This window comes from Pseudomonas sp. FeN3W (assembly GCA_030263805.2).
Lineage (GTDB): Bacteria > Pseudomonadota > Gammaproteobacteria > Pseudomonadales > Pseudomonadaceae > Stutzerimonas > Stutzerimonas stutzeri_G.
In genome coordinates this window covers 4,015,586-4,072,414 of sequence record CP136010.1, presented here as the reverse complement: position 1 = coordinate 4,072,414, position 56,829 = coordinate 4,015,586, and the positions used below count along the sequence as shown (strand labels likewise).

Sequence of the window (56,829 nt, the reverse complement as noted above, 5' to 3'; positions counted from 1 at the left end):
GGCTGCTGATCGTCGCCGCCTGGCTGGTGTTCACGCTGTTCCTGCTGCTGCCTTTGGTAGTCGTCATCAGCGAATCATTGAAGCAGGGCTTCGGCACCTTCTTCAGCGCCATCTTCGAGCCCGACGCCCTGGCCGCGCTGAGACTGACCTTGCTCGCCGTCGGCATCTCGGTGCCGCTGAATGTGGTGTTCGGCGTCGCCGCCGCCTGGTGCGTGAGCAAGTACGAGTTTCGCGGCAAGAGCCTGCTGGTCACGCTGATCGACCTGCCCTTCTCGGTCTCGCCGGTGATTGCCGGCCTGATCTATGTGCTGCTGTTCGGCGCCCAGGGCTATTTCGGCGAATGGCTGAGTGATCGCGACATCCAGATCGTCTTCGCGGTGCCGGGCATCGTGCTGGCGACGCTGTTCGTTACCGTGCCCTTCGTCGCCCGCGAGCTGATCCCGCTGATGCAGGAACAGGGCAGCACCGAGGAGGAAGCCGCGCGGCTGCTCGGCGCCAGCGGCTGGCAGATGTTCTGGCACATCACCCTGCCGAACATCAAATGGGGCCTGGTCTACGGCGTGGTGCTCTGCACCGCGCGGGCCATGGGCGAGTTCGGCGCGGTGTCGGTGGTGTCCGGCCATATCCGCGGGCTGACCAATACCCTGCCGCTACACGTCGAGATTCTCTACAACGAATACAACCATGTCGCCGCGTTCAGCGTGGCCAGCCTGCTGCTGGCCCTGGCGCTGGTGATCCTGCTGCTCAAGCAGTGGAGCGAGTCGCGTATCGCCCGCCTGCACGCCAACGCCGAGGACTGACCATGTCGATCGAAATCAGCAACATCAACAAGCGTTTCGGCCAGTTCCAGGCATTGAACGCCATCAACCTGCACATCCAGAGCGGCGAACTGGTCGCTCTGCTCGGCCCGTCCGGCTGCGGCAAGACCAGCCTGCTGCGCATCATCGCCGGGCTGGAAACCCCGGACAGCGGCAGCATCGTGTTCCACGGCGAAGACGTCTCCAGCCGCGATGTGCGCGACCGCAACGTCGGCTTCGTCTTCCAGCACTACGCGCTGTTCCGCCACATGACCGTGTTCGAGAACGTCGCCTTCGGCCTGCGCATGAAGCCGAAGAAGCAGCGCCCGAGCGATGCAGTGATCGCCGAGAAGGTGCACGAATTGCTCGGCCTGGTGCAGCTCGACTGGCTCGCCGACCGTTACCCCGAGCAGCTCTCCGGCGGTCAGCGCCAGCGCATCGCCCTGGCCCGCGCGCTGGCAGTCCAGCCCAAGGTGCTGTTGCTCGACGAGCCGTTCGGCGCGCTGGACGCCAAGGTACGCAAGGAACTGCGTCGCTGGCTGGCCCGCCTGCACGAGGATGTGCACCTCACATCGGTGTTCGTTACCCATGACCAGGAGGAAGCGATGGAAGTCGCCGACCGCATCGTGGTGATGAACAAGGGCGTGATCGAGCAGATCGGCACCCCGGCGGAGGTCTACGCCAACCCGGCCAGCGAGTTCGTCTATCACTTTCTCGGCGACGCCAATCGCCTGCAGCTGGACGATCAGCGTAGCGTGCTGTTCCGCCCGCACGAGGTTTCCCTGAGCTCATCCGCCGGAGAGGGCTATTACGCAGGCGAGGTTCGGGACGTGCGTCCGCTAGGTGCACTCACACGGGTAACGCTCAGGGTCGCCAACCAAATCGAGCCGGTCGAGGCCGAAGTGGGTAGAGACCACGCCAGCCTTGTCGACCTGCACCGTGGCGAAACGCTGTATTTCAAGCCGAGCCAGGCTAATTCAGCCCCATGACAAGGTCTAAGCGTCCGCATGCTTGATAAGGGCCCCGACTCGTCGGGGCCCTTTCGTTTCAGCCGAATGCCGGAGTTTTTTACAGCGGACCGGGGTCAGGCATCGGATCCGGCGGCGGAGCGACTTTCTCGAGTTGCTCCAGCACTTCATCCGGCAACTCGTCCGGCCCGTCGAAGTCAGTATCGTTCTCGGCGTCGTCGAGGTCGTTGAGGGGCGATTCGTCGGCTCGCCAAGGCCAGGTGGGTTGCGGCTGCACTTGCGGTTCGGTGCCAGGCATGGCTCTGTCCTCTGAAAAGGGGCCTGGGAGGTTAGGCACGTATCCCGGTAACGGGTTCGCCGATGGCGGCACCGTCCGGCGCAAACCGGACGGCCGCGCAGCGCCGCATCATTTGAAGTTGCGCTTCACCAACCGCTCCAACCAGCCGACGATGCCGGAGCGGAACAGCAGCACGCAGAGCACGAAGATCACCCCGAGAATCACGTGCACCCATTCGCCCAGCGGCCCGTTGGACAGGTAGCTCTGCAACGTCACCACCACGGTGGCGCCGACCAGCGGCCCGAGGATGGTGCCGACCCCGCCGAGCAGGGTCATCAGGATCACCTCACCGGACATGTGCCAGTGCGCATCGGTCAGCGAGGCCAGCTGGAACACCACGGTCTTGGTCGCACCGGCCAGGCCCGCCAGCGCGGCGGAGATGACGAACGCCAGCAGTTTGTGCCGATCGACGTTGTAGCCCAGCGACACCGCGCGCGGCTCGTTCTCGCGGATCGCCTTGAGCACCTGGCCATAAGGCGAATGGATGGTGCGCTGGATGATGGCGAAGCCGAGCACGAACACCGCCAGCACGAAGTAGTACATGGCCATGTTGTTCTGCATGTCGACGAGGCCGAACAGATGCCCGCGCGGCACGCCCTGCAGACCGTTCTCGCCGCCGGTGAACGGCGCCTGGACGAAGACGAAGAACACCAGCTGCGCCAGCGCCAGGGTGATCATCGCGAAGTAGATGCCCTGCCGCCGGATGGCCAGCATGCCGAACAGCGCACCGAGCACCGTCGAGGCCAGGGTGCCGGCGAGGATGCCCAGCTCGGTGCTGAGCCCGCTGTAGCTGCTCAGCATGTAGCCGGTGATGTAGCCACCGCTGGCGAAGAACGCCGCATGGCCGAAGGACAGCAGCCCCGCGTAGCCCAGCAGCAAGTTGAAGGCGCAGGCGAACAGGGCGAAGCACAGCAGCTTCATCAGGAACACCGGATACACCGCCAGCGGCGCCAGCAGTGCGATCGCCAGCAACATTGCATAGAAGATCTTCTGCCGCCGCGCCGCCGCGTGCCTGCGCTCGCGTACCACACTGGCCTGCCGCAGCGATGCGGCCTGCACATTTGCCGGATTCGTCATGCTCATGCCTCCTTACCGAAGAGTCCCGCAGGACGAATCAACAACACCGCCACCATGACCAGGAACACCACGGTGTTGGCCGCTTCCGGATAGAAAACCTTGGTCAGCCCCTCGATCAGGCCCATGGCGATGCCGGTGACGATGGCGCCGAGGATCGAGCCCATGCCGCCGATCACCACCACGGCGAACACCACGATCAGCAGGTTCGAGCCCATGCCCGGGGTCACCGCGTAGATCGGCGCGGCCAGCACGCCGGCGAAGGCGGCCAAGGCCACACCGTAGCCATAGGTCAGGGTCACCAGCAGCGGTACGTTGATGCCGAAGCCCTGCATCAGCTTGGGGTTCTCGGTGCCGGCACGCAGGTACGAGCCCAGGCGGGTACGCTCGATCACGTACCAGGTCGCCAGGCAGACCACCAGCGCGGCGACGATCACCCAGGCGCGGTAGGTCGGCAGGAACATGAAGCCGAGGTTGAAGCCGCCGCGCAGCAGTTCCGGCATCGGGTAGGACGAGCCGGACACGCCGAACAGCTTGACGAAGCTGCCCTCGACGATCAGCGCCAGGCCGAAGGTCAGCAGCAGTCCGTAGAGATGGTCCTCATTGGCGATGCGGCGCAGCAGCCCGCGCTCGATGGCCATACCGAGGCAGCCCACCAGCAGCGGCGACAGCACCAGCGCGACCCAATAGCTCACGCCCAGGTAGTTCAGCCCGAGGAAGGCGACGAAGGCGCCGAGCATGTACTGCGCGCCGTGGGCGAAATTGATGATGCGCAGCAGACCGAAGATGATCGCCAGGCCCAGGCTCAGCAGCGCGTAGAACGCCCCGTTAATCAGGCCGAGCAGCAACTGCCCGAGCAGCACGCTCAGGGGTACGCCGAATACGAGAGTCATGGTTCACCACCCAAAGGAAGTCCGTGGCACCCGGCCGCCGCCGGCCGGGTGATGACGCGGATCAGCCGGTCAGTCCTTGGCGACCAGCTTGCTGCACTGGGTTTCGGCGATCGGCCGGTAGGCCTGGTCGCCGGGGATGGTGCGAACGATCTTGTACAGGTCCCACTCGCCCTTGGACTCGGCCGGTGTCTTGACCTGCACCAGGTACATGTCGTGCACCATGCGGCCGTCCTCGCGGATGCGGCCATCCTTGGCGAACATGTCGTTGACCGGCGTCTTGGCCATCTGCGCACGCACCGCCACGGTGTCGTCGGTACCGGCGGCCTTCACCGCGTTCAGGTAGTGGATGGTCGCCGAGTAGATGCCGGCGTGCACCATGCCCGGCATGCGCTTGGTGCGCTCGTAATAGCGCTGGGCCCAGGCACGGGTTTCCTCGTTCATGTCCCAGTACCAGCCGGTGGTCAGCATCAGGCCCTGGGTCACGTCCAGGCCCATGGCGTGGATGTCGTTGAGGAACACCACCATGCCGGCGAGCTTCTGCCCGGACTGGGTGACGCCGAACTCGCTGGCGGTCTTCAACGAGTTGACGGTATCGGCGCCGGCGTTGGCCAGAGCGATGACCTCGGCCCCGGAACCCTGCGCCTGCAGCATGTAGGAGGAGAAATCGTTGCTCGGGAACGGATGGCGGACCTTGCCGACGATGCTGCCACCGTCGCCTTCCACCACCTTGGTGATGTCGGCTTCCATGGCGTGGCCGAAGGCGTAGTCGGCGGTGAGGATGTACCAGCTCTTGCCGCCGTCGGCGAGCACCGCCTTGGCCGTGCCGTTGGCCAGCGCGTAGGTGTCGTAGGTCCAGTGGATGTGGTTCGGCGAGCAGAACTCGTTGGTGATGCTGGAGGCTGCCGCGCCGGAGATCAGCGCCAGCTTGCCGCCCTGCTCCACCACCTTGCTCGCCGCCAGCACCACGGAACTGGCGACCATACCGGTCACCATGTCGACGTTGCGCTCGTCGATCCACTGACGCACGGTGTTGGCGCCGACGTCCGGCTTGTTCAGATCATCGGCGTGGAAGACCACGACCTTCTTGCCGTCGACCGTGCCGCCGAAATCCTCGACCGCCATTTTCAGCGCTTCCAGGCCGCCCGGGCCGGAGAGGTCGCGGTAGGTGCCGGACATGTCGGCCAGATAGCCGATGCGGATTTCGTCGTTGCTGATCTCGGCCTGGGCGGCCGAAGCGATCAGGGAAGAAGCCAGGATGGCGCTCGCGCTCTTGCGGAAAAAGCTCATGTATTCACCACTCTCGATTGTTTTTGTTGTGGTTCGGGCCGGCATCCACTGCGGCCGTTTTACAGCTTCCTGAGGTTCACACCCCGAGACAGGAATTGAGAAAATCCTTCTTCGAATCCAGCTCCGCCGCCTCGATCTCTTCGATGATGCGGCCGTGTTCCATGACGTAATGGCGGTCGGCCAATGGCGCGGCGAAGCGGAAGTTCTGCTCCACCAGGACGATGGTCAGACCGCGCTGCTTGAGCTTGATCAGTACCTCGCCGAGCTTCTGCACGATGACCGGCGCCAGGCCTTCGGTGATCTCGTCGAGCAGCAGCAGGTTGGCGCCGGTGCGCAGAATGCGCGCCATGGCCAGCATCTGCTGCTCGCCGCCCGACAGCCGCGTACCCTGGCTGAAACGGCGCTCGTAGAGGTTGGGGAACATTTCGTAGAGCTCGTCCAGGCTCATCCCGCCACTGCGCACCGTGGGCGGCAGCAGCAGGTTTTCCTCGACGCTCAGACTGGAGAAGATGCCGCGCTCTTCCGGGCAGTAGCCGACGCCCAGCCGCGGAATCTGGTGGGCCGGCATGCCAATGGTCTCGTTGCCGTTGACCACGATGGAGCCGGTGCGGCGCCCGACCATGTTCATGATCGCCCGCAGCGTGGTGGTGCGTCCGGCGCCGTTGCGCCCGAGCAAGGTCACCAGCTCGCCACGGCCGACCACCAGATCGACGCCGTGAAGAATGTGCGACTCGCCGTAGAAGGCGTGCAGATCGCTGACGCGCAGCTGATCGCGGTCCATGGGTGGGGTCATGCGTGCGCCTCCTCGAGTGTCGCGGCTTCGCTGCCGAGATAGGCTTCGCGCACCTGCGGGTTGGCCGAAACGCTGTCGTAGTCGCCCTCGGCGAGCACCGCGCCACGCGCCAGCACGGTGATGCGATCGCACAGGCGGCTGACCACGCTGAGGTTGTGCTCGACCATCAATACCGTGCGCTTGGCCGCGGCCTTGCGCACCAGCTCGACGACCATGTCGACGTCCTCGCTGCCCATGCCCTGGGTCGGCTCGTCGAGCAGCAGCACGATGGGGTCGAGTGCCAGGGTGGTGGCCAGCTCCAGCGCACGCTTGCGCCCGTAGGGCAGCTCGACTGCCAGGGTCTGGGCGAAGGATTGCAGGTCCACCTCGGCGAGCAGCTGCATCACCTGATCGTCCAGCTCGCGCAGGCTGCGTTCGGATTTCCAGAAATGGAAGGAATTGCCCATCTTCTGTTGTAGGGCGACACGCACGTTCTCCAGCACGCTCATGTGGCCGAACACCGCGGAAATCTGGAACGAGCGCACCAGGCCGAGCCGGGCGATCTCGTTGGCCTTCATCGAGGTGATGTTCTTGCCGCGATAGAGGATCTCGCCACGGGTGGGCGTAAGGAACTTGGTGAGCAGATTGAATACGGTGGTCTTGCCGGCGCCGTTGGGGCCGATAAGCGCATGGATGTGACCCTGACGGACCTTCAGATCGACGGAATCCACGGCGGTGAAGCCGCGAAACTCCTTGGTCAGGCCGCGCGTTTCCAGCACGAACTCTGGTTCCATGGGGTGCCCTCTAACCTTGATTGTTGTTGTTTGGTTATGGCGCAGGTCGCTGCATGACCTTTACGTAAACGATAACAATCAGTTTCCGTATACGGCAAGTGGCTTTTTCAAACGGATGATGGGGTTTGGGGAGCAATGGAACCAAAAACCAACGTAAGCTCTGAATCCCACCGTAAAGGGGCTTTCCGATCTCCAGCTCACCCGCCAGGCATTACTCTCTGATCAGTGCCTCGATGATCGGGCAGATCGTTCCGCCGTCTCCCGCATCACATTGCTGCACCAGTTCGCCTAACAGTTGCTGCATGACGACCAAGTCGGCCATCTTCTGCTCGATCAACGCGAGCTTGCGTGCAGCCCGTGCTCGCGTTTCGGCACAGGCGCACGACTCATCCAGCGTCAGCAGTCCACCGACTTCCGAGAGCGTGAAACCCAGCGCCTGAGCCCGCTTGATGAAACGCAGTCGCTTCACCATGTCCACCGGATAGCGCCGATGGCCACCCAAGGGTTTGGCTGGTTCATCCAGCAGCCCGCGTCGCTGGTAGTAGCGGATCGTCTCGACGTTCACCCCGGCGGCGTCTGCCAGCTTGCCAATGGTCAGCTCTGTGGCCATCACTTTCTCCTTGATTCCGTACTTTGGTACGGAGTTTAGAATAGCACCTAGGCAATCAGGCTCAGGAGATGGGAATGGGGATGCAACTCACCGGAAAGGCTCGCTGGTCGCGAGTTCGCTGACCGCCATCGGTGCGTCGGTGTGCTGTGTCGGGCCACTGGTGCTGTTGGCACTCGGTGTCGGCGGTACGTGGGTGGGCGCTCTGACCATGATGGAGCCACTACGCCCCCTCTTCATCGGGTTGACTCTACTGTTCCTGGGATTGGCATTCCGCAAGCTCTACCTGGTGCCACAGGTTTGTACGCCAGGTACACCCTGCGCCGATCCGCGCACGCTCGTGCGACAGCGACTCGTGTTCTGGATCGTCAGCGTGCTGCTGCTCGGCCTATTGGCCGTGCCGTGGCTCGCCCCGCTGTTCTACTGAAGGAGATTAACCATGCGCAAACTGCTGATCGCCGTGCTTTTCGCCTTGCCCTTCGTGGCGCTGGCGGCTCCCCCGAAAACCGTCACGCTCGACGTGCAGAACATGACGTGCGGACTCTGTCCGATCACGGTCAAGAAGTCGCTGGAGAAGGTGTCCGGCGTGAGTGACGTCCAGGTCAATTTCGACCAGAAGACGGCGACCGTCACCTACGATCCCGATAAGGCCCAGCCCGAGGCACTGACTGAGGCGACCGCGAACGCGGGATACCCCTCCACAGTGCAGAAGTGAGGTCACGATGAGCGCCATTGTCCTTGAGTCCGTGCTGACTTGCCCGCGCTGCGGCTTCGCCAAGCCGGAAACCATGCCCACGGACGCCTGCCAGTTCTATTACGAGTGCAGCAACTGCAAGGCGCTGCTGCGCCCCAACCCAGGGGATTGCTGCGTTTTCTGTTCGTTCGGCTCGGTGAAGTGCCCGCCGATCCAGCAGCAGCTTGGGTGTTGCTCATAGCGTTTAGGGGGATCACAGGTCGTCGTCTGGATTACGCAGTGGCCGCAGCTCGCCGCGCGCAACTTCTTCCGGTACCGCAAAGGAATACCGCCCGAGCATGTTGATGTGCTCGTAGATCAGCGGCGATAGCCGGGCCAAATCCTCTTCCAGCACTGGATAGCCGTGCTGCTTGAGCCGTTCCACGGCCGCCGTCATGTAGAGGGTGTTCCACAGCACGATGATGTTCACCACCAGGCCCAGAGCACCGAGCTGGTCTTCCTGGCCTTCGCGGTAGCGCTGGCGGAGCTCGCCGCGTTTGCCGTGGAACACGGCGCGGGCCAGGCTGTGCCGGCCTTCGCCTCGGTTCAACTGGGTCAGGGTGGCGCGGCGCTTGGACTCGTCGTCGATATAGGTCAACGTGTGCAGAGTCTTTTCGATCCGCCCGAATTCGGCCAGCGCCTGGGCCAGCCGGGTGGGTCTGATCTCCCGTTTGCAGCGTGCGCATGATGCCAGTCGCCGGCACCCGGCCGAGTTTGAGCGAGCCGGCCAGGCGCAGCAGGTCGTCCCAGTGCTCGGCGATCAGGTCGAGTTTGACCGACTGGCGGGCCAGCCCGTTGAGCTTGCCGTAGTCCGCGTCCGGGCGCGTGCGCCAGAAGCGGGTACCGCCGACATCGGCCAGCCGCGGACTGAAGTGGTAGCCAAGTAGGCGGAAGAGCCCGAACACCACATCGCTGTAGGCCCCGGTGTCGGTCATGATTTGCGTCGGCTGCAACTCGGTCTGCTGTTCCAGCACGACCGCCAGCAACACCAGGCTGTCGCGCAGCGTGCCGGGCACGGTGATGGCGTTGAGGCCGGAGAATTGGTCGGAAATCAGGTTGTACCAGGTGACACCCGGCCGGTGCCGAAATACTTCGGATTGGGGCCGGCATGCACGGTGCGCACCGGTACGACGAAGCGCATGCCATCGGCGGAGGCGACCTCGCCGCCACCCCAGACTTGGGCCAGTTCCAGTTGGCTTTGCGCTCCGACCAGGATGGCGTTAGCCGCTGACAGGGTGTCGTCGCGGATATAATTCTGGCTGACCCAGGACAGCCGGTCACGGCGCAGCGCCGGGTTGTCGGTGCGGATCAAGGGCTCCAGGCCGGTGTTGCAGGCCCCGCCCAACAGCACCGCGCAGAGGCTGGTGACCAGGTTGTCGGCGCGTGCATTGCGTTCGGAGACATGGGTGAAGGCCTCGGAAAAGCCAGTGCGGGCGGCGATTTCCAAGAGGATTTCCGGCAGATCGACACGCGGCATCAGGTCAGACACGGCCGCCCGCAGTTGCAGCAACGAGCAGGGCTCGTCCAGCTTGTCCAGCGCCCCGAGCGACAGTTCGGTCTTGCCCTCGGTGTTCTCGCTCAGTTGAATCGCCGGGTTGTCGGGCAGGCGCGCGGCTACTGCCAGCCAGGTTGCATCCAGCTCGACGGACAAGGCGTCCAGGGTGGTTTTGGCGTCGATGGTCAGGCCCAGTGACCGGCAGATGATCGGTCGCGCCGCCAGCCATTCGGCACCGTCGAGCAGGCCAAGGCGCGGGTCGGCATAGCGCCAACTGGGCGAGACGAAGACATCGCGGCGGCGCAGGGCCGTGCGCAGCGCATCGAGCGTGCAGAACACATAGGCACCCATGTCGAGGGAGCCATCTTCGCGGGTGATGTGCTTCTGCCAAGCCTTGGCCACGATCTCCTGCGGCGCGTCATCCTCTGGCTTCCGGCGCGGCAGGTTCAGTTGCAGCCACTCCAGACTAGCCGCCACGCCCTTGCCGGCCGGGCTGAAGCCGAAGCGGATGTGCTTGAGCAGGTCGGGCAGGAAGCGGCGCACGCTGCGGTAGCGCGCTTCCAATGCAAGAAAATAGACGTCATCTACCGGGCGGATCAGCGCGTTGACCTCTTCCAGGGCCTTTTCCAGGGTGGTCCTCGGCAGGTCGTTGAACAGCCGGGCGCGCACGTTGTCATCGCTGATCGAGCTGTCCAGCACGACCTTGCACGCGGCGGCGAGCGTCGCGGCCGACCGATCCAGGTCTTTCAGGCTGCGCATGCGGGCTTTCTTGTCGGCCTTCTCCGCGTTGCTGAACAGGTCGCGCAGCAAGGCCTCCAGGACTTCCAGTGCGTCGTCGTGCGCAGTCGCCTCCAGGCAGAGTGCGAAGGCCACCAGTGTCGCCATCCGCCGCGACGCCGGCAGCCGATTAATCGCGGTGACCTTGGCCGTGTTGGCGAAGCGGGCCAGGGCGGCGATACGGCTGGGAGGGATGTGCGCCGCCGCCGGCAAGGTGATGCCGATGCCGCGCACGTCATCGAGCCGGCGCAGTGCCCGAATCAACGCGGGGCCACTGACCATGACCGGGCCGGAGCGCAATTGATCCAGCCGGGAGCTGCGGTTGCCTTCGGCCACCGTCAGCAAGTCTTGCAGTTGCAATCGCTGTTCCTCAGTCACGCTGCGGCCCAGCGTAAACCAGAGGCGTTCTTCGACCCGACTGCGCAACTGGGCGATAAAGCGCTCTAGTTGAGACACACCAGGCAGGAGGACTTTCTGTGTGAACAGCCACGAGGTGGCTCGCTCAAACAGCACTCCCGGCCGGTCGGTGCCCGTCCAGCAGAGGGCATACAGCCAGCGGCTCAAGCGAAAGCCGATGCCCGGATCGGTGAAATGACGATAGCCAAAGCGGTTCTGAATATCGGTGGCATGTATCCAGCGGCGATGATCGCTATAGCGCTGGAGGCAGTCGGGGTCTGGAATCGCCAGTTGTCGGCAAAGCACCTGCAGGACTTCCACCGGCACGGCGGCGGGCTTGTCCGGCAGAACGCCAACGAAGCGGACGGTGGTCAGCAGAACGGCATAACCCAGACGGTTATGGTTACCCCGCAGCACCTGGATGGCTTCACGGTCTTCATCGCTCAGGTGGAAGTAACGTTCCAGCTCTTCACGGCTGGGCGAATCAACATAGCGGCCAAAACCGTCGCGTTGCTCTTGAGTCAGAAAACCGACCGGCATTGATCACAGCACCTCGACGCAGAACACGGCGGGCGTGACGATCCGCGTGCGTTCGATGTGCCCGCGTTGCAGCAGGCCGGCGCGGCGATCACCGGTTACCAGGTAGTCCGCATCGCCCGCCAAGGCCATGGCCAGCAAAAACGAGTCATCCGGATCATCGGCTTCGACCTCGATGGTCAGGCGCTCCAGTACCACAGCCCGTTGCAGGTTATTGATCATGGCGCCCACCTTGGCGGGCTGTAGGATGGCCTGAAGCTTGGGATAGCGGCTGGCTCGACGAATTTCATCGAGTTGCATCCGCGAGGTCACCACCTCGAAACGCGCCGCCCGCCAGGCACGGTAGATCGCATCGGGCGCGCCATGTGGCGAGATCAGGGCGCTGAACAGGATGTTGGTATCCAACACGACCCGCATCAGCGCTTACGTGCCCAGTCGAGCGCTTCGTCAACCGCGTTGGTCAATTCTGCCTCACTCAGATGGGCGTTAGCGGCCTTGGCCTGCTCAGCGCTCAGCTCCAGGATGTGTGCCCGTACCGCTTCTTCGATGAAGCGCGACAGGTCGCCCTTACGGCCGCCGCCCTGGCTGGCCAGAAACATCCGAAGCGACTGGTCGGTGTCGGCCGAGACGGCGACATTCCAGCGAATGGTATTCATAGCGTTCTCCGCTAATAGGTGTTTGTGTGTTTATACGCCAATCACAAAGGGCGATGCAATGGTTCGACAAAACGATGGTTTTCCCGAACTAACCAGACGCCACAAGGGTTTGCGGGCAGGCGCTGGGCTTAAGTGCACTTTCTGTTCCGTTGCTCCCCAAACCCCCTCGACCGGCCTCTCATTGGACAGCACGACATTCGGTGCCGTTAGCCAGTGGAGCGCACCTCCTAGATCCCCATCGTACAGCTCCAATAGCGCATCGAGGATCTCGATAAGACGACAGAACACCTCACCAGCCTGTATAGACATCACGGCACTGCCGGGGGACGCAGTGATCCACTGCGCGATCTGCGCTGGCGATCGCTCCAACTCGCTTGCCAAATCGGAGATCAACGACACCGGCAGGCCCGCCAGTACGGCGACGTGCAGATAGTAGTGGCCTCTCGGCAAATCCAGTTTTTCGCGGAGCCTTTCCATAACTGCCTCCAGGATAATTGGCCATTTGATAATGTCATCTTGGCCCCGAGTTTGCGCATGATGGTCTCGAACCATCCGCACCGTAGCTTCGAGAGAGAGCGAATGAACACTATCTGAAGGCTACTCGGCAGTGCGAGAGGGCTTTGGCAGTGACGCTTTGATCGGTGTTATTATTGAAACCTGCCCAAGAGCTTCCTCTCCCGGGTGCGTGTACCGGTGATGAAACTTGGTTTGAGGCGGTCTCGTTGAGGCCGCCTTTGTCGCTTCTGGGAGAGCCCCCAGTACTAAGCAGCCGTTATGCGTCGAAGCGCAAAGCCTCGACCAAAGCTGTTCGCAGGCCCTCTAACTCGGCATTTCTCCAATCTTATGAACTCGCGCTGGGTACGGACGGCGGGAATTATCTGCAATTATCTCGGCATAGATAATTGATCAATATTTTGTTGCCGCTGACCGAAAACTGACCCAGTAGAGGCTGTTCTGCCGACTGAAAACTGACCCAGGTGTTCAACTGCTTCTGCTCAATTTTTGAGCAGGAGAACACAGGGTGATCAGTATGGAAATGATGGGCAAAATTCGGCGGATGTATTTCCGCGACAAGCTGTCGCTGCATGAGATAGCCAAGCGCACCGGGCTGGCGCGCAACACGATTCGCAAGTGGGTCAGAGCACCTGAGGCCAAGCAGCCGGTGTACCAACGCCGCGCGATCTTTAACAAACTCAGCCCTTTTCACGCCACGCTAGAGCAGGCGCTAAAAGCCGATTCGCTGCGCCCCAAGCAACAGCGGCGCAGTGCCAAGGCGCTGTTGGCGCAAATCAAAGCCGATGGTTATGACGGTGGCTACAGCCAGCTCACCGCGTTTATCCGTGCCTGGCGAGGGGGACAGGGCAAGGCGTCGCAGGCCTTTGTGCCGCTGACCTTTGCTCTTGGCGAGGCGTTTCAGTTTGACTGGAGCGAGGAAGGCTTGCTGGTCGGCGGCATTTACCGGCGTATGCAGGTGGCACATCTGAAGCTGTGTGCCAGCCGTGCGTTCTGGCTTGTGGCGTATCCGAGCCAGGGCCATGAGATGTTATTTGACGCCCATACACGCTCGTTCGGCGCCTTGGGCGGCGTGCCGCGCCGGGGCATCTACGACAACATGAAGACCGCCGTCGACAAGGTCAATAAGGGCAAAGGCCGGGCGGTGAATGCACGCTTTGCGGTGATGTGCGCGCATTACCTGTTCGATCCGGACTTCTGCAACGTCGCCGCTGGTTGGGAAAAGGGCATCGTTGAAAAGAACGTGCAAGACAGCCGTAGGCGCATCTGGCTAGACGCCCAGGACTGTCATTTTCACTCCTTCGAGGAACTCAATGCCTGGCTGGGCCAGCGCTGCCGCGCGCTTTGGAACGAGCTGACGCACCCTCAATACAGCGGGCTGAGTGTAGCCGAAGTGCTGGAGTTGGAGCGCGCTGAACTGATGCCTGTGCCAGCGCCATTCGACGGTTACGTCGAGCGGCCTGCGCGGGTCTCCAGCACCTGTCTGGTCAGCGTCGGGCGCAACCGCTACTCGGTGCCGTGTGAGTACGCGGGTAAGTGGGTCAGCAGCCGTTTGTATCCGACGCGAATCGAGGTGGTGGCTGACGACGCGCTGATCGCCAGCCATGTCCGCTTGCTGGATCGCGACCAGGTCAGCTATGACTGGCAGCACTACCTCCCGCTGATCGAACGCAAGCCCGGTGCGCTGCGCAACGGCGCGCCCTTTGCTGATCTGCCGGCGCCGCTGCGTCAGCTTAAGCACGGTCTGGGGCGTCATGCCGGCGGTGACCGGATCATGGCGCAAGTTCTGGCTGCCGTACCGGTCGCCGGGCTCGATGCGGTGCTGGTGGCTGTTGAGCTGGTACTGGAAAGCGGCAGCCTGAGCGCCGAACACATCCTCAATGTCGTGGCGCGCCTGGCCGCGACCGAACCACCACCCAGCGTCGAAACCCACTTGTCGCTCAAGGAAGCCCCCGTCGCTAACACGGCGCGCTACGACCGCCTGCGTGGCCAGGCCGAGGAGGTCGGTCATGCGTGATTTGATGGCGGAACTCAAGGAGCTGCGCCTGCACGGCATGGCCACGGCCTGGGCGGAGTTAACTGCACAGGGTGAGTCGAACACAGCCTCGTCCAAGTGGCTGCTCGAACACCTGCTGGAACAAGAGCACACAGATCGCGCCATGCGCTCGGTGAGCCACCAGATGAACATGGCCAAGCTGCCGATGCACCGCGATCTGGCCGGCTTCGACTTCAGCGCCTCCAGCGCCGACGCTCGCTTGATCAGCGAGCTGGCCAATCTGAGCTTTACCGACACCGCGCAGAACGTGGTGCTGATCGGTGGGCCAGGCACCGGTAAAACCCACCTAGCCACCGCGCTGGCCGTGTCCGGCATCACCCGGCACGGTAAGCGCGTGCGCTTCTACTCCACGGTCGATCTGGTCAATCTGCTGGAGCGCGAAAAACACGACGGCAAAGCCGGGCGGATCGCCCAGGCACTGCTGCGCATGGATCTGGTCATCCTCGACGAACTGGGTTATCTGCCGTTCAGCCAGGCTGGCGGTGCGTTGCTGTTTCACCTGCTGTCCAAGCTGTACGAACACACCAGCGTGGTGATCACCACCAACCTGAGCTTCGCCGAATGGTCGAGCGTGTTCGGCGACGCCAAGATGACCACCGCCCTGCTGGATCGGCTGACCCACCACTGCCACATCGTCGAAACCGGTAACGAGTCCTATCGCCTGCAACACAGTAGCTTGGCGGCCCAGGCCAAGATCAAATCACGGGAGCGAAAGCGTAAGGGCGGCCAGGAACCGGAGGACGATGAGTCGTTCTGATTTCATGGTGACGACGGCCTGCTGCATGGCTGCATGTGGCAGGTCTTCAACAGCTGAACTGGGCTAGCGAAGGAGTGGGGGCAACAGCAGCTGCGCTGGTAGACTTATCCACAGTTGCTGGTAACAAAATCAGCAATCCGCCCTGGGTCAAATTTCAATCGGCAGGGTGGGTCAATTTTCCATCAGCGCCAACACAATATTTAGCCGCCACTACTGAGCAGCGCCTCTCAAAGTTAATCCTTTAGATACAGCAGGTTACAGAACGAATGTCCTAATTTTTGCCTTATCTCGGCATGCCCCCTAATGCGGAAAATGGCTGCTGCGAGGTGCTCGCGGCGGCCAAAAACGGAGAACTGAGCGGGTTACCTGGTCGATTTTGATCGACGGCCCGCTTTCAAAAGCAGCAAGGGCTGAAGTCGACCGGAAATACAGGGTTACTTCAGACCTTCCTTAGGTAGCGGCCATTGCTGCGAGTGAACAACGCGCCAACTTCCGTTCGACAGACATTCACGGCGATCGCCAGGCAAAACAGCGGGAACGAGAGGCGTCCCAGAATGAACAGGTTATCCAGTGATGGCCATGCCAGACGCATGTGGTCGAGCACCATCGTGAGCAGGGCGATCCACTTGATGAGGTCCTGTCCGTTGTGTCGTTCAACCCGCGAAGGTGGTGATTCGTACGCGCTCAACTCAGGTTCTCCAGGATGAGAATCGCAAGGACCAGATACCGTCCGCCCTTGGCGAGCGTGACGATCAGGACGAACCGCCAGAGCGGCTCTTTCATCACGCCGGCGATCACGGTTAGCGGGTCTCCAATGATGGGTACCCAACTGAGCAGCAGCGACCAGTACCCGTAACGTTCATAGGAGGCTTTGGCTTTTTCGAAGGCCGCTTGCTTTACCGGAAACCAGCGCTTTTCGCGATAAGCCTCGATACCTCGTCCCAGCAGCCAGTTCACAACCGATCCGAGTACGTTGCCTGTGGTGGCCACCACCAGCAGGATGGCTGTGGAAAAACGCTCGGATATCAGCAGTCCGCCCAGCACTGCCTCCGATTGCATGGGCAGCAGGGTTGCCGCGCCGAATGCAGCCAGAAACAGGCCGAGGTAACCGCCGTACTCAAACATTCAACAACCGAGCACCGTGCCTACAGGTATTTGGTGATTTGCTTGAATTCGTCCAGTGCCGAACGGTCGCCCTTGCTCAGGGCTGTCACCGAGTCTTCCAGGCAATGGTCGATGTGGTCCTGGATCAGTGTCCGCTTCGCCTGGCACACGGCCTTTTCAACAGCATGGAGCTGCTGGGCGATGTCCACGCATTCACGTCCTTCATCGATCATGGTGATGATGCTGCGCAGGTGGCCGTCCGCTCGCTTGAGGCGTTTGATGATGGCGTCGTGAGTCTGGTGGGTATGAGCGTGACCATGCGGTTGGTCGTGAACGTGTTCTGACATGACTTGAGTCTCAGACGGCGATACTTTACGCTCTGCATGCTATCCCCCTGGGGGGGTTGGGTCAAACGCGCTATTTCACACCGTGTTTCAACCGGATAAGCATTGGGATGTCTCGTCGTTTTCTTTCAGCGACCATGATCGTGGCTTTGGCAATGGCCTTTCTGCTGGCCTGGACCGGTCATGCCTATTCACTTTCCGTCCTCTCGCAAATCACGGCAAAGAGCGCCCAGAGCCTGACTCATGATCACTCCCACGACTCGTCCCTGAGTTGTGCGCAGTGCTCTGATCACTACCACTCCCCCCTGACGCCCGATCACCAGCACGAAACGCCTCAGATACCAGCTGCAATCCACTTCTCCAGTCATTTCGAAGCCTCGGTACACCTGGCCATGCTGGGCGATTCCGTGCCTTGGCCCCCCATCTTCCGTATCGAACGCCCACCCCGTCCTGTGCTTGCTTCCTGACCAAGGCCGCTCTGCGGCCAACAATCACTGCAAGAAAGGATTGATCCATGCATTCGCACTCCCTAAAGGGTGGGGGCCTGTTCGCCATGCGTTCACGCCACCTGTTGTATCTGCTGTTCCTGCTCGTCGCCTCGCTGTTCATCGGCATGCCAGAAGCTCTGGCCCATGCCGTGGCCGAGGGTGACAAGGGCTTCATCCAGGAAAGCACCGGGGTCATGCTGATCCCCTTCATCTACATGGGCGCCAAGCACATGGTCACGGGATACGACCATCTGCTGTTCCTGTTCGGCGTCATCTTCTTCCTCTACCGGCTGAAGGATGTCGGCCTGTACGTCACGCTGTTTGCGGTCGGCCATTCGGTGACGCTGCTGATCGGCGTGCTGACGGAAGTCAGCATCAGCTCGTACGTCATCGACGCAATCATCGGTTTCTCGGTGGTGTACAAGGCCCTGGATAACCTGGGCGCCTTCCAGCGCTGGTTCGGCTATCAGCCGAACACCAAGGCCGCCACGCTGATTTTCGGCCTGCTGCACGGCTTCGGCCTGGCAACCAAGATCCAGGAATACGAGATCTCTCCCGATGGGCTGATCCCCAACCTGATCGCCTTCAACGTAGGGGTGGAGATCGGTCAGCTGATGGCGTTGAGCGCCATTCTGATCCTGATGGGCTTCTGGAGGCAGACCCCAAGCTTCTGGCGTCATGCCTATACCGCCAACGTCGCAATGATGAGTGCTGGTTTCCTGTTGATGGGTTACCAGATCTCCGGCCTGTTTCTGACCGCTTAAGGACTCCTGATCATGTTCAATTCTCCACTCCCATCGGCAAGCGAATTGCCGAGCAGCCGCCAACTCGTTCGTTCCACCGTCATTGCCCTGGCTGTCGCCATGGGCCTGCTGGTCACCGTGGTGATGCCTTCGGAATACGCGGTCGACCCGACCGGCCTGGGCCGCGCCATGGGCCTGACGCAAATGGGCGAGATCAAGATCACCCTCGCTGCCGAGGCTTTGGCTGACGAGGCTGCGTCGAAAGCGGCAGCTGCTCCGGCCCCAGCTCCTGTCGTTGCTGCTGCACCGGCACCTGCACCGGTAGCGCCACCCGTACAGCAAGTGGCAGCAGCCCCTCAGCCCGCGGCTCCCGTATCCAGCAAACCTGCTGCCAACGCCAAGTCCGATCAGGTCACCGTAACCCTGACGCCAGGCGAAGGTCGGGAGATCAAGCTGGAAATGCTCAAGGGCAGCACTGTGAGCTATGAATGGACCGCATCCGGCCCGGTCAACCACGACACCCACGGTGAGATCTACAACGCCGCCCAAGGCGATTTCCACAGCTACAGCAAAGGGCGTCAGGTGAAAGGCGACAAGGGCGACCTGACCGCGCTGTTCGATGGCACCCATGGCTGGTTCTGGCGTAACCGCACCAACGCCGATGTCACCATCGTGCTGAACACGACTGGCGACTACCTGAACGTGAAGAAGTAATCCCGCCGGGGCGAACCTGTTGTTCGCCCCGACTTTTTGATCTCAATTGGAATAGCTGAAGATGACTACCAAAATCCTCAAATCGCTCGTTGTGCTGAGCTTCCTCGGCCTGTTGGCTGCCTGCGGTGGTACTGATACCGAATCGAAGTCTGGCGATGCGGGTCACGGCCACTCGCACGAGTGATGCAAACAGGGCCGCTAAAGCGGCCCTGTTTCTTTCTGGATTACGCGAAGATCATCGATAGAACCCGTGCAACGCGGGCTTTATGGCTTTGGCCATTTCCGGTGATCGTCATCGATGACGAACGAGTGCGCATGCGCATTGCCGTTGGCCACGTGCGGGTGGTCTTCCGGCAGGTCATCGTGATTGTGCGCTACCACGTCTTCCTCATACTCCGGGCGCCAGATCCGCTTGCTCACCAGCCAGGCTACGGCGGCAACCAGACTCAGTCCGATGAACGAAGCCGTCAGGCTGACGCTTGCCCCCAACCATCCCGCGAGCGGGTAGGTGATCAGCCAGCAGGCGTGTGAAAGGGCGAACTGGGCGGCGAACAGCGCAGGTCGATCGCTGGGCTGAGGACGAGCGCCGCAGAATGCGTCCGGACGGTGTCTGTGCCAGGGAGTAGCCGGCACCCAACACCAGCCACAACAGGATCAGCGCCGGGTAACTGGAGACGAAGGTACCCAGGATCAAACCGGCTACCAGCACGGCACCGCCGGCCAGCATCGCCTTGCGATCGTCCAGTCGTTCCAGCAGCTTGGGCAGCATCAGGGCGACCACCATCGAGCCACCGCCGAAGGCCATCAAGGCCATGGCGGTAGAGCTCTGGGGCAGCGCGAACTTGGATTGCACCAGTACCACGGTGTTGACGATGACCATGGCGCTGGCGGCTGCGATCGTCAGGTTCAGTGCAAGAAGGCCACGCAGCCGCGGGGTGCGCAGGAAAATCCGCATGCCCTTGGTGGTGCGTTCATAGATGCTGCGTTTGGGTCCTCGTGCCGCCAGGGGCAGCACCACGGTACCGACCATCGCGGCGGACACCAGGAAGCCCACCACCGTGCCCGCGAACAGGCTGTGGAAGCTGACCACCGTAAGCAACAGCGCGGCCAGCATCGGACTGATCACGCTTTCCAGGTCATAGGCCAGGCGCGAAAGGGAAAGCGCCCGGGTGTACTCGCGCTCATCCGGCAGGATGTCAGGGATGGTGGCCTGGAAGGTTGGCGTAAACGCCGCAGAGGCCGACTGCAGCACGAAAATCAGCACGTACACCTGCCAGATCTCGGTGACGAAGGGCAGCATCAGCGCGACCGCTGCCCTGACCAGATCGAGGGTGACCAGCATCGCCTTGCGCGGCAGATGCTCGGCGAACGCGGCGGCAACCGGTGCAACGCCGATGTAAGCCGCCATCTTGATGGCGAGCGCGGTACCCAATACAGCTCCCGCCTGGGCGCCGGCCAGGTCGAATGCCAGAAGCCCGAGGGCAACCGTCGCCAGACCAGTGCCCACCAGGGCGATCACCTGGGCCAGAAAGAGGTGTCGATAAGTACGATTTTTTAGAACGGATAGCATGCGCTACCTCCGGGTAGTGCGGGTGATTCATGTTTCTAGCGTATCCCCCCTGGGGGGATACGGTCAACGTGAGTGAATCGAACCCTCATCCCGGCAGTGCATTTTCCTGAGAACAGAGCTAAAGTAGAGATTCATACATTTTATGTTTGATTCTCTACATGAAAAATTGGCTTCTTCTTGTGTTGGCACTCCCCACGGCCAACGCGACCGAACGTATGCGTGCCTGGCGGGCGTTGAAGGCTTGCGGCGCTGCCGTGCTGCGCGACGGTGTGTACCTGTTGCCTGAGCAGGACGCGGGCCGCGAGGCGTTCGAGTCCGTGGAGCGCGATGTGACGGTCAGCGGCGGCACTGCGTTTCTGCTGGCATTCCCGGACGAAGAAACTCGCTTCGCCGGCCTGTTCGACCGGAGTGAGGAGTACAGCAAGCTGCGCGACGAAGTCGCCGCGTGCAGGGAGGGACTGCTTCCCGAGAACGCCCTGCAGGTCGCTCGCCAGGTCAGAAAACTGCGCAAGAGCTTCGCCCAGTTGGCCCTGATCGACTTCTTCCCCGGCGTTGCGAAGCAGCAGACGGAGACCGCGCTGGAAGCGCTGGAGACGGCAATCAGCCGTGCCCTCTCACCTGATGAACCGCACATTCAGGATCATCCCGTCACGCTGCTGGACCACAGTCATTACCAGGGGCGTCGCTGGGCAACCCGTCGACGTCCCTGGGTCGACCGGCTGGCCTGTGCCTGGCTCATCCAGCGCTTCATCGACAGCGGCGCGGAAATCCTCTGGCTGGAATCCCCGAGCGACTGCCCCGCCGATGCACTGGGCTTTGACTTCGATGGCGCCGCGTTCAGCCATGTCGGGCACCGCGTCACCTTCGAAACCCTGATCGACAGCTTCGTGCTGCAGGCTCCAGGCCTTTCACGCATCGCCGCGCTGGTTCACTACCTCGATGTCGGTGGCAGCCAGCCTGCGGAAGCGTCCGGCATCGAGCGTGTCCTGGCGGGCCTGCGCGAGAGCATTACCGATGACAACCAACTGATGGCAGCGGCAAACGGCATCTTCGACGGGCTGCTGGCGGCCTTTGCCAACGAGGAAAACGGTCATGGCTGAAACGACGACGCTGGCCACGGGCGAAGCCCCCCTCAAGCCAGCGACCCCGGTGGGCTTGTTCGAAGCGTTGCTGTTCTGGCTGAAGATCGGCTTCATCAGCTTTGGCGGGCCGGCAGGACAGATCTCCATCCTCCACCAGGAGTTGGTGGAGCGTCGCCGCTGGATCAGCGAGAAGCGCTTTCTGCATGCCCTGAACTACTGCATGTTGCTGCCCGGGCCCGAGGCCCAGCAGCTCGCGACCTACATCGGTTGGTTGATGCACCGGACCTGGGGCGGGGTGATTGCTGGCGGGCTGTTCGTGCTGCCGTCGCTGTTCATCCTGATCGGGCTGTCGTGGGTCTATATCGAGTTCGGCAACGTTCCGGTGGTTGCCGGGATCTTCTATGGCATCAAGCCGGCGGTCACCGCGATCGTCGTTCATGCGGCGCACCGCATCGGTTCCCGGGCATTGAAGAATGGCTGGCTATGGGCGATCGCCGCAGCATCCTTCGTCGCCATTTTTGCCCTGAACGTCCCGTTCCCGCTGATCGTTCTGGCCGCTGCCGTGCTGGGCTACATCGGCGGAAAAGTGCTGCCGGACAAGTTCGTGACCGCTGGCAAGCATGGCTCCGGGAAGGCCAGTTACGGGCCTGCGCTGATCGATGACGATACACCGCCACCCGCGCATGCCCGTTTCCGCTGGAGCTATCTGCTCAAGCTGATCCTGATCGGTGCGGCGCTATGGATGCTCCCCATGGGGTTGCTGACCGTCATCTTCGGCTGGCAAGGCACTCTGACCCAGATGGGGTGGTTCTTCACCAAGGCTGCGTTGCTCACCTTCGGCGGTGCCTACGCGGTGTTGCCCTATGTCTACCAAGGTGCGGTCGGTCACTACGGCTGGCTGTCGCCCACGCAGATGATCGACGGCCTGGCCCTGGGGGAAACAACGCCGGGGCCGTTGATCATGGTGGTGACTTTCGTCGGCTTCATTGGCAGCTACATCCACCCGATGTTCGGCACCGACCATCCGTTCCTGGCGGGCGCGGTGGCGGCTGTGCTGGTCACCTGGTTCACCTTCCTGCCCTCGTTCCTGTTCATCCTTGCCGGCGGTCCGCTGGTGGAGTCGACGCACAACGAACTGAAGTTCACAGCGCCGCTGACCGGGATCACCGCCGCCGTGGTAGGTGTGATCCTGAATCTGGCGTTGTTCTTCGGTTACCACGTGCTCTGGCCCAACGGCTTTGGGGGAGGATTCGAGTGGGCCTCCGCACTTATCGCCGCGGCCGCCGCTATTGCCCTGTTCTACTTCAAGCGCGGTGTGATCCAGGTGCTGGTGATGAGTGCACTGGCGGGGCTGGCGGTCCAGCTGTCGATGCGTTGAGGAGGATGCCGTTTGAGGGTGATCCGGGGCAGGCGGTCAAGCGCCTGCCTCAAGATCGAGGGGGAAGGAGGAAGTAGAGAAACAGCACATCCATGAGCCTAGGATGGGCTTTTAGCGTTTTCCTTTTCTTTGGTCTCTGCCGGTTTGGCTTTGTCTGCGGTGTCTTTTTCACCCCAGAGGCGTTTCTGGTCCTCGCGGAATTTCTTGTTGAATTCGATCGAGCGGTCGTAGCCATCTTCGGCAAATACCGGTGTCGTCACACCAACAGCCAGTACACCGATGAGAAGCGCTTGGGTCAGTCGCATTTTCAGAAACTCCAGGGGTTTGGATCTCAATGGATCGTGAGATTTTCGATACCCCTGAAGCTTAAAGAAGCGTCTCTGACGACAACGTGAGGCGCGAATTACAATGTTGAAAGACGCCTTGGGCTCAGAGACGGTTCACCGGAAAACTCAGGTGGAACCAGGTAAAGCCCGAGCCCGTTATTTCTACCTTCGCCACGCCTTGGTGCAGGCTCATGATCGATCGCACGATGGCAAGCCCGAGGCCTGTGCCTCCCTCGCTGCGCGCACGCCCTTTGTCGACCCGATAGAAGCGTTCGAACAGATGAGGCAGGTGCTCTTCCGGAATACCTTGGCCTGGATTGCCTACGCTGAGCCTGATGTGCTCCTGCTCACGGTGAACCTTCACCACTACAGCCTGCCCTTGTGGGCAGTAGCGAATGGCGTTGGAGAGCAAATTGGACACTGCCCGTTGAATCATCAGGCGATTGCCTTGGATCACATCGACACTGCCTGACACATCGAGCCGAACGCCGCTCTCTTCGGCACTCAGGCTGAACAAGTCACTGACCCTCTGCACCTCGTCGACCAGTGCCACCGTCTCGAATTGCACCAAGGCTGCAGGCTGGCTGACATGTGCCAGGAAAAGCATGTCGGCCACCATGCTTTTCATGCGATCCAGCTCCTCGGCGCAGGATTCCAGCACCTCACGGTACTCCTCCGAGCTGCGTGGTCGTGACAGGGCCACCTGTGCTTTGCCCATCAGGTTAGTGAGCGGAGCACGCAACTCGTGGGACAGGTCGTCCGAGAACTGCGATAGCTGCTGCACGCCACCGTCCAGGCGGTGCAGCATAAAGTTGATGCCGTCCGCGAGCTCCAGCAGTTCGATCGGCAAGCGGTCGGTAGGCAGCCGATGCTGCATGTTGTCGGTGGAGATCTTCGACGCGACTTTCAGAAAGCGCGTAAGCGGCAGCAAGCCCCGGCGTACCGTCCACCAGGCCACGACCATGATCAGCGCCAGGATGAAGGGTGACGCCATCAGGGCCCAGCTCAGCATCGCCCGGAGCAATTCGGCATCGGAGGATTCATCCACGGTCATGTACACACCGACCTGGGTACCGTCAGCCAGACGCATGAGCTGGGAAACGCTGAGCATGGGCATGCCCAGTTCGTTGTTCCACTCGTAGAACTCCACTTGATCGTTGGCAGGAAAGCTGGTGAGTTCGGTGGTTATCTTTTTCGAGCCGATGGTCAGCAGGGGGATTCGGCTGTTTGCCGTATCGAAAATGCTGACGAACAGGTTGTTGTGGCCCATCGCAAGGTCGACCAACTGGTGGGAGTCTGCGGTGACCTCGGACAGATCCGCGACGGTCGATAGGTTATGGGCCATGCCACCCATCTTGGTGATCAGGCTGCTTTGCGCCGTGCGCTCCAGCGCCTGGCCGAGCATCAGGTAGCCCACGATAGAGAGCAGCACCAGCAGTATCACGCTCATCAAGCCGACTTTGAGTCCCAACCTGGCGGCCAGGCTGAAGCGCTTCATGAACGCTCCTCGATCACATAGCCCACACCGCGCAGGGTGTGGATAAGTTTGTTCTCGAACGGATCGTCGATCTTGGCGCGCAGGCGCCGGATCGCCACGTCGATCACGTTGGTATCGCAGTCGAAGTTCATGTCCCAGACCAGGGAAATGATCTGCGAGCGGGTCAGGGCTTCCCCTGGGTGGCTCATGAGCAGGCGCAACAGGGCGAATTCCTTGGTAGTCAGCTCGACGCGCAGGTCGCCCCGGAACGCGCGGTGGCGACCCGGATCCAGCTCAAGGTCTGCGACCCGCAAGGTCGGGTGGTCCACCACCTTGTCGCCACGCCGCTGCAGCGAGCGGATGCGGGCAAGCAGTTCCGGAAACTCGAACGGCTTCACTAGATAGTCGTCGGCGCCGCCGTCCAGGCCCTTCAGCTTGTCGTGCAGGCGGCCACGACCGGTCAGCATGATGATGCGAACCCGACTGGTCTTGCGGATCGTGTCGAGCACGTCCCAGCCGTCCACCTTGGGCAGGTTCACATCCAGGATGACCAGGCCGTAGGTGTTGTGCTGGAACAGGTGCAGCGCATCGACACCATTACTTGCCCGGTCAACGATATAGCCACTTTCGGTAAGCCCTTGCTGAAGATATTCGGCAGTTTTGGCTTCGTCTTCCACTACTAGAACACGCATTATTTGTTTATCTCAAATTAAAAAAGTATTCGGGTGTCAAATAAAAAAATATTCATTTATTTCTTGAAGTGTCATTGCCTCATGCACCGAACCAGCATGGTGATCATCGATGAATCAATCTTAAAACGAAAATCAGGAGGGAGGTGGAATCCTTCAAATTTGTAATTCAGCGGTAACGTTCCTGATAGTCACCCCCCTCTAGAATCGAACCTGTAGAGGAGTCTACGACAATCTCCTTCCATGCAAAGGGTGCAGCAGACGAGTGGGTTACTCATGTGTGTCCTGCGACCGCGCTCGCCTTGCGATTTAAAAATCCTCAAAGACAGGTCTAAAGCATGCCCATGTCATGGCGCTTCACGGGGAACTTTCGATGAATAACGAACATTATCTGCGCAGTGTAAAGGGGCTCTCTTTCGCCATCGCTTTTATTATTTCAGGGCCTGCCATGAGTGCTGAGAAGTTCTCTGTCGCCAATGAACAGATTCAAGCGCTGGGTATCAAGACGTCTGCTGTGCAAAGCATGAAACAGACGGTCAGCACGCGATATCCCGGCCAGGTTGTCGTGCCTCCGAAAGCGGAGCAGATCGTCAGTTCCCCACTTGAAGGTGTGGTGGTGCAACTGCTGGTGGGCGAGTACCAGGCCGTTCGCAAAGGCGAGCCGGTCGTGCGCCTGTCCAGTCCGGCGATGAGCCAGCTCCAGCTCCAGCTGTTGCAGGCATCTGCCCGCGCCACGCTGGCCCGGCAGGCCTACACCCGGGAACAGAAGCTGTTCGATGAGGGCATCATTCCGCAGCGTCGGGCGCAGGAAGCCCAGGCAACGCTGAAGGAAGCGGAAGCGACTCTGGTGCAGACCAAGGCCGAACTGGCCCTGGCGGGAATGACCCCGGCCATGATCGAGCAGGTCATCCGCTCCGGGATTCCTTCCGACAGGATCACCCTCAGCGCCGTTCAGGACGGCATTGTCAGCAACATCTCGGTCCGGCCCGGCCAGCGGGTCGACGGTGCCACGTCGCTGCTGAACATCACCCAGGTCGATGCGCTGTGGCTGGACGTGCAGATTCCGGCCGCGGCCAGTATTGGCATTCAGCCGGGCGCGGGCGTAACGGTGGTCGACAAGGGCATTAATGGGCGTGTCATCAACCTGAGCCCGACCCTCTCGGCTACCAGCCAGTTCGTGGTGCTGCGCGCCGAAATCGAAAATGCCAACGGCGCCCTGCGTCCCGGCGAGCTCGTCACCGTGGAGATCCCGGTTCAGGCCGCTGGCAAATCCTGGGACATCCCTCTGTCTGCCGTCGCTCGCAACAAGACCGACTCCGTGGTGTTCGTCCGCACGCCCGACGGTTTTGAAGCCCGCCCGGTCAAGGTCGAAGTCAGCGCGGGGCAACTGGTCCGTGTCCAGGGCAACATCAGCGAACAGGACCAGGTTGCCGTCGCCGGCGTGATTGCGCTGAAAGGCGCCTGGCTTGAAGAGGACGGTGAGTGATGCTGAGCCGTCTTATCCAATTCTCTTTGTCCCAGCGCCTGTTCATGGTGCTGGCGACGCTGTTGCTGACCGGCGCGGGCTGGTATGCCTACCGTGGGCTGCCCATCGATGCCTTCCCTGATGTGGCCAGCACCCAGGTCAAGGTGATCATGAAGGCACCGGGGATGACCCCGGAAGAAGTTGAAAGCCGGATTGCCGTGCCGATCGAAGTGGAAATGCTCGGTATTCCCAAGACCAAGATCCTGCGCTCGGTCACCAAGTACGGCCTGGTCGATGTCACCATCGATTTTCAGGATGGCACTGACATCTACTGGGCGCGGCAACAGGTTTCCGAGCGTCTCGGCAACCTGAGCGACAGCCTGCCGGACGGCATCAGTGGCGGCATGGCGCCGATCACCACACCGCTGGGCGAGATGTTTATGTTCACGGTGGACGGTACAACCTTGTCTCTGGTCGAACGTCGCAGCCTGCTCGACTGGGTGATCCGGCCGGCGCTGCGTACCGTACCTGGCGTGGCGGATGTGAACTCCCTCGGTGGCCAGGTCAGGACCTTCGAGGTACTGCCAGATCCCATCCGCATGGCTGCCAGCGGCGTGAGCCTTGAGCAGCTGACCAACGCGGTCAACACCAACAACCGTAACGACGGTGCCGGCCGACTGGGTGAAGGTGACGAAGTCCTGCTGGTACGCAGCGAGGGCAGCATCCGCACCCTGGATGACCTGCGGGCCGTTGTGGTCAATTCCAACAGCTCCAGCCCGGTGCGGGTTGGCGACCTGGCCGAGGTTCGCCTTGGCACCCTGACCCGCTACGGCGTGGTGACCCAGGATGGCAAGGGCGAGGCTGTGCAAGGCCTGGTGCTCGGCCTGGCTGGCGCCAACGCCCGCCAAGTGGTCGCCGGTGTGCAACTGAAGCTCAAGGAACTGGAGGCCACACTACCGAAAGGCATCACCATCACCAGCTTCTACGATCGCTCGTCGCTGGTCGATAAAGCGGTAGGGGCTGTGTCCAAGGCGCTGATCGAGGCCACCGTGTTGGTCATCGTGTTGCTGGCCCTGTTCCTCGGCAACGTTCGCGCAGCGCTGACGGTTGCCCTGGTACTTCCGCTGGCGGCGTTGATCACCTTCATCCTGATGCGCTTCGTCGGCATGTCCGCCAACCTGATGAGTCTGGGAGGGCTGGCCATTGCCATCGGCATGTTGGTGGATGCCGCGGTGGTGGTGGTCGAGAACATCGTCCAGCGTCTGGCCACCGATCCTTCCGGTGGCAAGCTGCCGCGTCTGCACATCATCTACCGGGCGGTGCGCGAGGTCGCGGTACCGGTGACGTCCGGCATCCTGATCATCATCACGGTGTTCCTGCCGCTGCTCACCCTGCAGGACCTCGAAGGCAAGTTCTTCGTCCCGGTGGCGCTGACCATCGTCTTCGCTCTGGCGGGATCGTTGCTGCTGTCGCTGACCGTGATCCCCGTGCTGTCCTCCTACCTGCTGCGCGAGGTCAAGCACGAAGACCCTGGCTTGCCCGCAAGCTGCTGGGCATCTATGGCCCGGTGCTGGAGTGGGGGCTTGGCCGGCAGAAACTGATCGCGATCATCGCTGGCGCCATGTTGGTCGTCGCTGGCCTGGTCTACACCCAGGTGGGCAAGACCTTCATGCCGACCATGGATGAAGGCGACCTGATCGTGGGTATCGAGAAACTGCCATCGGTCAGCCTCGAACAGACGGCCGAGCTGGACAAGAAGATCCAGACCGCGCTGATGGCAGCGGTCCCGGAGATCCGGGGCATCGTGGCGCGGGCCGGTTCCGACGAGATCGGTCTTGATCCCATGGGCCTGAACCAGACCGATACCTACCTGCTGCTCAAGCCCATGAGCGAATGGCGGATGGACACCAAGGAAGAGCTGATGGACGAGGTCCGCAAGGTGCTCGATCCAATGCCGGGTATCGGCTACAGCTTTACCCAGCCCATCGAGATGCGCGTCTCCGAGATGATCATCGGTGTGCGCGGCGACCTCGCCGTGAAGATCTATGGCCCTGACCTGGGCACCCTGAGCCAACTGGGCGGCAAGATCGAGTCGCTGCTCAAGACTGTGCAGGGCAACCAGGACGTCTACACCGTGCAGAACGACGGTGTGCAGTATCTGCGCGTGGAGATCGACCGGCTGCAGGCTGGCCGTTTCGGCCTGAGCGTCGAGGCCATCAGGATGCACTGCGCGTGCAGATCGAAGGCCAGCAGGCCGGCCTGGTGATCGAAGGCAACCAGCGCACGCCGATCCTCATTCGCTCGGACGAGTCGGTGCGCACGTCGCCGGCGGACTTCAACGCGGTGCGGATCACCACGCCGGATGGCCAGACCATTCCGCTGAGCAGCGTGGCGAGACTGGAGCGTGCCGATGGCCCGGTGAAGATCGACCGGGAAATGGGCAGCCGCTACAGCGTGGTGATCGCCAACGTCAGCGGTCGTGACCTGGTCGGCTTCGTCGAGGAGGCCAAGGCGCTGGTGGCTCAGCAGGTGGAACTGCCCAACGGCTATCGCATCAGCTGGGGCGGCCAGTTCGAGAACCAGCAGCGTGCGGCTGCCCGGCTGTCCATCGTCGTTCCCGTGGCGCTTGGTCTGATCTTCGTCCTGCTGTTCTCGACCTTCGGCTCCGTGCGCCAGGCGTTGCTTATCCTCAGCAACATCCCCTTCGCCCTGGTGGGCGGCATCGTCGCGCTGTGGGTCACTGGCGAGTACCTCTCGGTGCCAGCGTCGGTGGGGTTCATCGCTTTGTTGGGTATCGCGGTGCTCAACGGCATCGTGCTGGTCAGTTACTTCAACCAGTTGCATGGCGAAGGCCTGCCACTGCGGGAAGTGGTGCTCCAGGGTGCCCGTCGCCGGTTACGCCCGGTACTGATGACCGCCTCGATCACCGCCTTCGGTCTGGTCCCACTGTTGTTCGCTACCGGGCCCGGCTCCGAGATCCAGCGGCCGTTGGCCATCGTGGTGATCGGCGGTTTGATCACCGTCACCGCGCTCACCCTCATGTTGCTCCCGATTCTCTATCTGCGATTCGCCCACGCGAAAAAGGAGGCCAAAGATGCCTGATACCTGGTTGACGCTGCTCTGCACCCCAAGCTTGGAGGAGAAGCTCATCGACCACCTCCTGGTCGTGACGGGGAACCAGATCTTCACCAGCACACCGGTTGCGGCGCACGGGCTGTCCACCGCGGCACTCAATCCGATGGAGCGTGTCATGGGGCGGGCCAAGGCTGTGCAGATCCAACTCGTGGTGGAACGGCAGCAACTCACGGAGGTGCTGCAATCCCTCAAGGAGGAGTTTCCAAATACCGGGCTGCGCTATTGGACGGTCCAGGTCAGTAACTTTGGGGAGTTCGTGTGATGAAGCGCCTTGTTCCCCTGGCTCTGCTGATCAGTGTGTGTGGCACGGCCGTGGCGCAACCTGCCGCTCCGGCAAACATTCTGCCCAAGCCGCTGGTGGTGTCGCTGCTCAACGCCGATCCCCGCGTGGCCTCGGCACGCTCCAGCATGGATGCCGCCATGCTGGAGGCTGGCATCATCCGGCGTTCGCCTTATGAATGGACGGCCACGGCAATCGGCCAGCAACGGCGTACCGACGCTGGCCCCAACTACAACGAATGGAACGTGGGTATCGAGCGCACGGTGCGCCTGCCTGGCAAGGCCAGTGCCGACCAGGACATCAGTTCGGCAACGCTGCGATTGGCAGATGCCACCTATGGCGAAGTCCGTCATGAAGCCGCGCGGGAACTGATGACCCTGTGGCTGGATTGGCTGGTGTCGGAGCACGCGCTCACCATCGCCAATAAAGGCCTGGCCTCAGCCAAGGAAAGCCTGGCGGCGGCGGAAAAACGCAACCGTGCGGGTGACGCCTCTAAGCTGGATGTAAGCCTGGTCAAGGCGGAAGTGGCCGAGCAACTGCGACAAGGCAACGAAGCCAAGATAAAAGCCGCTGCGAGCTGGGCAACACTGTCGCGGCGCTTCCCTGGCATCGAGCGCAAAGTGGTTGATCTGCCCATTCCTTCGGCCGAACTCGGTCAGTACGACACCTGGCGCGAGCGGATCCTGGCCGAAAGCGATGTGCTGCGTCGGGTCGAAGCCTCTCTGCTGAGAAATCAGGGGCAATCGGCCCGGGCGAAGGCTGACAGGGTGCCGGATCCTACGTTGGGGGTATTCACCGCCTCCGAGCAGGGCAACCGTGAGCGCATCTACGGTGTCAGCTTCAGCATGCCGATCCCCAGCGGGTCGCGCAGTGCTCGCTACAGCCAGGCGCTGGCCCAGGAGAATGCGGCTCGCGAGGATGTCGACCTGGCCAAACGCGAGCTGGAAGCCGGGATTGCCCGTGACGTCGAACTGGCTTCAGGTGCTTACGAGAGCTACCTGATCGCGAAGGATGGCGCCGCTGCCATGACCCAGAACGAAGCACAGATGCAGCGTGCCTACGAACTGGGCGAGGTGGATCTGCAGTCGTTGTTGCTGGCTCGCCGGCAAGCCGTCGCATCGTCTACCAGCGCCCTGCAGGCCCACGCGGATACGCTGCGCACCCATCTGTCGCTGTTGATCGATGCCCACTGGATATGGGGGTTGGACGAAAGCTGAGTTGTTGCGTTGCCCGGCATAGGCCGGGCAACCTTTCAGAATCGTAATGAGTTACTCATGCTCCGGTTAGTTTTCGGCAGCAATGATAGGAAACGGCCAGTGACCACAGCTGAATAATAAACGGCCGTCCTATCTCAATAAGGGAAGGTCTGAAGTAACCCTGTATTTCCGGTCGACTTCAGCCCTTGCTGCTTTTGAAAGCGGGCCGTCGATCAAAATCGACCAGGTAACCCGCTCAGTTCTCCGTTTTTGGCCGCCGCGAGCACCTCGCAGCAGCCATTTTCCGCATTACAGGTGCACCTTTCCTGCGGTAGTCAGCAAATGTCGGCGCGCCATCCATAGGTTCGACAGCGCGAACAGCGTCACCAGCTGAGCGGTGTTCTTGGCCAGGCCACGGAAGCGCACCTTCACGTAACCGAACTGGCGCTTGATCACTCGAAACGGGTGCTCGACCTTCGCTCGCACTTGTGCCTTGGCCTTCTCGATCTTGCGCTTGGCTTTGTACAGGGCGCTGCGTTTATCGAGCTTCTTGTAGGTGCTGCGGCGTGCTGCGACCTGCCAGATCACTTCGCGGCCCGCATGTTCGGGGCGCTTTTCGACGCCGGTGTAGCCGGCATCGGCGCAGACGACGTTCTCGTTACCGTGCAGCAGTTTGTCGACCTGGGTGATATCGGGGTTTGGGGAGCAACGGAACAGAAAGTGCACTTAAGCCCAGCGCCTGCCCGCAAACCCTTGTGGCGTCTGGTTAGTTCGGGAAAACCAAGGTTTTGCCGAACTCTATCGAGGAATGGCTCGGTTCGTTAAGCTCCCCACGCTACGGTTCAAATAACTGGTACGCTTTATCAAAGTTCAACTATTACTAACGTAGTCGAGTAAACGGTACTTTTGATGAAGATCGGTTATGCGCGAGTGAGCACTCGGGATCAGAAAGCCGACCTACAAGTCGATGCCCTGAAACAGGCCGGGTGCGAACGCATCTACCAAGACATCGCCAGCGGCGCGAAAGCGCCCGTCCGGAACTGGACAAACTGCTGGCCAACGTGCGTCCGGGTGATGCCGTGGTGATCTGGAAACTGGATCGCCTCGGGCGCTCGCTCAAGCACCTGGTCGAGCTGGTCGGCGAGCTGGCAGAGCGTAAGGTCGGCTTGCAGAGCCTGAATGACCCCATCGAACCACCCATGCCCAAGGCCGCCTGGTGTTCAACCTGTTCGCCTCGCTGGCCGAGTTCGAGCGCGAGCTGATCCGCGAGCGGACTCAGGCGGGCCTGTCGGCCGCACGGTCGCGGGGCCGGATCGGTGGCCGTCCCAAGGGTCTGCCCGCCAAGGCCGAGGCCACCGCCATGGCGGCGCAAACGCTGTACCGCGAGGGTCGCCTGAGCGTCAGCGCCATCGGCGAGAAGCTACACATCTCCAAGAGCACACTGTACAGCTACCTGCGCCACCGGGGTGTCGAGATCGGCGCATACCAGAAGAGCGCCCGGTCACGCGATCAGCAGATCACGGCCTCGTCGTCATCGCCGGCAGAGCCGCCCGCTGTCGAGCGGGTGGCCACCGTCACCCTGCGCCTGGCGGTGGTGAATAACAGCAAGTTCGTGCGCGGCCGGAAACGGGCCAAGGAGAACATCGAGCGCTACTGCCTGGAACCCTACGGCATGAAACGGCTGGAGTCGGGCCACTACGAGTTGGCCATTTCGTATCGAAGCGACGACGAGCTGGACAAGACCGTGCACGACCTGCTGACCGAGATCAGCCAGGAAGCCGACATGCGCAACTGCTTCATCGAGGCGGATGCCTGGGAAGAAGGCACCGAGCGCAGGTGGTAGGGCTTACGTTGGTTTTTGGTTCCATTGCTCCCCAAACCCCATGATTGAGCGGTAAAAGCCTGCAAATGGCGGACAAAATGCCAGTATCTACGGCGCCATGTGGGTGGTCGCTCTGCATCGGATCGCGAGCGCCGATAGAAGCCCGCCCCTTGAAAAAAGCCGGGCCTAGGCGGCCCGGAAATTTCCAACGAGGAGGTTCACAGCGGTTTCGCGGTTACCACAACGGCAGGCTGTAGCTGACGATGAAGCGGTTCTCATCCAGGTCGCTCTGGAAGTTGCTTCGCGTGGTGGCGTTGCGCAGCTTGAAGCCGAGGTTCTTCAGCGGGCCGCTCTGGATGACGTAGGCGATGTCGGTGTTGCGTTCCCAGGTCTTGCCTTCACTGGCGCCAGCGCCACGGTCGACGTTGTCGCCGGAAACGTAACGGGTCATCAGCGACAGCCCGGGAATGCCCATGGCGGCGAAGTCGTAGTCATAGCGGACCTGCCAGGAGCGTTCGTCCTCGTTGCCGAAGTCGTTGATCTGCAGCAGGTTGATCAGCGCGTTATCGCCACCGGCAACGTAGGCGAAGCCGGTATCGCCGCTCATGTGCTGATAGCCGCCGGTGAAGGCATGGCCGCCGTGCTTGTAGGTGAACAGTGCGCCGAACGAATCGTTGTCGACGTTGCTGCCGCCATCGTCGGTGGAGCGCACATAGCGCAGGTCGGTCTTGAAGCTCTGCGACTCGCTGATCGGCAGCACATGGACCAGGCTGAGATTGTGCTGATCGTAGATGCCGTCCAGCCCGCCATAGTAGTAGCTGGTGGCCAGCTGCGACGTCCAGTCGTAACGGCCGCCGGCGAAGAAGAATTCGTCGCTCGTGGTATTGCTGCCAAAGGTAATGTTGCGCAGCCCGCCATTGAACACCGTCATCTCTTCGTAGTTGGAAGAGTCGCGGTAGCTCGTACGATCCAGCATGCCGAGGTCCAGCGTGAGGCCGGCGACTTCCTTGCTTTGCAGCCAGGCGCCGCGATAGATGTTGGGCAGCAGGCGACTGTCGTTGCGCATCAGCACCGGAATCACCGGTTGCAGGGTGCCCACGTGCAGCGTGGTCGCGGACAGCTTGGCCTTCGCGGTCAGGCCCGCCGTGCCGTAGTCGTCCTCCGGTTCACCGGAAGCCGAGCGTGGCAGGAGGCTGGTGCCACCGCGACCGGAGCCGGAGTCGAGCTTGACGCCGAGCAGCCCGATGGCATCCAGACCGAAGCCGATGGGGCCTTCGGTGTAGCCGGATTCCATTTTCAGCATGAAGCCCTGGGCCCATTCCTCGGCCTTGGACTGAGCGGCGCCAGACTGCCGGAAGTCGCGGTTCATGTAGAAGTTACGCAGGTCGATGCTGGCTTTGCTGTCTTCGATGAAAGCGGCCGAAGCCGTGGTGGACATGCCCAGGATGGCTGCGGCCAGACTGGAAAGCAGGAAGATTCGACTTGCTGGTCTCAGTTGCATAGCTTTCTCTCTTGTTGTTGTGATCGTTGATGCAGCTGTTGGGCCCGGCTGCGAACGTCCCCGGGCCCGGATTACCACCTCATGCGGTAATGCGATGCCGCGCTCAGCGCGCGGGGCTCCTGGGCACGCGGCCCAGCAGGTAGAACTCGTCGTTGGGCGGGGTCCGCGCCATGGACACCAGGCGGTTGGAGAGGCCGAACAGCCCGGCGATGGCGCCGATGTCCCAGATGTCATCGAGGCTGAAGCCCTGCGCCTCCAGCCGTGCCTGCCAGGCGTCGTCCAGCACGCCGCGCCCGGCGGCCAGGTGCAGGGCGAAATCGAGCATGGCGCGCTGGCGTTCGGAGATTGGCGCGGTGCGGTAATTGATCGCTATCTGGTCGGCCAGCTGCGCGTCCTTGGCGAGGATGCGCAGGATCGCGCCATGGGCGACCACGCAGTACAGGCAGCCATGGTCAGCGCTGACCGCGACCACGATCATCTCCTTCTCGGCCTGGGTCAGGCTGTCGGCTTCGCGCTCCATCAGCGCATCGTGATAGGCGAAGAAAGCGCGAAACTCCGCCGGCCGATGGGCCAGCATGAGAAACACGTTGGGAATGAAACCGGCCTTTTCCTGCACGGCGAGAATCCGTTCGCGCAGGTCGGTGGGTAGTTCGTCGAGGCTGGCGGGCAGCGGAAAACGGCTGATCGGCTGAGCAATAGGCAGCGCCATGGGAAGCTCCTTTTCGGATGAGCGAATGGCCGGCCGGGCGAACCCGGCCGGTGCCGGTCAGTGCTGTTCGCTGATGCCCAGCTCGACCACGCTGATCTCGCGCATGCGGAACTTCTGAACCTTGCCGCTGATGGTCATCGGAAACTCATCGACGAACTTGATGTGCCGCGGCGCCTTGAAATGGGCGATGCGGCCCTTGCAGAACTCGCGCAGTTCCTCGGCCTCGGCCTGATGCCCCGGATGCAGCTTGACCCAGGCGACGATCTCCTCGCCGAATTTGCTGTCCGGCACGCCGATCACCTGCACGTCGGCCACCGCCGGATGGGTGAAGAGAAATTCCTCGATCTCGCGCGGGTACACGTTCTCGCCGCCGCGGATGATCATGTCCTTGTTGCGGCCGACGATCTTGATGTAACCCTCGTCGTCCATCACCGCGAGGTCGCCGGTGTGCATCCAGCGCGCGCCGTCGATGGCTTCGCGGGTGGCGTCCGGGTTGTTCCAGTAGCCGAGCATCACGCTGTAGCCGCGGGTGCACAGCTCGCCGATCTGCCCACGCGGCACCACCGCGCCGTGCTCGTCGACGATCTTGCTTTCCAGGTGCGGCTGGGTGCGACCGACGCTGGTCACGCGGCGCTCCAGGTCGTCGTCGGCGCTGGTCTGGGTCGACACAGGGCTGGTTTCGGTCATGCCGTAGGCGATCTGCATTTCGACCAGGTGCATGTCGTCGATGACGCGCTTCATCACCTCGATCGGGCAGGTGGAACCGGCCATGATGCCGGTGCGCAGGCTGCTCAGATCCAGCGACTGGCGCTCCGGGTGGTCGAGCATGGCGATGAACATGGTCGGCACGCCGTACATGCCGGTGGCCTTTTCCTCGGCCGCCGCCTGCAACGCCGCCAACGGCTCGAAGGCGGCGCTCGGGTAGATCATCGTGGTGCCGTGGGTGACGCAACCGAGGTTGCCCATGACCATGCCGAAGCAGTGGTACAGCGGCACCGGGATCACCAGGCGATCGTGCTCGGTCAGTTTGAGGCTCTCGCCGACCATGTAGCCGTTGTTGAGGATGTTGTAGTGGCTGAGCGTGGCACCCTTGGGAAAGCCGGTGGTGCCGGAGGTGTACTGGATGTTGATGGGGTCGTCGAACTGCAGGCGCTCGCCGCACTGGCGCAGCTGCTCGGGGCCGACCTGCTCGGCCATCTCCACCAGCGCCTGCCACTGCAGCATGCCATCCACCGGCTTGTCGCACAGGCTGATCACCCCGCGCAGCTCGGGCAGCATATGGCTCTGCAGGGCACCAACGGCGGCGCTTTCCAGCTCCGGCAGCAGCTCATGGAGCATGGCGTGGTAATCGGAAGTCTTGAAGGCATCGGCGCAGATCAGCCAGCGGCAGCCGGACTGCTTCAGGGCGTACTCGAGTTCGCTGAGGCGGTAGGCGGGATTGATGTTGACCAGCACCACGCCGATCTTCGCCGTGGCGAACTGGGTGATGCACCACTGGGCATTGTTCGGTGACCAGATTCCCACTCGCTCGCCAGCTTGCAGTCCGAGGGCCAGCAGGCCACGCGCGCAACGGTCCACCGCCTCCGCCAGCTCCGACCAGGTGTAACGCAGCTGCTGATGGCGCACCACCAGGGCCTCGCGCTGGGGAAAGCGCTCCACGGTACGATCGAACGCCGCGCCGATGGTCATGGGCAACAGGGGTTTGCTCTGCGGTCCGCAGGTATAGCTCGGAAGACTCATGACGATTTTCCTCAGTCTTATGTTTGTTATGAGGCGTGATTCGCAAGGGCGCTGGCGCTGCTGACAGTCACCCTAGGCCGCGATTACGTTAACGTAAAGGTAACTAACTGACAACATGCTCCGGGGTAGGCGAAAGTCGAGCCTTGGCAAGCAGTCAAATGGCCATTATCTGGTGACGGATATCGGCTTCAGTCGCGTTCAGATCGGCGCTGGCACGCCTGTCTGAAGGCGTACCCAAGCGGTGCGGAAACAGCTGCGCGAGGGCCATCGCAACGATGCCGCGGGAACACCTCGTCAAGCGCCTTCGCGCTGGTACTCGTGATGGAAGTCGAGGGCGGCGAGGTTCTTGTCCTTGGCCTCGAGCATGATGTCGAAGCGATCCAGAAACTGAAACGCATAGCGATTCGTCCAGCGGTTCCACATGCGTTTGCTATGCGCATAGAGGTCGCGCTTGCTGACCTGCTCCAGCAGCACGGGGATTTCCAGCTTCTGCTCCGGTGCGAAGCCGAGCTCCATCAGGCTCTCCTGCGGCTGCGAGTAATGCATGGTCGGCCGCACACCGCGCCAGCTTTGCAGAATGCGCTCGATGCGCGGGTCGTCCGGCTCGATGTAGCGGTCCTCGTGAATCCAGCAATGATGGATGTCCAGCACCACCGGCGCGAGGTCCGCGAGACTCAGGCAGTCGTCCAGGCCATAGGTCTTCTCGTCGTTCTCGAAGGTGATGCAGTGCCGCGCCTCGGTCGACAGGCGCGTCCATACCGCACGCACGCCCTCGGCGCCGAGCCGTCCGGCGATATGCAGGTTGCACTTGAAGTCCTGAAAGCGCCGGCCGTAGCCCATCATGCGGATCATGTCGGCGTGGTATTCGAATTCCGCCAGGCTCCTCTCCACCACCTGCTGCTTGTCCGACCCCAGCACGCAGTACTGGCCGGGATGCATCGACAGGCGAATGTCATGACGGCGCGCCAGCTCGCCGATTGCAGCAAAACCGGTGATGAGACGATCCTGAATTTCAGGCCGCCGGTAGAAAGGCGCGATCTCGGCATGGCTGTAGAACGGCAGCAGGTCGCTGGACAGACGCAACATGCGCAGCATCGGTGGCAGCGTAGCGACGTATTCGAGCAACACCCGCTGGGCGTTCAGGTTGTGCTCGACGATCTCCTCGAGCCTCGCCTCGGCCGCCTCGCGTCCCACCGAGGCCATCCAGCGCAGCGTCGTGCTGCGCGGGTTGAAGGTGCGCTCGATGCGCTCCAGCTCCTTCAGCGAGAGGCTCTGTTGCGGGTGGCGATACATGCAGGCGAAGCCGATGCGGGGCATGGAGTTCCTCGTCGATGGCAGGCCGACGTTGCGGCCATTGCCTGTTTAGTCCCACCGGCCTCGCGCCGAGTGCCCCTCCACCGACGAAACACCCCCGCACGCCCAACCGGCGACCACACCTTGGCGAGCCTATGCTTGCAGGCATGCCGACATCGGTGATGTGTTGACAGAGCGCCAGCGTACCTTTACGTTAACGTAAAGCAGCGGGCGATCATCCATGCCAATGGACCTCGAACCGCTACCAGAACGCCGGCCCGCATTCCCCCGGACGAACGAACTCTCTGAACACAGAGCAATTACAAGACAAGCAGGTGGCTCATGAACTACTCCAGCCTCAATTTCGCCCTCGGTGAAACCATCGACATGTTGCGCGAGCAGGTGCAGGCCTTCGTCGCTGCCGAGATTGCTCCGCGCGCCGAAGCCATCGATCAGGAGAACCTGTTCCCGGCGGACATGTGGAGAAAATTCGGCGAGATGGGTCTGCTCGGCGTGACCGTCTCCGAAGAGTACGGTGGCGCCGGCCTCGGCTACCTGGCCCACGTGGTCGCGATGGAAGAGATCAGCCGCGGCTCGGCCTCGGTGGCCCTGTCCTACGGCGCGCACTCGAACCTGTGCGTCAACCAGATCAACCGCAACGGCAACGCCGAGCAGAAGGCCCGCTACCTGCCCAAGCTGATCAGTGGCGAGCACGTCGGCGCGCTGGCCATGAGCGAACCCAATGCCGGCTCCGACGTGGTCTCCATGAAGCTGCGCGCCGAGAAGCGCGGCGACCGCTACGTGCTCAACGGCAGCAAGACCTGGATCACCAACGGCCCGGACGCCAACACCTACGTTATCTATGCCAAGACCGACCTGGACAAGGGCCCGCACGGCATCACCGCCTTCATCGTCGAGCGCGACTGGAAAGGTTTCTCCCGCGGCAACAAGTTCGACAAGCTGGGCATGCGCGGCTCCAACACCTGCGAGCTGTTCTTCGATGACGTCGAGGTGCCGGAAGAGAACGTGCTGGGCGTCGAGAACGGCGGCGTCAAGGTGCTGATGAGCGGCCTGGATTACGAGCGCGTGGTACTGGCCGGCGGCCCGACCGGGATCATGCAGGCCTGCCTCGACGTGGTGGTGCCCTACATCCACGACCGCAAGCAGTTCGGCCAGAGCATCGGCGAGTTCCAGTTCATCCAGGGCAAGGTGGCCGACATGTACACCCAGCTCAACGCCAGCCGCGCCTACCTCTATGCCGTGGCCCAGGCTTGCGACCGTGGCGAGACCACCCGCAAGGACGCCGCCGGGGTGATCCTCTACACCGCCGAGAACGCCACGCAGATGGCCCTGCAGGCGATCCAGATCCTCGGCGGCAATGGCTACATCAACGAATTCCCCACCGGCCGCCTGCTGCGCGACGCCAAGCTCTACGAGATCGGCGCCGGCACCAGTGAAATCCGCCGCATGCTGATCGGACGCGAGCTGTTCAACGAATCCAGGTGAGCTGCGGGCGGAGCAACGCCCAACCCTCGTAGGGTGGAAAACCGCGAAGCGTTTTCCACCGCAGTCGGTGGATGGCAGAGCCATCCATGATGGAATTGAACGGAGCCAACCATGGCCATCCTGCATACCCAGATCAATACCCGTTCGCCCGAGTTCGCCGCCAACAGCGCCGCGATGCTCGAACAGGTGAACAACCTGCGCGCACTGCTCGGTCGCGTCAGCGAAGGCGGCGGCGCGACCGCCCAGCAGCGCCACGTCTCGCGCGGCAAGCTGCTGGTGCGTGAACGCATCGACACCCTGCTCGATGCCGGCTCGGCCTTTCTCGAACTCGCGCCGCTGGCCGCCCACGAGGTCTATGGCGAAGACGTTGCCGCAGCCGGCGTGGTCGCCGGTATCGGCCGCGTCGAAGGCGTCGAATGCATGATCATCGCCAACGACGCCACCGTGAAGGGCGGCAGCTATTACCCGCTGACAGTGAAGAAGCACCTGCGCGCGCAGACCGTCGCCCGCGAGAACCGCCTGCCCTGCGTCTACCTGGTGGATTCCGGCGGCGCCAACCTGCCGCGTCAGGACGAGGTGTTCCCGGACCGCGAACACTTCGGCCGCATCTTCTTCAACCAGGCCAACATGAGCGCCATGGGCATCCCGCAGATCGCTGTGGTGATGGGTTCCTGCACCGCCGGCGGCGCCTACGTGCCGGCGATGGCCGACGAAACCATCATGGTGCGCAACCAGGCGACCATCTTTCTCGCCGGCCCGCCGCTGGTGAAGGCTGCCACCGGCGAAGTGGTGACCGCCGAGGAGCTGGGCGGCGCCGACGTGCACTGCAAGACCTCCGGCGTCGCCGACCACTACGCCGAGAACGACGAGCACGCCCTTTCCATCGCCCGTCGCTGCGTGGCCAACCTGAACTGGCGCAAGCTCGGCCAGCTGCAGACCCGTGAGCCACGCGCGCCGCTGTATGCCGCCGACGAGCTGTACGGCGTGATTCCGGCCCAGGCCAAGCAGCCCTATGACGTGCGCGAAGTGATAGCGCGGCTGGTGGACGGCAGTGAGTTCGACGAGTTCAAGGCGCTGTTCGGCACCACCCTGGTCTGCGGTTTCGCCCACCTGCACGGCTACCCGATCGCCATCCTCGCCAACAACGGCATCCTCTTCGCCGAGGCGGCGCAGAAAGGCGCGCACTTCATCGAGCTGGCCTGCCAGCGCGGCATCCCGCTGCTGTTCCTGCAGAACATCACCGGCTTCATGGTCGGGCAGAAATACGAAGCCGGCGGCATCGCCAAGCACGGCGCCAAGCTGGTCACCGCGGTGGCCTGTGCCCAGGTGCCGAAGCTCACCGTACTTATCGGCGGCAGCTTCGGTGCCGGCAACTACGGCATGTGCGGCCGCGCCTACGACCCGCGCTTCCTGTGGATGTGGCCCAACGCGCGCATCGCCGTGATGGGTGGCGAGCAGGCCGCCGGGGTACTCGCCCAGGTCAAGCAGGAGCAGAGCGAACGCGCCGGCAAGAGCCTCGGCGACAACGAGGTGGCGGCGATCAAGCAGCCGATCCTCGAGCAGTACGAACGCCAGGGCCATCCGTATTACTCAAGTGCGCGGCTGTGGGACGACGGCGTGATCGACCCGGCGCAAACCCGCGAGGTGCTGGGGCTGGCGCTGTCCGCCGCGCTCAACGCGCCGATCGAGCCGACCCGCTTCGGCGTGTTCCGCATGTAAAGCCGCAAGCCACAAGCGGTTCTGCGTTTTCTTGCCGCTTGCAGCTCAAAGGAGTTCTTAATGACCGATTTCCAGACCATCGAACTGAACAAAGACGCGCGCGGCGTGGCCACGCTCTGGCTCAACCGCGCGGACAAGAACAACGCCTTCGACGCCCGGGTGATCGGCGAACTGAACCGGGCGCTGGCCCAGGTGCAGGACGATGCGAGCATCCGTTTCCTGATCCTGCGCGGACGTGGCAAGCACTTCTCCGCTGGCGCCGACCTGGGCTGGATGCGCGAGTCGGCGGAGCTCGACTTTCAGGCCAACCTGGATGACGCCCACGAACTCGGCGAACTGATGCAACGCCTCTACCAGCTGCCGCAGCCGACCCTGGCCGTCGTGCAGGGCGCGGCCTTTGGCGGCGCGCTGGGGCTGATCGCCTGCTGCGACATGGCCATCGGCGCCAGCGATGCGCTGTTCTGCCTGTCGGAAGTGCGCATCGGCCTGGCCCCGGCGGTGATCAGCCCGTACGTGGTCAAGGCCATCGGCGAGCGCGCCACCCGCCGCTACGCACTCACCGCCGAACGCTTCGACGGCCAGCGCGCCCGCGAGCTGGGCCTGCTCGCCGAGACCTACCCGGCCAGTGAACTGGACGCCGCGCTCGAGCAGTGGGTCGGCAACCTGCTGCTCAACAGCCCACAGGCGCTCAAGGCCTGCAAGGATCTGCTCCTGGAGGTGGGCGCTGGCGATTTCGACAGTGCGCTGCGCCAGACCACCGAACAGGCCATCGCCCGCCTGCGTACCAGCCCGGAAGGTCAGGAAGGCCTGCGCGCCTTTTTGGAAAAACGCACGCCCGCGTGGCAGGAGCGCGCGTGATGACTGGGCTTCTGTGGGGCGCTCGCTCGTATACGTTGTCGCATACGCGCGGTGAGAGGGTTGCGTTGTGTGGCGGTCGGGCGATGGTGCAGGTCCTCGACACCACCCCCTCACCCCAGCCCTCTCCTCAAAGGGGAGAGGGAGTTGATTTGTGCAATGGCTCGGCAGGTGTGCTGGGTCGCAGCACCGCCACCTCGCCCCAGCGCTCTTCCCAATGGAAAGAGGGGGTTGGGTTATGTGGGGTTTGGCTGCCTAACCATAAAGTCCGCGCTCATGCCGCTGATGGCACATCAAACGGTCAAGCCAATCATTGCCGAACCACTTCATTGCTTCGCCCCACTCCGTCGTCCCCTCGCCCCTCGGGGGCGCCCGGCATAGGGGAGAGGGCTAGGGTGAGGGGAAGCGTCTTCCAGGCCACGCAGGAATCACAAAAATGATCACGATCCTTCTGGTTGCCAACCGCGGCGAGATCGCCTGCCGCGTGATGCGCACCGCCAAGGCCATGGGCCTGACCACCGTTGCCGTGCACAGCGCCATCGACGCCACGGCGCGCCACGCTCGCGAAGCCGATATCCGCATCGACCTCGGTGGCGCCAAGCCGGCCGACAGCTACCTGCGCATCGACAAGCTGATCGAAGCGGCCAAGGCCAGCGGCGCCCAGGCGATCCACCCGGGCTACGGTTTTCTCTCGGAGAACGCCGAGTTCGCCCGCGCCATCGAACAGGCCGGGCTGATCTTCCTCGGCCCGCCCGCCTCCGCCATCGACGCCATGGGCAGCAAGTCCGCAGCCAAGGCGCTGATGGAGGAAGCCGGCGTACCGCTGGTGCCGGGCTATCACGGCGAGGCGCAGGACGTGGAAGCCTTCCGTGCCGCCGCGGAAAAGATCGGTTACCCGGTGCTGCTCAAGGCCACCGCCGGTGGTGGCGGCAAGGGCATGAAGGTGGTCGAGCGCGAGGCGGATCTCGCCGAGGCGCTGGCTTCCGCGCAACGTGAAGCAAAATCGTCATTCGGCGACTCGCGCATGCTGGTGGAAAAGTACGTATTGAAGCCGCGCCATGTGGAGATCCAGGTCTTCGCCGACCAGCACGGTAACTGCCTGTACCTGAACGAGCGCGACTGCTCGATCCAGCGCCGCCATCAGAAAGTGGTTGAAGAGGCGCCAGCGCCAGGCCTCTCCGCCGAGCTGCGCCGCGCCATGGGTGAAGCGGCCGTTAAGGCAGCCCAGGCCATCGGCTATGTCGGTGCCGGCACGGTGGAATTCCTGCTGGATGCGCGTGGCGAATTCTTCTTCATGGAAATGAACACCCGCCTGCAGGTCGAGCACCCGGTCACCGAGGCCATCACCGGCCTCGATCTGGTCGCCTGGCAGATTCGCGTCGCTCGCGGCGAGCCGCTGCCGATCAGCCAGGAACAGGTGCCGCTGATCGGCCATGCGATAGAGGTACGGCTGTACGCCGAGGACCCCGACAACGATTTCCTCCCGGCTACCGGCACCCTCGAGCTCTACCATGAAGCCGCGGATGGCCCGGGCCGTCGCGTCGACAGCGGCGTCGCCGAGGGCGATACCGTATCGCCATTCTACGATCCGATGCTCGGCAAGCTGATCGCCTGGGGTGAGAACCGCGAGGAAGCGCGCTTGCGCCTCTTGGCCATGCTCGACGAGACCGCCGTCGGCGGCGTGCGCACCAACCTCGCCTTCCTGCGTCGCGTCGTCGGCCACCGCGCCTTCGCCGAAGCCGAGCTGGATACGGGCTTCATCCCGCGTCACGAGGGCGAGCTGCTGCGTCCGGCCGGCGAACTGTCCGATGCCTTCTGGCAACAGGCTGCCGAGTGCTTCGTGCAGAGCGAGCCGACCACCGTTCGCGGCGACGATGCCCATTCGCCGTGGTCCAAACGCGACGGGTTGCGCTTCGGTATGCCGGCACTGATTACCCTGCACCTGCAATGCAATGGCGAGAGCCGCCGTTTGAAGGTCGATCCGGCAGTGCCGCAGCAGAGCGTCCGCACGCCCAGGGCGATCCGCCAGGGTGGTGCGCTGTATCTGCAGTGGAACGGCGAATGGCTGGCCGTGCGCGCCTTCGACCCCATCGCCGAAGCCGAAGCGAGCCACCAGCATCACGGCGGCCTGACCGCGCCAATGAACGGCAGCATCGTTCGTGTACTGGTGGAGGCCGGCCAGCATGTCGAAGCCGGCACCGCGCTGATCGTGCTGGAAGCGATGAAGATGGAACACAGCATCCGCAGTGCCCAGGCAGGCGTGGTCAAGAGCCTGTTCTGCAGCGAAGGCGAAATGGTCAGCGAAGGCGCGGTGCTGCTGGAGATGGAAGAGGCGTGACGGTCGCCAAGGTGGACAAAGCTTCGCCGTTGTCCACCCTACGCACGAACGCAAGGCCTTAGGGTGGAAGCGCCGCAGGCTTTTCCACCGGTAGCCGGACGCCTCGGCTGACACACATGAACCGGCGAGCCCGCCAATCGCGCTCGCCCCTGGAGGACATATGAGCCTGCCCAAACAGGTCCGGCTGGTGGAAGTCGGCCCGCGTGACGGTCTGCAGAACGAGCAGCAGCCGATCAGCGTGGCGGACAAGGTGCGTCTGGTCGACGACCTGAGCGCCGCTGGGCTGTCCTATATCGAAGTCGGCAGCTTCGTCTCGCCCAAGTGGGTGCCGCAGATGGCGGGCTCCGCCGATGTCTTCGCGCAGATCCAGCGCAAGGCCGGGGTCACTTACGCGGCGCTGACGCCGAACATGAAGGGCCTGGAGGCGGCCATCGAGGCCGGCGTGAAGGAAGTCGCGGTGTTCGGTGCGGCCTCCGAAGCTTTCTCGCAGAAGAACATCAACTGCTCCATCGCCGAGAGCCTGGCACGCTTCGCGCCTTTGATGGAGGCTGCCCGCGAACACGACATTCGCGTGCGTGGCTACGTTTCCTGCGTGCTCGGCTGCCCTTACGAGGGTGAGGTATCGCCAGCCAAGGTCGCCGAAGTGGCCCGCGAGCTGTATGCCATGGGCTGCTACGAGGTTTCCCTGGGCGACACCATCGGCACCGGCACACCGGGCAAGACCCGCACGTTGTTCGATACCGTAGCCCGCGAAGTGCCGCGCGAACGGTTGGCCGGGCATTTCCACGACACCTACGGCCAGGCGCTGGCGAATATCTATGCGAGCCTCTTGGAAGGCATCGCCGTGTTCGACAGCTCGGTCGCCGGCCTCGGCGGTTGCCCTTACGCCAAAGGCGCCAGCGGCAATGTCGCCAGCGAAGACGTGCTGTACATGTTCAACGGGCTGGACATAGCCACCGGCATCGACCTCGACGCACTGATCGCCGCCGGCCAGCGCATCAGCCAGCTGCTGGGGCGCGCCAACGGTTCGCGGGTCGCCCGCGCCAGACTGGCCGGTTAGCGGCACCGTTCTTGCTAAACCCTATTCGTCGGGCGCCTGCTCAGATGGCACCCGGCACGGACAGAACAACAAGTAGAGGTAATTCATGAACAAGATTTACCCCAGCGCCGCCCACGCCCTGGAAGGCCTGGTCGAGGACGGCATGACCATCGCCGTCGGCGGCTTCGGCCTGTGCGGCATCCCCGAGCAGCTGATCGGCGCGCTGCGCGACAGCGGCAAGAAGAACCTGACTGCCATCAGCAACAACGCCGGTGTCGACGGTTTCGGCCTCGGCCTGCTGCTGGAGACGCGGCAGATCAGCAAGATGATTTCCTCCTACGTGGGTGAGAACAAGGAGTTCGAGCGCCAGTACCTGGCCGGCGAGCTGGCCCTGGAGTTCACCCCGCAGGGCACCCTGGCCGAGAAGCTGCGTGCCGGCGGCGCGGGCATCCCGGCGTTCTACACCAGGACCGGCTACGGCACGCTGGTGGCCGAAGGCAAGGAAACCCGCCAGTTCAACGGCGAGTGGTACGTGATGGAGGAATCGCTGACCGCCGACCTGGCGCTGGTCAAGGCATGGAAGGCCGACAAGGCCGGCAACCTGCTGTTTCGCAAGACCGCGCGCAACTTCAACCCGCTGGCGGCGATGGCCGGCGAGGTCTGCGTCGTCGAGGTGGAGGAGATCGTCGAGACCGGCGAGCTGGACCCGGACCAGATCCACCTGCCGGGCATCTACGTGCATCGCATCGTGCACAACCCGAACCCGGAAAAACGCATCGAAAAACGCACGGTGAGGAGCTGAGACCATGGCCTGGACACGTGAACAGATGGCGCAACGCGCCGCCCAGGAGCTGCAGGACGGCTTCTACGTCAACCTCGGCATCGGCCTCCCGACCCTGGTGGCCAACTACATCCCCGACGGCATGGACGTCTGGCTGCAGAGCGAGAACGGCCTGCTCGGCATCGGCCCCTTCCCGACCGAGGAAGAGATCGACCCGGACCTGATCAACGCCGGCAAGCAGACCGTCACCGCCCTGCCCGGCTCGAGCTTCTTCGACAACGCGCAGAGCTTCGCCATGATCCGCGGCGGCCACATCAACCTGGCCATCCTCGGCGCCATGCAGGTGTCGGAAAAGGGCGACCTGGCCAACTGGATGATCCCCGGCAAGATGGTCAAGGGCATGGGCGGCGCGATGGATCTGGTGGCTGGCGTCAAGCGCGTCGTGGTGCTGATGGAGCACACCGCCAAGGGCGGCGCGCACAAGATCCTGCCGGCCTGCGACCTGCCACTGACCGGCCTCGGCGTGGTCGACCGGATCATCACCGACCTCGGCGTGCTGGACGTCACCGAGCAGGGCCTGAAGCTGGTGGAGCTGGCCGAAGGCGTCAGCTTCGAGGAGCTGCAAGAGGCCACCGGCAGCCCGATCCAGCGCTGAAGCGAGTGCGGGAAGGACGCCGGAGCAACCCTTGCCCGCCGCGTCTTCCCGCCTGCCCCGAACGCCCCGAGCCGGCGGCGCGCCAGCACTGGCCAGTCACCCAGGCGCCCGTATACTGCGGCATCGACCGGTCTGCCAGCGCGCTGACCAACGGCTGCCCCCTGTCGTTCGAGGGCACCCTTTCCCGGAGCCAGGCCGCGTGCCTAGCCCTCGCGTTACGCCCCGGCGTAGCGCCTTTTTATTCGGAGTCCGTCATGCAAGACGTCGTCATCGTAGCTGCAACCCGCACCGCCATCGGCAGTTTCCAGGGCTCGCTGGCCAATGTGCCGGCAGTCGAACTGGGCGCCACCGTGATCCGCGCCCTGCTGGAAAAGACCGGCATCGACCCGGCCCAGGTCGATGAAGTCATCCTCGGCCACGTGCTCACCGCCGGCGCCGGGCAGAACACCGCGCGCCAGGCCTCGATCAAGGCCGGCCTGCCCCACGCGGTACCGGCCATGACGCTGAACAAGGTCTGCGGCTCGGGCCTCAAGGCCGTGCATCTGGCCGTGCAGGCGATCCGCTGCGGCGATGCCGACGTGATCATCGCCGGCGGCATGGAAAACATGAGCCTGGCGCCCTACGTCCTGCCCGGCGCACGCACCGGCCTGCGCATGGGCCACGCGCAGATCGTCGACACCATGATCACCGATGGCCTGTGGGATGCCTTCAACGACTACCACATGGGCATCACCGCGGAGAACCTGGCCGACAAGTACGACATCGACCGCGCGCAGCAGGACGCCTTCGCCGCGCAGTCGCAGCAGCGTGCCGCCGCCGCCATCGAAAGCGGCCGCTTCGATGCCGAGATCACCCCGGTGATGATCCCGCAGCGCAAGGGCGATCCGCTCGCCTTCGCCCGTGACGAGCAGCCCCGCGCCGGCACCACCGCCGAATCCCTCGGCGGCCTGCGCGCAGCCTTCAAGAAGGACGGCTGCGTCACTGCCGGCAACGCCTCGACCCTCAACGACGGCGCCGCCGCGGTGGTGCTGATGAGCGCCAGTAAGGCCGAGGCGCTGGGCCTGCCGGTACTGGCGAAGATCGCCGGCTACGCCAACGCCGGCGTCGACCCGGCGATCATGGGCATCGGCCCGGTCACCGCCACCCGCCGCTGCCTGGAAAAGGCTGGCTGGACGCTGGCCGAGCTGGACCTGATCGAAGCCAACGAAGCCTTCGCCGTGCAAGCGCTGTCGGTGGGTAAGGAATTGGGCTGGGATGCCGATAAGGTCAACGTGAACGGCGGCGCCATCGCCCTCGGCCACCCGATCGGCGCCTCGGGCTGCCGTATCCTGGTGACCCTGCTGCACGAGATGCAGCGCCGCGATGTTCGCAAGGGCCTGGCAACGCTGTGCATCGGTGGTGGCCAGGGAGTAGCCTTGGCAGTCGAACGCCCCTAAGCACACGGCGCGGGGCAGACATACGCGCCCGGATCACCGGGCGCGACAGAGGATGATCGGAAGGAATCATGGCTAAACAGACCTACAGCATTTCCGACCTGGCCAACGAGCTGGACATCACCACCCGCGCCATCCGCTTCTATGAAGAACAGGGCATGCTCTCACCGACCCGCCGCGGCCAGGAGCGCATCTACTCGCCCAAGGATCGCGTCGCGCTGAAGCTGATCCTGCGTGGCAAGCGCATCGGCTTCTCGCTGGCCGAATGCAAGACGTTGATCGAACTCTACGACCCCAAGGCCGGCAACCAGAAGCAGCTGAACATCATGCTGCAGATGATCGCCGAGCGCCGCCAGCAGCTGGAGCAGCAGCTGCTCGATATCCGGCAGATGCAGCTGGAGCTGGATACCGCCGAGGAACGCTGCCGCACCGCGCTGGAAAATACCCTGGCCAAACAAGCCGCCAGCTGATCGCACACCCTCCGCTCTACACTCCTCTCATCCGGCGTCGCGCCTTGCGCCACGCCGGATTTCGTTTGTCCGGCAGGCAGCCACTGCAGTCGTCCATGAAACTGGACATGTTCCAGAATTTCGGACACCGCCGCATTTCCACCTGAGCAGTGTCTGCCGCAGCGGACACCACTATCGCCCTGCAAACACTCGAATACCGCTGCAGACCGCGCCTTTCCTGGTCCGCGGGCGATAGGCACAGAACCTGCAATCCAGCCTTCGACGCCAGAACAAACCAAAGAACAAGACTGGCGCCGGATCGGCAGCATCGGCTCGGCCTCTATTCTTGTTCTGGCCTGTTAACGCCCTCGACCCACGGGCGGTTACGCGTCCGCCCTCGGGCACCAGAACAACAACAAGAAGGAAACCTGCATGTCGACCAAGAACAAACTCTCCCGTATCGCCTGCGCCATCGGTGCCACCACCCTGCTCGGCGCCAGCCTGCTCAGTGGCGTCGCCAGCGCCGCGGAAAAGATCCGCTGGCAGGTGCCGCTGGCCTTCCCCTCGCACCTGATCGGCCTTTCCACGCCAGTCAAGCACCTCTCAGAATCGCTCAAGGCAGTGTCGGGCGGCGACATCCAGCTGCGCTACTACGAGCCGGGCGAGCTGGTGCCGCCGTTCGAGATCATGGATGCGGTGAGCAGCGGCAAGTACCCGGCCGGCTACACCTGGATCGGCTATGACCAGGGCACCATCCCGGCCCTGCCGCTGTACTCCGGCGCGCCGTTCAACATGGAGCCGCCGGCGCACCTGGCCTGGTACTACCAGGGCGACGGCAAGAAGCTGCTCGAGGAGATCTACGCCGAGCGCAATATCCACCCGATGCTGTGCAGCATCATCGGCCCGGAAGGCGCCGGCTGGTTCGCCAAGCCCATCGAGAAGCTCGACGACTTCGACGGCCTGCGCATCCGCTTCGCCGGCATCGGCGGCAAGGTGCTGGAAAAGCTCGGCGCCTCGGTGACCATGGTGCCTGGCGGCGAGATCTACCAGGCGCTGGAGCGCAAGACCATCGACGCCACCGAGTTCTCGCAGCCGGCGGTGGACAAAATGCTCGGCCTGGACCAGATCATCAAGAACTACATCATGCCCGGCTGGCATCAGACGCTGACCACCTCGCACCTGCTGGTGAACAAGGACGTCTGGGACAAGCTCGCGCCGGAAAGCCGCGCACTGATCGAGATGGGTTGCGAGTCGGCCACGCTCAAAGGCTTTGCCGAAAGCGAGTGGGCCCAACCGACCGCGCTGCGTGACTACCAGAAGCAGGGCGTGAAGGCCCAGGTGCTGCCCGAGCCGGTATTGCGCGAGCTGCAGAAGGTCACCGACGAGGTGCTCGACGAGATGGCCGCCAAGGACGAGATGTTCAAGCGCGTGCTGACCAGCCAGCGCGAGTTCATGCAGCACCACTCGATCTGGCATGGCATGGGCTACCTGCCGCGCGACTTCTACAAGTACGACTGACGGCTGCGCCTAACCGGCGGGCACGGCGACGTGCCCGCGTTCATCACCTGTGTCGAGATTTCGAGGTCCACCGTGTCCTTCAAGCCCGTCTCTCCCGATGCGCCAGCGCCCGACGCGCTGCCGTACAACCGCATCTCACGGCCGCTGGATCGCCTGCTGGTCGCCATCGGCCAGGCCAGCGCCTGGCTCTGGCTGGCGGTTCTGCTGGTCGTGCTGACCAATGTGTTCAGCCGTTTCGTCCTCTCCCGCGGCTCCATCGCGCTGGAGGAACTGTCCTGGCACCTGTTCGGCGCCGCGCTGATGCTTGCCCTCGCCTATGCCGTGGTGCGCGACGACCATGTGCGCGTCGACGTGCTCAGCGAACGCTTCAGCCTGCGCGGTCGCGCCTGGATAGAGCTGATCGCCATCGTGCTGCTGGCCCTGCCGGTGATCGCGCTGATGATCGATGCGCTGATTCCCTACGCCTACAAGGCCTACCTCTACAACGAGCGCTCCCAGGCGCCCAGCGGGCTGCCCCATCGCTTCATCTTCAAGAGCGTGCTGCCCATCGGCCTCGCGCTGGTGGCGCTGGCGCTGCTGTCGCGTGCGCTGCGCTGCAGCACCCTGCTGTTCAATTTCCCGCGGGCCCTGACGGCCCCCTCGGACGAGCGCGACCGCACTCGTTCGCAGCCCTGATGGAGTAGTCGCAATCATGGGTCTGGAAGAAATCCTCGTCATCGCCATGTTCGCCAGCTTCATGGGCCTGCTGCTGCTCGGCTTCCCGGTCGCCTGGTCGCTGGCCGGCATCGGCCTGCTGTTCGCCGTGGTCGGCTATGTGCTGGTCGAGCACTTCGACGCCAATCTCTGGTTTACCTGGGACGGCACCATCGGCGTGCTCGACGCGCGCATCTACGGCATCGTCGCCAACGAACTGATGGTCGCCCTGCCGCTGTTCATCTTCATGGGCATCATGCTCGACCGCTCCGGCATCGCCGAACGCCTGATGCACAGCCTGGTGCGCGTACTCGGTCCGCTGCGCGGCGGCTACGCGGTGACCGTGGTGGTGGTCGGCATCCTGCTGGCCGCCTCCACCGGTATCGTCGGCGCCTCGGTGGCGCTGCTCGGCATGCTCTCCATCGGGCCGATGCTGCAGGCCAACTACAACAAGAGCCTCGCCGTGGGCACCGCCTGCTCGGTGGGCACGCTGGGCATCCTCATCCCGCCGAGCATCATGCTGGTGCTGATGGCCGACCGCCTCGGCACCTCGGAAGCCTCGGTGGGCAAGCTGTTCATGGGTGCGCTGATCCCGGGAATGATGCTGGCGCTGATGTACGTGCTGTACATCGTGATCGCCGCCTGGCTGAAGAAGGACTTCGCCCCAGCCCCGGCCAACCGGCCGAAGCTCGACGCCCGCGCCCTGCTCGACGTGTTCTGGGCCGTGGTCCCGCCGCTGGCGCTGATCTTCGCCGTGCTCGGTTCGATCTTCTTCGGCATCGCCACCACCACCGAGGCCTCCGCCGTCGGCGCCTTCGGCGCCTTGCTGATGGCCGCGGCCAGCCGCCGATTGAGTCTGCCGGTGCTCAAGGATGCGCTGTACCAGACCAGCCGCACCGCCGCGTTCATCTTCGGCATCTTCATCGGCGCCACGGTATTCGCCGCCGTGCTGCGCGGCCTGGGTGGCGACGACGTGATCCGCGCGGCGCTGACCGGCCTGCCGTTCGGCCAGACCGGCGTGCTGCTCACCGTCTTGGCGATCACCTTCCTGCTGGGGTTCTTCCTCGACTGGGTCGAGATCACCCTGATCATCCTGCCGCTGGTGGCGCCGGTGCTGTTCTCCATGGGCGTCGATCCGCTGTGGTTCGCGATCCTCTTCGCGCTCTGCCTGCAGACCTCGTTCCTCACCCCGCCGGTGGGCTTCGCACTGTTCTACATCAAGGGCGTCTGCCCGCCGGGCATCACTACCCGCGATGTCTACCTCGGCGTGCTGCCGTACATCGTCATCCAGCTGATCGGCCTGGCCCTGGTGTTCTATTTCGCGCCACTGGCCACCTGGTTGCCCAACGAAGTGTATTCCCAGCCCTGAGCACCCTCCGGCTGCCTTGCCCGTGGCAGCCGGGGCCAACCATAATCGGCCGCCCCAGCACGGACCCTGACTGCCCATGAGCATTGCCCGCGACGCACTCGACAACCACGGCCTGATCGTCGGCGTTTCGCCGGAACGCTTCCGTGCCGTGGCCATGCCACTGCTGTTCGATCACCTGAACGCGCAGTGTGAGGGCACCATCGCGGTCAACCGCCAGGCGCGCATCGTCTGGATCAACGACAAGTACGCCGAGAAGGTCGGCATCCGCGATCCCTCCAGCGTGCTAGGCAAGGAGATCGAGGAGGTGCTGCCCGCCAGCCGCCTGCGCGAAGTGGTGGAAAGCGGCCAGCCGAGCATGCTCGACCTGATGGCGTTCGGCGACGAGCACTTCGTGGTCACCCGCATTCCGCTGCGCGACGAGGACGGCACCCTGGTCGGCGCGCTGGGCTTCGTGCTGTTCGACCGCGCGCGGCATCTCAAACCGCTGATGTCCAAGTACACCAGCCTGCAGACGCAGCTGGTCGCCACCCAGAACGAGCTGGCCAAGGCGCGCCGGGCGCGCTACACCATCGCCGGCTTCATCGGTAACAGTCCCGCCGCCAGCGAGATCAAACGCCAGGCGCGGCGCGCCGCGCAGCTCGATGCCACTGTGCTGCTGCGCGGCGAGACCGGCACCGGCAAGGAATTGCTCGCCCAGGGCATCCACAACCTCTCACCGCGGGCGCGCGGGCCCTTCGTCGCGGTCAACGTCGCGGCGATCCCGGAAAGCCTGGTCGAGGCCGAACTGTTCGGCACCGCGCCAGGCGCCTTTACCGGCGCCGACCGCAAGGCGCGCATCGGCAAATTCGAGGTGGCCAACGGCGGCACGCTGTTCCTCGACGAGATCGGCGACCTGCCGCTGCCGTTGCAGGCCAAGCTGCTGCGCGTGCTGCAGGAACAGGAGGTCGAGCCACTGGGCTCCAACCAGGTCAAGGCGCTCAATGTGCGGGTGATCGCCGCGACGCATATCGACCTGGAAGCCAAGGTCGCCGCCGGCCAGTTCCGCGACGACCTCTACTACCGCCTCAATGTCCTGGCCCTGCGCGTGCCGCCGTTGCGCGAGCGCGCCAGCGACATCCCCGCCGTGGTCGAGCACCTGCTCGACGACATCGCCAACCGCTCCGGCCAGCCGCCCATGGAGCTGAGCCCCGAGGCGCTGGCGCTGCTCTGCGCGCAACCCTGGCGCGGCAACGTGCGCGAGCTGGGCAACCTGCTGGAACGCGCGCAGCTGTCCGCCGACGGCCCGCAGTTGCAGGCGGCACACCTGCTGCCATTGCTCGGCGAGCAGGCGCGCCCGGTGGACGCCAGCAGCCATATGGCAGCCGTGTCGACGCCTGCTCAAGCGGCACTGGCCGCCAACCTCGAAGAACTGCCGCTGCAACCGCTGGCCCAGACCCTTGCTCAGGCCGAGCGCCGCGCGCTGCAGAGCGCACTGGCCGCCTGCAAGGGCAACCGTCGGCGTGCTGCGATGGAGCTCGGCATCTCCCGCGCCAGCCTCTACAGCAAGCTGCAGCAGCACGGCCTGAGCCAGCGCTGAGCGTCTAACCCGCGGCCTGGCCGTCATTGACGACGCGGCAATGTCACAGCGGCTGATCTACATTGGAGGCAGGGCCGCCGATTCCCGGCGCCGCAAGGGGACACGCAACGATGACAGACGATGCAGGCAAACTGGTTCTCAGACTGGCAGTCGGCGTACTGATGCTGCTGCACGGCATCCACAAACTGCTGCACGGTGTGGACGGCATCGCCGGCATGCTGGCCGGCATGGGGCTGCCGGCCTTTCTCGCCTATGGCGTGTTCCTGGGCGAAGTGGTCGGGCCGCTGCTGGTGATCCTTGGCGTCTACACCCGCCTCGGCGCCCTGCTGATGCTGGGCAACATGGTCGTCGCGCTGGCCCTGGCGCACCGGGCCGAACTGTTCGACATCGGGCCGATGGGTGGCTGGGCCATCGAACTGCAGGCCCTGTTCCTGTTCGGCGCGCTGGCCATCCTGCTGCTTGGCGCCGGGCGCTACAGCGTCGGCGGAATCAACGGCCGCTACAACTGACAGCGCCATGTCCGGCGCGGCGGACAGTCGTCCAGCGTGCCGGACATCGCTTCACCTGCGCTCCGCCGCGCTGGACGTCTCTTTGTCTCCCCCGCTGTTTCCGACATCCCCGCCGTAGAGCCCTCGCCCCAGCGGCGATGACCGGCCATCGCCTGCTCACCCTTCCTTCCATCCGCTGGCATGTCATTGGCTTGAGCGCTTATGCGCCTACCTGGCACACGGCCCGACAACAAGAAGAAGGAAAGCCTCAATGATGCATCCATCCTGCAATTCGCTTGCGCGCTGTTCCCTGCCCCTGGCCTCCCTCGCCCTGGCGCTGCTGGCCAGCCAGTCCGCCCAGGCGGCGACCTGCACCGAGCTGCTCGGCCGCGAGATACCGGCCCAGGCCATCGGCCTGCCCACCAGCGGCGCGCGCGTTACCGCAGCGACCCCGGTCGCGGCTGGCGGCAGCGCACCGCAGGCGTTCGGCGCCTATTGCGACCTCAGCGCCGAGATTCGTCCGGTCGACCCCGCCGCACCGGCGATCCGCATGCGCCTGGTGCTGCCCGAGCAGTGGAACCGCAAGGCGATGATGTTCGGCGGCGGCGGTTACAACGGCACGGTGCCGAACGTCGCCGGCAACGTGCCGGCCGGCCCGGTCGATCAGCCCACGCCGCTCGGCCGCGGCTATGCGGTATTCGGCAGCGATTCCGGGCATGTGGCCGATCCGCTCAGCCCCGGCTCCTTCGCCTGGAACGACGAGGCCCTGGCCAACTACGCCCACGACGCGCTGAAGAAAACCCGCGACGCCGCCATCTACCTGATCGAACAGCGCTACGGCGCCATGCCCGAACGCAGCTATTTCGCCGGCGGCTCCACCGGTGGCCGCGAGGCGCTGGCCGTGGTGCAGCAATGGCCGACCGACTTCAACGGTGCCATCGTCCTCTACCCCGCCTACAACGCCCTGGCGCTGGACCTGCAGTTCGGCCGCATCACCCGCGCTCTCGCCCAGCCCGGCGCCTTCCCCAGCCTGGAGAAACGTGCCGCACTGCTGGAAGCCGCTATGCAGGCCTGCGACAGGCTGGATGGCGCGCGCGACGGCGTGATCAGCCATCAGGCCGCCTGCAATGCGCGGTTCGACCCGGCCCGCGCCAAGCTCAACGGCAAACCGCTGCGCTGCCCGGGCGGTGCCGACACCTCGCAGCGTTGCCTGTCGGATGCGCAGATCCAGGCGCTGCGGGTGTTCAACACGCCGATCCGCTTCAACTTTCCGCTGGCCAGCGGCGAGACTCACTATCCAGGCTTCAATACCTGGGGCACCGATCTCGGCCGCCCTGGTGAGGGCGTGCAGCTGGTGGTCAACCGCCTCGGCCTCAACACCCTGCAGCCGAGCTACCCGATGCCCGTGCACGGCACCGGGTTCGCCGAGGGCGCGCCCTACCATTCCGGCTTCTGGGATGAATGGGTGCGCTACTTCGTGACGCGCAATCCCACCTTCAACTCGCTGACCCTCGACCCGCAGAACCCCGGCCCGTGGCAGGCGCGCATCAGCGAGCTGTCGCTGCGCCAGGACGTCAACCGGACCGACCTGTCCGCCTTCGCCCGCAATGGCGGCAAGATCCTCATGGCCCACGGCAGCTCCGACCAGCTGGTGAGCACCCGCGCCACCGCCGAATACTACGAGCGCGTGCGCCGCGACATGGGCCCCGGCAAGACCAAGCACTTCCTGCGCTACTACGAGGTCCCCGGCTACGGCCACGCCGCCAGCACGGTGTTCAACGCTGCCTGGGATTCGCTGACCGCGCTGGAAGACTGGGTCGAACAGGGCCGCGCGCCGCGCCGGCAGGTCGTTGCCGACAGCGTCGGCGTACCCGGCCGCACCCGCCCGCTGTGCGAATACCCGGG

At 63.5% G+C, this 56,829-nt stretch carries 52 protein-coding genes and 5 pseudogenes (2 of these 57 only partly in view); 34 read left to right on the top strand and 23 right to left on the bottom strand.

All coding sequences use genetic code 11. The features are described from left to right. Both cysW and P5704_019185 read left to right on the top strand, forming a co-directional pair. Window positions 1-800 carry the 3' portion of a sulfate ABC transporter permease subunit CysW gene (gene cysW, locus P5704_019190; GenBank protein WOF78128.1) on the top strand. It extends 76 nt beyond the left edge of the window, so only the last 800 of its 876 coding nucleotides appear in the window; its start codon lies off the left edge, out of view; its stop codon occupies window positions 798-800. Between the two features lie 2 nt (window positions 801-802). Continuing rightward, complete coding sequence (locus P5704_019185; protein ID WOF78127.1) at window positions 803-1,786, top strand: sulfate ABC transporter ATP-binding protein; 984 nt, start codon at window positions 803-805, stop codon at window positions 1,784-1,786. Between the two features lie 79 nt (window positions 1,787-1,865). On the opposite strand, the gene P5704_019180 is transcribed toward P5704_019185, so the two are convergent. The 7 genes from P5704_019180 to merR all read right to left on the bottom strand — a co-directional run bounded on the left by P5704_019180 (window position 1,866) and on the right by merR (window position 7,532). Further along, window positions 1,866-2,063: a hypothetical protein gene (locus P5704_019180; GenBank protein WOF78126.1), complete on the bottom strand. Its 198-nt coding sequence runs from the start codon at window positions 2,061-2,063 to the stop codon at window positions 1,866-1,868. Between the two features lie 108 nt (window positions 2,064-2,171). Then, a complete protein-coding gene (locus P5704_019175; protein ID WOF78125.1) occupies window positions 2,172-3,179 on the bottom strand; it encodes a branched-chain amino acid ABC transporter permease in 1,008 nt (335 codons plus the stop codon). 2 nt (window positions 3,180-3,181) lie between these two features. Further along, on the bottom strand, window positions 3,182-4,069 hold the full coding sequence (locus P5704_019170; GenBank protein WOF78124.1) for a branched-chain amino acid ABC transporter permease: 888 nt from the start codon (window positions 4,067-4,069) through the stop codon (window positions 3,182-3,184). A gap of 69 nt (window positions 4,070-4,138) precedes the next feature. Further along, window positions 4,139-5,356 (bottom strand): ABC transporter substrate-binding protein, encoded by a 1,218-nt coding sequence (locus P5704_019165; protein ID WOF78123.1) that lies wholly within the window; start codon window positions 5,354-5,356, stop codon window positions 4,139-4,141. A 76-nt stretch (window positions 5,357-5,432) separates the two neighbouring features. Beyond that, window positions 5,433-6,149: an ABC transporter ATP-binding protein gene (locus P5704_019160; protein WOF78122.1), complete on the bottom strand. Its 717-nt coding sequence runs from the start codon at window positions 6,147-6,149 to the stop codon at window positions 5,433-5,435. After that, window positions 6,146-6,922 (bottom strand): ABC transporter ATP-binding protein, encoded by a 777-nt coding sequence (locus P5704_019155; GenBank protein ID WOF78121.1) that lies wholly within the window; start codon window positions 6,920-6,922, stop codon window positions 6,146-6,148. The genes P5704_019160 and P5704_019155 overlap by 4 nt, the downstream gene beginning before the upstream one ends. Before the next feature lie 211 nt (window positions 6,923-7,133). Continuing rightward, window positions 7,134-7,532: an Hg(II)-responsive transcriptional regulator gene (gene merR, locus P5704_019150; protein ID WOF78120.1), complete on the bottom strand. Its 399-nt coding sequence runs from the start codon at window positions 7,530-7,532 to the stop codon at window positions 7,134-7,136. On the opposite strand from merR, the gene P5704_019145 reads away from it, so the two are divergent. Genes P5704_019145 through P5704_019135 form a run of 3 tightly spaced genes read left to right on the top strand, consistent with a single transcriptional unit; the run spans window position 7,513 to window position 8,464 of the window. Beyond that, on the top strand, window positions 7,513-7,956 hold the full coding sequence (locus P5704_019145) for a mercuric transporter MerT family protein (GenBank protein ID WOF78119.1): 444 nt from the start codon (window positions 7,513-7,515) through the stop codon (window positions 7,954-7,956). The two genes, merR and P5704_019145, sit on opposite strands and share 20 nt — an antisense overlap. A gap of 12 nt (window positions 7,957-7,968) precedes the next feature. Continuing rightward, the gene (gene merP, locus P5704_019140) at window positions 7,969-8,244 is read left to right on the top strand and encodes a mercury resistance system periplasmic binding protein MerP (protein ID WOF78118.1); all 276 of its coding nucleotides are present in this window, start codon (window positions 7,969-7,971) and stop codon (window positions 8,242-8,244) included. Between the two features lie 7 nt (window positions 8,245-8,251). Then, entirely contained in the window at window positions 8,252-8,464 is a 213-nt protein-coding gene (locus P5704_019135; protein WOF78117.1) for a GDCCVxC domain-containing (seleno)protein, read from the top strand. Between the two features lie 12 nt (window positions 8,465-8,476). On the opposite strand, the pseudogene P5704_019130 reads toward P5704_019135, so the two are convergent. The 4 genes and pseudogenes from P5704_019130 to P5704_019115 form a co-directional block, all read right to left on the bottom strand. Next, window positions 8,477-11,470, bottom strand: a pseudogene (locus P5704_019130) (Tn3 family transposase). A 3-nt stretch (window positions 11,471-11,473) separates the two neighbouring features. Continuing rightward, on the bottom strand, window positions 11,474-11,884 hold the full coding sequence (locus P5704_019125; GenBank protein ID WOF78116.1) for a putative toxin-antitoxin system toxin component, PIN family: 411 nt from the start codon (window positions 11,882-11,884) through the stop codon (window positions 11,474-11,476). After that, window positions 11,884-12,123, bottom strand: a complete 240-nt coding sequence (locus P5704_019120; GenBank protein ID WOF78115.1) for a ribbon-helix-helix domain-containing protein — start codon at window positions 12,121-12,123, stop codon at window positions 11,884-11,886. Before P5704_019120 ends, P5704_019125 begins: the two co-directional genes overlap by 1 nt. 30 nt (window positions 12,124-12,153) lie before the next feature. Beyond that, a complete protein-coding gene (locus P5704_019115) occupies window positions 12,154-12,600 on the bottom strand; it encodes a hypothetical protein (protein WOF78114.1) in 447 nt (148 codons plus the stop codon). 553 nt (window positions 12,601-13,153) lie between these two features. Between P5704_019115 and istA the strand changes: the two genes are divergently transcribed. Both istA and istB read left to right on the top strand, forming a co-directional pair. Further along, window positions 13,154-14,653, top strand: a complete 1,500-nt coding sequence (istA, locus tag P5704_019110) for an IS21-like element ISPst3 family transposase (GenBank protein ID WOF81279.1) — start codon at window positions 13,154-13,156, stop codon at window positions 14,651-14,653. Continuing rightward, window positions 14,646-15,449, top strand: a complete 804-nt coding sequence (istB, locus tag P5704_019105) for an IS21-like element ISPst3 family helper ATPase IstB (protein ID WOF78113.1) — start codon at window positions 14,646-14,648, stop codon at window positions 15,447-15,449. Before istA ends, istB begins: the two co-directional genes overlap by 8 nt. Window positions 15,450-15,900: 451 nt before the next feature. Here istB and P5704_019100 read toward each other — a convergent pair. From P5704_019100 to P5704_019090, 3 genes and pseudogenes are all read right to left on the bottom strand, one after another. After that, window positions 15,901-16,056, bottom strand: a pseudogene (locus P5704_019100) (TraX family protein). A gap of 77 nt (window positions 16,057-16,133) precedes the next feature. Next, on the bottom strand, window positions 16,134-16,574 hold the full coding sequence (locus P5704_019095; protein WOF78112.1) for a YqaA family protein: 441 nt from the start codon (window positions 16,572-16,574) through the stop codon (window positions 16,134-16,136). Window positions 16,575-16,594: 20 nt separating this feature from the next. Beyond that, window positions 16,595-16,900, bottom strand: a complete 306-nt coding sequence (locus P5704_019090) for a metal-sensing transcriptional repressor (protein ID WOF78111.1) — start codon at window positions 16,898-16,900, stop codon at window positions 16,595-16,597. A 511-nt stretch (window positions 16,901-17,411) separates the two neighbouring features. Here P5704_019090 and P5704_019085 point away from each other — a divergent pair. The 3 genes from P5704_019085 to P5704_019075 all read left to right on the top strand — a co-directional run bounded on the left by P5704_019085 (window position 17,412) and on the right by P5704_019075 (window position 19,026). Then, the gene (locus P5704_019085; protein WOF78110.1) at window positions 17,412-18,149 is read left to right on the top strand and encodes a HupE/UreJ family protein; all 738 of its coding nucleotides are present in this window, start codon (window positions 17,412-17,414) and stop codon (window positions 18,147-18,149) included. A 12-nt stretch (window positions 18,150-18,161) separates the two neighbouring features. After that, window positions 18,162-18,842 (top strand): hypothetical protein, encoded by a 681-nt coding sequence (locus tag P5704_019080; GenBank protein WOF78109.1) that lies wholly within the window; start codon window positions 18,162-18,164, stop codon window positions 18,840-18,842. 61 nt (window positions 18,843-18,903) lie between these two features. Then, window positions 18,904-19,026 (top strand): hypothetical protein, encoded by a 123-nt coding sequence (locus P5704_019075; GenBank protein ID WOF78108.1) that lies wholly within the window; start codon window positions 18,904-18,906, stop codon window positions 19,024-19,026. Window positions 19,027-19,106: 80 nt separating this feature from the next. Here the strand turns inward: P5704_019075 and P5704_019070 are convergent. Continuing rightward, window positions 19,107-20,412: pseudogene (locus P5704_019070) on the bottom strand (MFS transporter). 158 nt (window positions 20,413-20,570) lie between these two features. Here P5704_019070 and P5704_019065 point away from each other — a divergent pair. Further along, complete coding sequence (locus P5704_019065; protein WOF78107.1) at window positions 20,571-21,512, top strand: chromate resistance protein; 942 nt, start codon at window positions 20,571-20,573, stop codon at window positions 21,510-21,512. Further along, a complete protein-coding gene (gene chrA, locus P5704_019060) occupies window positions 21,505-22,872 on the top strand; it encodes a chromate efflux transporter (GenBank protein WOF78106.1) in 1,368 nt (455 codons plus the stop codon). The genes P5704_019065 and chrA overlap by 8 nt, the downstream gene beginning before the upstream one ends. A gap of 98 nt (window positions 22,873-22,970) precedes the next feature. Here the strand turns inward: chrA and P5704_019055 are convergent, their stop codons facing one another. The 3 genes from P5704_019055 to P5704_019045 all read right to left on the bottom strand — a co-directional run bounded on the left by P5704_019055 (window position 22,971) and on the right by P5704_019045 (window position 25,367). Beyond that, complete coding sequence (locus P5704_019055; GenBank protein WOF78105.1) at window positions 22,971-23,177, bottom strand: hypothetical protein; 207 nt, start codon at window positions 23,175-23,177, stop codon at window positions 22,971-22,973. 124 nt (window positions 23,178-23,301) lie between these two features. Beyond that, complete coding sequence (locus P5704_019050; protein WOF78104.1) at window positions 23,302-24,696, bottom strand: heavy metal sensor histidine kinase; 1,395 nt, start codon at window positions 24,694-24,696, stop codon at window positions 23,302-23,304. Further along, on the bottom strand, window positions 24,693-25,367 hold the full coding sequence (locus tag P5704_019045; protein WOF78103.1) for a heavy metal response regulator transcription factor: 675 nt from the start codon (window positions 25,365-25,367) through the stop codon (window positions 24,693-24,695). The genes P5704_019050 and P5704_019045 overlap by 4 nt, the downstream gene beginning before the upstream one ends. Window positions 25,368-25,812: 445 nt before the next feature. Between P5704_019045 and P5704_019040 the strand changes: the two genes are divergently transcribed. From P5704_019040 to P5704_019015, 6 genes are read left to right on the top strand one after another with little or no spacing between them, the layout of a single operon-like run. Beyond that, window positions 25,813-26,850, top strand: a complete 1,038-nt coding sequence (locus P5704_019040) for an efflux RND transporter periplasmic adaptor subunit (GenBank protein WOF81278.1) — start codon at window positions 25,813-25,815, stop codon at window positions 26,848-26,850. Further along, a complete protein-coding gene (locus P5704_019035; GenBank protein ID WOF78102.1) occupies window positions 26,850-28,430 on the top strand; it encodes an efflux RND transporter permease subunit in 1,581 nt (526 codons plus the stop codon). Before P5704_019040 ends, P5704_019035 begins: the two co-directional genes overlap by 1 nt. Continuing rightward, a complete protein-coding gene (locus P5704_019030) occupies window positions 28,397-29,095 on the top strand; it encodes an efflux RND transporter permease subunit (protein ID WOF78101.1) in 699 nt (232 codons plus the stop codon). The genes P5704_019035 and P5704_019030 overlap by 34 nt, the downstream gene beginning before the upstream one ends. Then, complete coding sequence (locus P5704_019025; protein ID WOF78100.1) at window positions 29,062-29,931, top strand: efflux RND transporter permease subunit; 870 nt, start codon at window positions 29,062-29,064, stop codon at window positions 29,929-29,931. Before P5704_019030 ends, P5704_019025 begins: the two co-directional genes overlap by 34 nt. Continuing rightward, window positions 29,924-30,226 (top strand): DUF3240 family protein, encoded by a 303-nt coding sequence (locus P5704_019020; GenBank protein WOF78099.1) that lies wholly within the window; start codon window positions 29,924-29,926, stop codon window positions 30,224-30,226. The genes P5704_019025 and P5704_019020 overlap by 8 nt, the downstream gene beginning before the upstream one ends. After that, window positions 30,226-31,461, top strand: coding sequence for a TolC family protein (locus P5704_019015; GenBank protein ID WOF78098.1), 1,236 nt, complete (start codon window positions 30,226-30,228; stop codon window positions 31,459-31,461). The genes P5704_019020 and P5704_019015 overlap by 1 nt, the downstream gene beginning before the upstream one ends. A 288-nt stretch (window positions 31,462-31,749) precedes the next feature. Here the strand turns inward: P5704_019015 and P5704_019010 are convergent. Beyond that, window positions 31,750-32,133: pseudogene (locus P5704_019010) on the bottom strand (transposase). Between the two features lie 216 nt (window positions 32,134-32,349). On the opposite strand from P5704_019010, the pseudogene P5704_019005 reads away from it, so the two are divergent. After that, window positions 32,350-33,283: pseudogene (locus tag P5704_019005) on the top strand (recombinase family protein). A gap of 214 nt (window positions 33,284-33,497) precedes the next feature. Here P5704_019005 and P5704_019000 read toward each other — a convergent pair. From P5704_019000 to P5704_018985, 4 genes are all read right to left on the bottom strand, one after another. Next, window positions 33,498-34,763, bottom strand: coding sequence for an OprD family porin (locus P5704_019000; GenBank protein ID WOF78097.1), 1,266 nt, complete (start codon window positions 34,761-34,763; stop codon window positions 33,498-33,500). Between the two features lie 103 nt (window positions 34,764-34,866). Further along, window positions 34,867-35,472, bottom strand: a complete 606-nt coding sequence (locus P5704_018995; GenBank protein ID WOF78096.1) for a peroxidase-related enzyme — start codon at window positions 35,470-35,472, stop codon at window positions 34,867-34,869. Window positions 35,473-35,529: 57 nt separating this feature from the next. Then, the gene (locus P5704_018990) at window positions 35,530-37,212 is read right to left on the bottom strand and encodes an AMP-binding protein (protein WOF78095.1); all 1,683 of its coding nucleotides are present in this window, start codon (window positions 37,210-37,212) and stop codon (window positions 35,530-35,532) included. A 294-nt stretch (window positions 37,213-37,506) separates the two neighbouring features. Continuing rightward, the gene (locus P5704_018985; GenBank protein WOF78094.1) at window positions 37,507-38,529 is read right to left on the bottom strand and encodes a UV damage endonuclease UvsE; all 1,023 of its coding nucleotides are present in this window, start codon (window positions 38,527-38,529) and stop codon (window positions 37,507-37,509) included. 318 nt (window positions 38,530-38,847) lie between these two features. Between P5704_018985 and P5704_018980 the strand changes: the two genes are divergently transcribed. From P5704_018980 to P5704_018910, 15 genes are all read left to right on the top strand, one after another. Then, on the top strand, window positions 38,848-40,011 hold the full coding sequence (locus P5704_018980) for an isovaleryl-CoA dehydrogenase (GenBank protein ID WOF78093.1): 1,164 nt from the start codon (window positions 38,848-38,850) through the stop codon (window positions 40,009-40,011). A 111-nt stretch (window positions 40,012-40,122) separates the two neighbouring features. Then, entirely contained in the window at window positions 40,123-41,730 is a 1,608-nt protein-coding gene (locus P5704_018975) for a carboxyl transferase domain-containing protein (GenBank protein WOF78092.1), read from the top strand. Between the two features lie 60 nt (window positions 41,731-41,790). Beyond that, window positions 41,791-42,588, top strand: a complete 798-nt coding sequence (locus tag P5704_018970) for a gamma-carboxygeranoyl-CoA hydratase (GenBank protein WOF78091.1) — start codon at window positions 41,791-41,793, stop codon at window positions 42,586-42,588. 433 nt (window positions 42,589-43,021) lie between these two features. Then, a complete protein-coding gene (locus P5704_018965) occupies window positions 43,022-44,923 on the top strand; it encodes an acetyl/propionyl/methylcrotonyl-CoA carboxylase subunit alpha (protein ID WOF78090.1) in 1,902 nt (633 codons plus the stop codon). A 160-nt stretch (window positions 44,924-45,083) separates the two neighbouring features. Beyond that, window positions 45,084-45,983, top strand: a complete 900-nt coding sequence (locus P5704_018960; GenBank protein WOF78089.1) for a hydroxymethylglutaryl-CoA lyase — start codon at window positions 45,084-45,086, stop codon at window positions 45,981-45,983. An 85-nt stretch (window positions 45,984-46,068) separates the two neighbouring features. Next, window positions 46,069-46,764, top strand: coding sequence for a CoA transferase subunit A (locus P5704_018955; protein ID WOF78088.1), 696 nt, complete (start codon window positions 46,069-46,071; stop codon window positions 46,762-46,764). A gap of 4 nt (window positions 46,765-46,768) precedes the next feature. Further along, complete coding sequence (locus tag P5704_018950) at window positions 46,769-47,398, top strand: CoA transferase subunit B (GenBank protein WOF78087.1); 630 nt, start codon at window positions 46,769-46,771, stop codon at window positions 47,396-47,398. A 254-nt stretch (window positions 47,399-47,652) separates the two neighbouring features. Then, window positions 47,653-48,834 (top strand): acetyl-CoA C-acetyltransferase, encoded by a 1,182-nt coding sequence (locus P5704_018945; protein WOF78086.1) that lies wholly within the window; start codon window positions 47,653-47,655, stop codon window positions 48,832-48,834. Window positions 48,835-48,902: 68 nt separating this feature from the next. Further along, window positions 48,903-49,301 carry a MerR family DNA-binding transcriptional regulator gene (locus P5704_018940; GenBank protein WOF78085.1) on the top strand — a complete coding sequence of 133 codons (399 nt, stop codon included), beginning with the start codon at window positions 48,903-48,905 and terminating at the stop codon, window positions 49,299-49,301. Window positions 49,302-49,712: 411 nt separating this feature from the next. Further along, window positions 49,713-50,798: a TRAP transporter substrate-binding protein gene (locus P5704_018935; GenBank protein ID WOF78084.1), complete on the top strand. Its 1,086-nt coding sequence runs from the start codon at window positions 49,713-49,715 to the stop codon at window positions 50,796-50,798. A gap of 72 nt (window positions 50,799-50,870) precedes the next feature. Then, a complete protein-coding gene (locus P5704_018930) occupies window positions 50,871-51,473 on the top strand; it encodes a TRAP transporter small permease subunit (GenBank protein WOF78083.1) in 603 nt (200 codons plus the stop codon). A 16-nt stretch (window positions 51,474-51,489) separates the two neighbouring features. Then, window positions 51,490-52,860: a TRAP transporter large permease subunit gene (locus P5704_018925; GenBank protein WOF78082.1), complete on the top strand. Its 1,371-nt coding sequence runs from the start codon at window positions 51,490-51,492 to the stop codon at window positions 52,858-52,860. A 76-nt stretch (window positions 52,861-52,936) separates the two neighbouring features. After that, window positions 52,937-54,436 (top strand): sigma-54-dependent Fis family transcriptional regulator, encoded by a 1,500-nt coding sequence (locus P5704_018920; protein WOF78081.1) that lies wholly within the window; start codon window positions 52,937-52,939, stop codon window positions 54,434-54,436. A 110-nt stretch (window positions 54,437-54,546) separates the two neighbouring features. Further along, the gene (locus P5704_018915; GenBank protein ID WOF78080.1) at window positions 54,547-54,945 is read left to right on the top strand and encodes a DoxX family protein; all 399 of its coding nucleotides are present in this window, start codon (window positions 54,547-54,549) and stop codon (window positions 54,943-54,945) included. A gap of 250 nt (window positions 54,946-55,195) precedes the next feature. Beyond that, window positions 55,196-56,829, top strand: partial view of a tannase/feruloyl esterase family alpha/beta hydrolase gene (locus P5704_018910; GenBank protein ID WOF78079.1) — the 5' portion only. 82 nt of this gene lie beyond the right edge of the window; only the first 1,634 of its 1,716 coding nucleotides appear in the window; its start codon is at window positions 55,196-55,198; the stop codon falls past the right edge of the window.

Coding starts and splice junctions, on each gene's coding strand:
- P5704_019055 (WOF78105.1), bottom strand. CDS start 23,177: ATGCGACTGACCCAAGCGCTTCTCATCGGTGTACTGGCTGTTGGTGTG.
- P5704_019080 (WOF78109.1), top strand. CDS start 18,162: ATGTTCAATTCTCCACTCCCATCGGCAAGCGAATTGCCGAGCAGCCGC.
- P5704_018960 (WOF78089.1), top strand. CDS start 45,084: ATGAGCCTGCCCAAACAGGTCCGGCTGGTGGAAGTCGGCCCGCGTGAC.
- P5704_019165 (WOF78123.1), bottom strand. CDS start 5,356: ATGAGCTTTTTCCGCAAGAGCGCGAGCGCCATCCTGGCTTCTTCCCTG.
- P5704_019020 (WOF78099.1), top strand. CDS start 29,924: ATGCCTGATACCTGGTTGACGCTGCTCTGCACCCCAAGCTTGGAGGAG.
- P5704_018915 (WOF78080.1), top strand. CDS start 54,547: ATGACAGACGATGCAGGCAAACTGGTTCTCAGACTGGCAGTCGGCGTA.
- P5704_019145 (WOF78119.1), top strand. CDS start 7,513: ATGGTCAGCTCTGTGGCCATCACTTTCTCCTTGATTCCGTACTTTGGT.
- P5704_019135 (WOF78117.1), top strand. CDS start 8,252: ATGAGCGCCATTGTCCTTGAGTCCGTGCTGACTTGCCCGCGCTGCGGC.
- P5704_018925 (WOF78082.1), top strand. CDS start 51,490: ATGGGTCTGGAAGAAATCCTCGTCATCGCCATGTTCGCCAGCTTCATG.
- P5704_019095 (WOF78112.1), bottom strand. CDS start 16,574: ATGTTTGAGTACGGCGGTTACCTCGGCCTGTTTCTGGCTGCATTCGGC.
- P5704_018970 (WOF78091.1), top strand. CDS start 41,791: ATGACCGATTTCCAGACCATCGAACTGAACAAAGACGCGCGCGGCGTG.
- P5704_018935 (WOF78084.1), top strand. CDS start 49,713: ATGTCGACCAAGAACAAACTCTCCCGTATCGCCTGCGCCATCGGTGCC.
- P5704_019175 (WOF78125.1), bottom strand. CDS start 3,179: ATGACGAATCCGGCAAATGTGCAGGCCGCATCGCTGCGGCAGGCCAGT.
- P5704_019115 (WOF78114.1), bottom strand. CDS start 12,600: ATGGAAAGGCTCCGCGAAAAACTGGATTTGCCGAGAGGCCACTACTAT.
- P5704_019090 (WOF78111.1), bottom strand. CDS start 16,900: ATGTCAGAACACGTTCACGACCAACCGCATGGTCACGCTCATACCCAC.
- P5704_019170 (WOF78124.1), bottom strand. CDS start 4,069: ATGACTCTCGTATTCGGCGTACCCCTGAGCGTGCTGCTCGGGCAGTTG.
- P5704_018920 (WOF78081.1), top strand. CDS start 52,937: ATGAGCATTGCCCGCGACGCACTCGACAACCACGGCCTGATCGTCGGC.
- P5704_018995 (WOF78096.1), bottom strand. CDS start 35,472: ATGGCGCTGCCTATTGCTCAGCCGATCAGCCGTTTTCCGCTGCCCGCC.
- P5704_019160 (WOF78122.1), bottom strand. CDS start 6,149: ATGACCCCACCCATGGACCGCGATCAGCTGCGCGTCAGCGATCTGCAC.
- merR (WOF78120.1), bottom strand. CDS start 7,532: ATGGCCACAGAGCTGACCATTGGCAAGCTGGCAGACGCCGCCGGGGTG.
- P5704_019000 (WOF78097.1), bottom strand. CDS start 34,763: ATGCAACTGAGACCAGCAAGTCGAATCTTCCTGCTTTCCAGTCTGGCC.
- P5704_018945 (WOF78086.1), top strand. CDS start 47,653: ATGCAAGACGTCGTCATCGTAGCTGCAACCCGCACCGCCATCGGCAGT.
- chrA (WOF78106.1), top strand. CDS start 21,505: ATGGCTGAAACGACGACGCTGGCCACGGGCGAAGCCCCCCTCAAGCCA.
- P5704_019185 (WOF78127.1), top strand. CDS start 803: ATGTCGATCGAAATCAGCAACATCAACAAGCGTTTCGGCCAGTTCCAG.
- P5704_019045 (WOF78103.1), bottom strand. CDS start 25,367: ATGCGTGTTCTAGTAGTGGAAGACGAAGCCAAAACTGCCGAATATCTT.
- P5704_019015 (WOF78098.1), top strand. CDS start 30,226: ATGAAGCGCCTTGTTCCCCTGGCTCTGCTGATCAGTGTGTGTGGCACG.
- P5704_018950 (WOF78087.1), top strand. CDS start 46,769: ATGGCCTGGACACGTGAACAGATGGCGCAACGCGCCGCCCAGGAGCTG.
- merP (WOF78118.1), top strand. CDS start 7,969: ATGCGCAAACTGCTGATCGCCGTGCTTTTCGCCTTGCCCTTCGTGGCG.
- P5704_019125 (WOF78116.1), bottom strand. CDS start 11,884: ATGCGGGTCGTGTTGGATACCAACATCCTGTTCAGCGCCCTGATCTCG.
- P5704_019075 (WOF78108.1), top strand. CDS start 18,904: ATGACTACCAAAATCCTCAAATCGCTCGTTGTGCTGAGCTTCCTCGGC.
- P5704_018965 (WOF78090.1), top strand. CDS start 43,022: ATGATCACGATCCTTCTGGTTGCCAACCGCGGCGAGATCGCCTGCCGC.
- P5704_019155 (WOF78121.1), bottom strand. CDS start 6,922: ATGGAACCAGAGTTCGTGCTGGAAACGCGCGGCCTGACCAAGGAGTTT.
- P5704_018975 (WOF78092.1), top strand. CDS start 40,123: ATGGCCATCCTGCATACCCAGATCAATACCCGTTCGCCCGAGTTCGCC.
- P5704_019050 (WOF78104.1), bottom strand. CDS start 24,696: ATGAAGCGCTTCAGCCTGGCCGCCAGGTTGGGACTCAAAGTCGGCTTG.
- P5704_019085 (WOF78110.1), top strand. CDS start 17,412: ATGCATTCGCACTCCCTAAAGGGTGGGGGCCTGTTCGCCATGCGTTCA.
- P5704_018990 (WOF78095.1), bottom strand. CDS start 37,212: ATGAGTCTTCCGAGCTATACCTGCGGACCGCAGAGCAAACCCCTGTTG.
- P5704_019180 (WOF78126.1), bottom strand. CDS start 2,063: ATGCCTGGCACCGAACCGCAAGTGCAGCCGCAACCCACCTGGCCTTGG.
- P5704_019035 (WOF78102.1), top strand. CDS start 26,850: ATGCTGAGCCGTCTTATCCAATTCTCTTTGTCCCAGCGCCTGTTCATG.
- P5704_018980 (WOF78093.1), top strand. CDS start 38,848: ATGAACTACTCCAGCCTCAATTTCGCCCTCGGTGAAACCATCGACATG.
- istB (WOF78113.1), top strand. CDS start 14,646: ATGCGTGATTTGATGGCGGAACTCAAGGAGCTGCGCCTGCACGGCATG.
- P5704_018985 (WOF78094.1), bottom strand. CDS start 38,529: ATGCCCCGCATCGGCTTCGCCTGCATGTATCGCCACCCGCAACAGAGC.
- istA (WOF81279.1), top strand. CDS start 13,154: ATGGAAATGATGGGCAAAATTCGGCGGATGTATTTCCGCGACAAGCTG.
- P5704_018955 (WOF78088.1), top strand. CDS start 46,069: ATGAACAAGATTTACCCCAGCGCCGCCCACGCCCTGGAAGGCCTGGTC.
- P5704_019120 (WOF78115.1), bottom strand. CDS start 12,123: ATGAATACCATTCGCTGGAATGTCGCCGTCTCGGCCGACACCGACCAG.
- P5704_019065 (WOF78107.1), top strand. CDS start 20,571: ATGAAAAATTGGCTTCTTCTTGTGTTGGCACTCCCCACGGCCAACGCG.
- P5704_018940 (WOF78085.1), top strand. CDS start 48,903: ATGGCTAAACAGACCTACAGCATTTCCGACCTGGCCAACGAGCTGGAC.
- P5704_019040 (WOF81278.1), top strand. CDS start 25,813: ATGAGTGCTGAGAAGTTCTCTGTCGCCAATGAACAGATTCAAGCGCTG.